Genomic DNA, 57,671 nt, shown 5'->3' with positions numbered 1-57,671 from the left:
CTCGAGCGCGCCGTTGGGGCACTGCTCCGCGCAGCGGCCGCAGGCGATGCACTTGGAGGACTTCCCGGTCTCGGTGTTCACCACGGGCATGTGCCAGGGGCAGGCGGCCACGCAGGTGCCGCAGCCCACGCACTTCTCGGGATCGACCGAGCGGACGCCGTTGTCGTCGGTCACGATGGCGCCGTGGGGGCACGAGGTCTGGCACAGGGCCGTGGTGCACATATGGCAGGTGCGGATGTTCCACTCCATGGAGTAGTAGATGCCGTCGCCGCTGCCCAGCTCCGAGCCGTAGTTGAACCCGTCGCTCACGTGGATGCGCGCGGCGGCGGGCTGGCTTCTGCCGTCGTTCAGCAGCGTGCAGCTCATCTCGCAGCGCTGGCATCCCGTGCACCGGGCGCGGTTGATCTTGAGCACGTGGGACGGGGTCGCGTAGTAGTCGACCTTGCCCTTCGAGCTCGTGGGGGCGGCGGCGGCCGCGTCCGGGAGCAGCCCCAGCGCCACCATGCTGGCCACGAACGCGCTCGAAACCTTCACGAACCCTCGACGGGTGAAGAAGGAGTCGAGACGGTCCGCGCCGGAGCCTACCTGCTCCAAAGCGGTGTTCTCTTTCATTGATCCTCCCCTACGGTTGCCGGGCGGGCGCCTCAGGCGCTCGGCGTCCGTCCGCCTATCACATGGCATGCGGACCATGCCTATGCTGTCGACGTTATTGTGCCGTCAAAGCCGTCCCGTCCCCTCACCTGCTTGCGGGTAATTTGAACACCCGCCCCCTCCTGCCGGCCTGCGGCCGCGCCATACGTCTGAACCGTGACTCGGTCTGACCGAACCGAACCGCACCACGGTGCGGATGAAGGGGGTTCGGAGGGGGCTCGGGGGCGGGGATCGCCTACTCGATCTCCCCGCAGGCGCGCATGTACGCGTCGACCCTCAGGTCGCGCAGGGAGCAGTTCTCGGTCATGAGGCAGTCGACCGACATCCCCGTGCATGCGAACAGCGCGTCGAGCTCATCGGGCGAGACCCCTTTGACGCGCAGCAGGTAGTCTCCGATCACGGCCTTGATCGCGCAGGTCGCCAGGATGAGGGTGTACATCTTCGCGCTCGGGACTCCCCCTAAGATCTCGTTGATCTCGTCCTTGGTGATGGCGAGCGCCTCCGCGAAGGTCCTGCCCGGCAGAAGGTCGGTGAGGACCGCCGCGCACCCGATGGCCGCCAGGCAGCCGTGGCTGCGGAAGCCCACGTCGCCGAAGGTCTCAGTCTCGGGATCGATCACCGCGAAGAGCTGCATCTGCACCGTCCCGCGCTTCTCCTTGCCCACGCTGCAGAACGCGTTCGCGCCATCGGGTATGCCGCCGTGGGCGGTGTCCGCGATGATGCCGAGGAGCTTGTCGGAGTACTCCGTGATCGGTGCGTCGTTCTCGATCTGGTACATGTCGGGTGTGCGCAGAAACGGCGTGTCCTCGGTGAGTTTCCGCTTCGCCATGGCTTCCTCTCCTTCAATCCTCCAGGTTGTCATATGCAGTCGGTCCGCTCGAGGCGGAGGCCGCGGGACCGCGGCTCACGAGCGCGACGGGTGCGGCGCCGGCCGGCGGACGGAGCGCGTCGCGATCCCGCCCGGACGCGGGGAGGGCGGGGACGACCGACCCTATGCCCCAGCCCGTCCTCCCCCACGGGCCCCGGGCCGATACGGGCTCAGGGGTTCATGGCCTTCTCCACCCCGTACCATTCGGCGAGGGCCCTGCCCTGCGCGGCGGAGAGGTACAGCGTGGAGTAGAAGTAGGGCGCTCCGAGGCTCGTCCTCGTCATCTCGATGTCCGGGAACGAACCGGACGACGCGACCTTGCGGTACACCTCGAGCGTCTTGGACGGGGCCCACAGATACGGCGGGTTGCCGAAGCTGTCGGCCGCGACCGGGCGCGGGTAGACCCGGGACTCCGAGCGCACCACGTCCACGAAGGTGGCGACCTCGTCGCTCTCCATCGTCTGGAACAGGGCGTGCGCGAAGCTGTGGGACATGAGCGCCTTGGAGTACAGGTAGATGGCCTTCTTCCCGTAGATGAGCGCGATGTCCTCGACCACGGGTTCGGGAAGGGGCTCATCGGGCGGGACCTCGGCTCCCCCGAGGCGGGCCTCGAGCGGCTCCGGCGCGGCTATCCTGCCGAGCGCCGGGGCGTCCTCCGCATGGTCGTGCTGCTCGATATAGAGCAGCAGGCGCTCCTCGAACGCCCGGGCATCCGTGCCCTCGGGCTGCATGGAGCGCTTCCGCCAGCGGCGGGATGTCGTGAGCTTGCCCTCGTAGGAACGCTGGCGGAGGTCCGTCAGCGCGCGGTCCGCGGCCCGGATGAACCCGTTGCGCTCGCGGATGCGCTCCAGCTCCTCCTCCGTGGGCGCGGCGCCCCCGTCAGGCCCCGCCTCCCGATCGCAGGTACCGCCGTCCTCGGAACAGCCCAGGGAAGCCGCCTCGCCCGCTCGGCGCGGCCGCTCCCCCGCCCCGCCCCCGATATCGGCACGGGCGGCATCATCGGCCCGCACCTCGGGCACGGACTCGGTGCAATCAGCCATACTCCCCCTCGGTTTTGCATCCCGCATCAGCATGCATCAGTGTAGTACAAGGTATACTCTTGTATCGTTTGAATTGGCGATACGGCAGGTGGCGGGGCATCTCAGCGCCCCGCTTCGTTGGGGGAGCAGCCGGTGCAGCAGAGCGACAGCGATCAGGGCATGCCGCCCGTGACCTTCGGCACCTATCGGGTGCTCATTCCCCCCGTCGCCGGCCTCGCGCTCTCCTCCGCCGTCGTGAACGTCGTGGTCCAGCAGGCGCACCGGACCACGGGGGTGTCGACGTTCAACGGGCTCGGGATGCTGCTCGCGGCCGTCGCCCTCGCGGCGCTCTACCTCTCCACGCTCTCGGTCGCGCGCTTCACCAAGCGCTTCGTCTCCCGCTTCCTCAACGCCTCGCTCCTGCTCGCGGGCGCGTGCTGCGCCGCGCTCGCCCTCGCCTCGGCGACGAGGTCCGGGCTCGCCCTCCCCGTGGCCGCCGGGCTGCAGGCGGGCGTGGCGGCGGGGAGCACCGCGGTGAAGTTCTACTGGCTCCGCAAGCTGCGCGGGACCTCCGCCCAGGCGGCGGTCATCGTCGTGTTCTGCGCGCTCGCCCTCTCGGAGTTCGCGACCTTCGTCCTCAGCTTCTCCCAGGAGCTCGTCTGGTACCTGGCCGGCATTCCGCTCACCGCGGCCCAGCTCGTCGCCGTGCGGGCGTCGCGCATCCTCGGCGCCGCCGGCGACCCCTTCCCCGCCGTCTCCGAATCCTATTTCGGCACCGACGAGGACCGGTTCTCGAACCGCAGCTTCCTCGCCGTCGCCATGCTCGGGATATGGTTCATCTCCATCCCCACCGGCATGGGGCTCGGCTTCTCCGACGGCGCGGCCATCTACATGAGCACGGTGCCGCGCTTCATGGTCCTCGTGTTCGTGGTGGGCGTCTCCCTGCAGTGGGTGCGCTTCGGTCTCGCCTCGCGCATGCGGGCCATCACCACGAGCATCTGGGTCGTCATGCAGGTCCTGCTCGCCCTCGGTGCGGTCTTCTTCTCCATCTGGCCCAAGACCATCTCGGTCGGCGCCGCCTTCGTCATGGGATCGTCCCTGGTGCTCCAGGCGTTCCTGTGGTATCTCACCATCGCCTTCATCAGCTTCGGCTGGCGCGACCCGTACTACTACTGCGGCGTCGGATGGATCACCATGACGCTGCTGCTCGTCTGCGGCATGCGCGCCGACAACCTGATCGGACGGGTGTTCCCCGAAAACACCCCGGTGCTCATCTCGATCATGAGCCTGTTCGTGCTCATCGCCGCGCAGGTGGTGTTCACCAAGCTACTCTCCTCGCCGAGCGAGCGCGTCGAGCGCCAGCAGGAGGCCGCGGGGCGCGGGAGCGCGCCCGTGACGGAGGACGACATCCGCCGGATCCCCCTGATGGGCGTGCTCGCCATCTCGCCGCACAACCCCCCGGCCATGGTCAACCGCACGCCCGACGTCCACACCGCCACGTCGGTCATCGAGATGGGCAGCAGGTTCGGGCTGACCGGCCGTGAGATCGAGGTCCTGACGCTCTACGCACTCGGCCACACCCAGGCGCGCGTGAGCGAGGAGCTCCACCTCTCCCCCAACACGGTCCATTCGCATATCAAGCGCATCTACGAGAAGACCGACCTGCATTCGCGGCAGGAGATCCTGGATTACATCGCCGAGTACGGCTCCCCGCGCGCGTAGCGGGTACCCCGGCGTGGTATCGGTCGGCGCCGCTTCGCGGATGCGGCTCCGCACGCGCAGCGGACGCGATGGAAAACGGGGGCACCCGGGTGAACCGGATGCCCCCGTCGGGAACGGATATGCCGCCGCGATCAGAACTCGAGCTGCTCCAGACGGTCGAACACCACGTCGACGCGGGTCAGGAACGCGCGGGGGTCGAAGATCTCGTCAAGCTGCTCGGCGGGGACGGTGCAGCGCGGATCGGCCTCGAGCTTCTCGCGGAAGGTGGTCCCGGCCTCGCACTGCTGGACCTCGCGCCACGTCGCCATGGCGTTCTCCTGAACGATGGCGTAGGCCTCCTCGCGGGTGATGCCGGTCTCCACGAGCGCGAGCAGCACCTTGGACGAGTAGATGAGGCCGCGCGTCTTGTTGAGGTTCGCCAGCATCTGGGCGGGGTAGAGAATGAGGCCGTCCACGATGCGGATCAGGCAGTGCAGCATGTGGTCCAACGCGATGAAGCTGTCGGCCTGCGCGACGCGCTCGGCGGAGCTGTGGGAGATGTCGCGCTCGTGCCACAGGGCGACGTTGTCGAACGCGACCTGCGCGTTGGCCTTCACGATGCGCGAGAGACCGCAGACCTTCTCGAGGGTGATGGGGTTGCGCTTGTGCGGCATGGCCGAGCTGCCCTTCTGCCCCTTGCGGAACGGCTCCTCGGCCTCGAGGGTGTCGGTCTTCTGGAGGTTGCGGATCTCGGTCGCGATGCGGTCGCAGGTCGCCGCCGTGGTGGCGAGCACACAGGCGAGGTAGGCGTGGTGGTCGCGGCTGATGACCTGCGTGGACAGCGGGTCGTGCACAAGACCCAGGTGCTCGCAGACGTACTCCTCGATGAACGGGTCGATGGACGAGTAGGTTCCCACCGCACCGGAGATCGCGCCGTAGGCGATGTTGGAACGGGCCTCCTTCAGGCGGTCGTAATCGCGCTTGAGCTCCCAGGCCCAGCTGCCGAACTTCATGCCGAAGGTCATCGGCTCGGCATGGATGCCGTGGGTGCGGCCGACGCAGAGGGTGTCGCGCTGCTCGAAGGCGCGGCGGAGGCAGATCTCGCCGAGCTTCTTCACGTCATCGAGGATGATGTCGGTCGCCTGGACGAGCTGGTAGCACAGAGCGGTGTCGCCGAGGTCGGAGCTGGTCATGCCGAAATGGACCCAGCGGCTCGGCTTGGGCTCCCCCTCGGGCACGTCGCGGTCGATGTACTCGCCCATGTTGGTGAGGAACGCGATGACATCGTGGTTGGTGACCGCCTCGATGGCGTCGACCTCCTCCTTGTTGAAGTCGGCGTGCTCGCGGATCCACGCCGCCTCCTCGCGGGTGATGCCGATCTTACCCATCTCGGCGTGCGCCTCGCAGGCGAGGACCTCGATCTCCTGCCAGATACGGTACTTGTTCTCGAGCGAGAAGATGTGGCCCATCTCGGGACGGGTGTAGCGGTCGATCATGAAAGCTCCTTTGATGACGCGGTGCGCTTGCCGGTACCGTTCGAGTATACGCTATCGGCACGGATGTGCAGGTACCCGCGTCAATCGCACATGCACGGGCATCTGCGGGGACATCGCCCTTCGCGGTGGGTTCACATTCGTTTTTCGGAACCTGGCACGGAATCGGTGTTTGGGGGAGGCCCGGCGCCGTCCGCCACCCGGAAGCCCGGCAGGCGGGCCACCATCTGCCGCCAAACCGTGCTCCCGGATCGTTTTCAGGTGCCGGGACGCCGCCGATGCATGCGGTCCAACCCCTTTTCGTTCGATTTGAAGCGGACCAAACGCTCATTCCGGACAAAGCGATATTTGTTCTTCGGACTGGGTTCGAGATGACCCTCCCCCAAACACCGATTCCGTGCCAGGTTCCGAAAAACGAACGGAATCGGCGCGAACATGGCGAGCGCCGGTGCCTTGAAGTTCCTGGAGCGGGCAACGGGACTCGCGCGCGCCTGCGGCGCCCGCATGCTCCGGGGGCCTGCGGCCCCCTCGCGCGCTCGCTGGGGAACTCTCGCGCTTTCCCGCAGCCTCGCGACCCCATCGGGTTCGAGTCCCCGAGATGGGCCCGGAAACGGGAAAGGCACCGTCGCCGGTGCCTTGAAGTTCCTGGAGCGGGCAACGGGACTCGAACCCGCGAGTGTCAGCTTGGGAAGCTGATGCCTTACCACTTGGCGATGCCCGCATATGTATGCTGAACGAATCAGCGTAGGGAGCAGTATAGCGCTCCGCGCCACCCCGAACAAGACGGCAGGGTGAATCGTCCTCGATTCGCACGAAACGACCCGAATAGATTCGCATGTCTCACCCGCGTCGGAATCACCAGCGCCGGACACCCCATCTGACACCGCCGTGCCCCTCGGCGCCGGACACCCCCTGACGCCGCCGGGATCCTTGGCGCCGGTATGGGAACTCGATGGATGTTCGGGGAACACAGGGTCCGAATGTCAGGCCGTTCGGAGTGACGTGAACGCTCTCTATCCACCTTGACCAGCGCGTTCGGATTCCGGGAAGACAGCATTCAGACGGTGTTCGGGGCACTGTCCGGACCATCGGGACCGGTCCCGGAGGCCCTGCCGTACTATCGGCTCTCCCACGACGAAGGAGGTCGGTCATGAAGCGTTGGCAGCATCGGGTCCGCATCGCGAAACCCCGGAAACGGAGAGGAGGGGAGGCAGGGCACGGGACGTCCACCGAACGACCCGTCCGGCGGCATTCCCGGTTGAGCATACGTCTCCTTTCCTGCGTCGTCGCTCTGGCGGTGCTCGCCATCAGCGCGGCCTGCATCGCCTGCGCCGTCACCGCGCGCGCCGCCGCTTCCACGATCACGGTAAGCGACCTGCCGAGCAATCCGAACTCATCAGGTGGCGAAGGGCGTTTCATCCGTGTGGACGGCCCGACCTCCTCCGTCGCCTATTGCGCCCAAGGCTGGCTCAAGACCCCGACCATCGGGCAGACGCTCGAGCGGTACGGATCGCTCGAGATCCCCGAGCTTGACTACGTGCTGTACCACGGATACGACGGAGCCGTCGTGACCTCCGTCTTCGGACTCGACGAGACGCGCTCGGAGTCCGCGACCGCAGCCGCCGTATGGCTCGCGATCGGCGAGCAGCGCGGGGATATCCTGAACTTCATCCCGAAATACGACGAGCCCTTCCATGGCAACAAGATGTATCTCGAGCGCTGGCAGGCGATCGAGGACCAGGGCATAAAGGACGCCGCCTGGCGACTCTACCAAGACGGCCTCGCATATAAAAACGGGGGTGCCGGAGGTGACGAGGCGGGATGCGCGACCCTCTGGCTCAACCGCACCCCGTACGGACCGAACGGGACCTTCGACTACCAATGCCTCGTGACCTCGGATAAGAAGGTCACGGCACGCTTCACGAAGGTCTCCGCCGATGCCAGCGTGACCGACGGCAACGGCACCTATTCGCTTGAGGGGGCTTCCTACGATATCTTCCGGGCATCGGACGACCGCAAGGTCGCGAGCGTGACCACCGGTCCGGACGGGCATGCATCCTGCCAGCTCCAGCCGAATACACGCTACTACGCGTTGGAGACCGAGCCTCCGGCGGGATTCAAGCCCAACGACAAGCGCATCGAGTTCACGACGGGCATGACCCCTTCGACCGTCGAGCTTCCCGACGAGCCGGCGACCTTCACGCTCGTCGTCGCGAAGCGGGACGCCGCGACGAACGGCATTGCCCAGCCGGGGGCGACGCTGGAAGGCGCTCGCTACAAGCTCGTATCCGTCTCGACCCCCGGGTTCGAAAGGACCGGGGAGACCGATGCCGACGGCCGAATCGAGTTCGGGGAGATCCCGCTCGGCACGATCCGCATCACCGAGACGAAGGCGCCGGAAGGCTATGTGCTCGACGAGACGGTCCATGAATACGCCGTCACGCCGGACGACCTGAACGGCGATGCCGAGCTCACGCTGATGCCGGAACATGACTTCGCTGAGAACCCGATCGCCTTCGATATCGAGATCGCCAAGTTCCTTGAGGACGGAAGCGCGGACGGCTCCGAGCTCAAGGACCCTGCCGCCGGCGTGTCCTTCGAGATCGTCTCGAACACCACCGACGACGTAGTGGGGACCATCACCACCGGGGACGACGGGTACGCCACCACCGAGGGCCTGTGGTTCGGTGAGGGAGACCGTACCGACGGCATAGCGGGCGCCCTGCCATACGACCGTGCGGGCTATACGGTCCGGGAGGTCCCGTCGACGGTTCCGGAGGGCTTCGAGCCCATCGGTGAATGGAAGATCGGCTCCGAGCAGCTCACGGATGGGGCCACGCTCCGCTACATCCTGGACAACCGCGTGGTGGCGACGCGGCTGCAGCTCGTCAAGATCGATGCCGCGACCGATGAGCGCATCCCGCTGGCCGGGTTCTCCTTCCAGATCCTCGATGAGAACGGAGACCCCCTCTCCCAGGATTGCTGGTACCCCAACCATGTGGAGACCGATGTCTTCACCACCGACGAGACGGGATCGGTCACGCTGCCTGAGCTGCTCAGGGCCGGTTCCTACCTCATCAGGGAGGTCGCGGCGCCCGAACCCTATATCGTGACGGATGAGGACATCCCCTTCGAGGTGAAGGCGGGGTCGACCGAACCCATCACCGTGATCTCCGTCGAGAACGAGGCTGCGAAGGGCAGGGCGACGATCGTCAAGACCTGCTCGGAGGACGGGAAGACCCTGAAAGGCGCGGAATACGACGTCGTGGCGCAGGAGGACATCTACTCCCCCACCGGTTCCCTCCAGGCGGGTTCCGGGGAGGTGCTCGACCATGTGACCACCGGCAAGGACGGCACCGCGACGACCTCCGAGCTTCCTTTGGGAGACGGGAGCGCGATATACGCCTTCGTGGAGACCGAACCGCCCGCCGGCCACATGCTCGATCCCACACCGAGGACGTTCACCCTTTCCTACGAGGACCGGCAGACGCCCGTGGTGGAGGCGCGTGTCGAGGCGAGCGACGAACCGACGCGGGTCGATATCGAGAAGACCAGGCTCGGGGCAGAGGGGGTCGCGGTTCCCGGCGCCGTCTTCGAGCTGGAGCGCGTGAAGGAGGACCCCGGTCCCCGTGAGAAGCGGCAAGACGGGGAAACGGAGCGCTACACGACCGACGATGAGGGGAGGATACGGTTCGGGCACCTGGAGGCGGGCACCTACCGCCTGCGCGAGGTCGAGGCCCCTGCGGGATATCTGGTGAACGACGCGGTCGTCGAGTTCCATGTCGCGGATGACGGCACGGTCGACGGAGCAGGGCACACCACGATCACCGTCGAGGACGACGTCACGAAGGTCGATATCTCGAAGCGCGACATCACTGACGAGGAGGAGCTTCCGGGAGCGCAGCTCGCCATCATCGACGAGCACGGCGACATGATCGAGTCGTGGACCTCGGGCAGCGAGCCCCATCGCATCGAGATGCTCGAACCGGGGACCTACACGCTCGTCGAGCTCATCACCCCGCGCACCTACGATCAGGCGACGGCAGTCGAGTTCACCGTCGAGGAGACCGGGGATGTGCAGACGGTCACCATGTACGACGAGCCCGTCGAGGTGTCGGGAGAGGTGGACAAGCGGCAGGAGATCGCCGACCCCGTCGCATCGGATACGAGCGAGAACGGCGACGGGCGGAACACCGCATCGGTGAGCGTCTCCGCGGAAGGGCGATACGATTACAGCATCGACCTGCGCAACACGAGCTCGACATGGGTCGACGAGTTCACCATGACCGATGAGATCGACGGAGCCGAACAGGGTTTTGCGGAGCCCGAGGGGATCACGACCCCGCGCGCACGCGGAGACTTCGACGGCAAGATGAACGTGTGGTACCGCACGAACCGGCAGGACGCCGACCCCGAGCAGTCCGACGCGAACGCGACGCTGGACGATGGCCATGAAAACCCCTGGCTTCGCAACCCGTCGGTCACCGATCAGATCGGTGGCGACGGGCGGGTCCTCGACTACACGGGATGGCGGCTGTGGAAGCGCGATGTCAGCACGACGGAGCCTCGGGACCTTGAGGTCGCGGACCTCGGACTGCTCGAAGATGAGCGCGTCGTGGCGGTGCGCTTCGAGTACGGAAGGGTCGAGGAGGGATTCACCACGCGCGAAGGGTCATGGGACCGTGAAAACCTGAAGGACCCGCATGACGACCTGGACGATATCCCCGGCGAACATGAGGGGGAACCCGTGGGCGATGACCCGCAGGCCGGAGAGCTCTCCCCCGCGGTCTTGCACCTGAGGGTCACCGGCTCTTATCGCGACGGCGTCGAGCTCGTCAACCGAGCCCGCCTCGACCTGTACCGCAACGGCGGCGGGGACCGCCTGGAAGACCATGACGAGGACGAGGTGGTCCAAGTCCCCCTGACGGTCGTCCCCCTGCTCGATCAGACGGGCGTCCTCCCGATCGCGCTGTTGCTCGCAGCGACCGCCGCCGGAGGCATAGCCGTTGCGGCGACCGCACACAGGCGCCCCGACCCGAGCTGATCGTGAGCACGAGGGCTCATCGACGTCTCCTCTCCCGAGCGGCCGAAGCCGTGTGCCTGCTCTGCATCATGGCTTCGGCCGCCTCGATCGCCCTCGATGACCTGCGGGCAGGTGGTTCCGTACAGCTGGAGAGACCCGGGGTGGACGGAGAGTCGAACGGGGGCGTCGGATGGGGGCGGCTCACGTCGTCGTACCCGGATATCGTCGCCTGGCTCGAAGTCGAAGGGACCCCGATCTCCCTGCCGGTTGTCCAACCGCCACCGGAGAAACCGCACGACTGGTACCTCAGCCATAACGCGGAGGGCGCCTGGGACGCGCTCGGCTGCCCGTACCTCGACACCCGGACCGACGTGCGCGGTCGCAACCTCCTCGTCTTCGCCCACCACCGCTTCGGGTCCGACCTCATGTTCAGTCCCTTGGTCGGCGCACAGCGGAAGGAGGTGTTCGACTCGCTCGGGTCCGCCCGCCTCTCGATGCCGGACGGGACGTCACGGGCCTTCAGGCCGCTGTGCGTCCTTGAGGTCGACGCGTCCTTTCAGGCGATACAGCGCTTCTCGTTCCCCGGGCGGTCGGAGTTCCGGAGCTGGCTGAGCGACCTGGCGAAGGAGGCATCGATAGCATCGGAGGAGGCGGATGTCCTGGTCGGGCGCGCCGAACGAGTTCTGACGCTCGTCACCTGCTCGAGCCCGATACCGGGTCAGCGATGGCGGACGATCGTCGTATTCGCGGCGATATGAGGGGCGGTTCCGTGCGGGCCTGGAAGCCCTGTCGCTGATCAGGAGGCAGATGAGGCGTCGGTCTCCGCGCTGGCATCCTCCGAGGCCTCCGCGTCCTCCTGCTCCGCTTCGGTCTGCTCGATCCGGGTCGCCTCGGGCGTCGACCCGATCACGCCGACGGCGTACGCGACACCGAACCCGAGAGCGAGGGCGATCAGCGCGCCGACAAGATAGGCCACCCAGTGGCGCTTGATAAACGTGAACACGCGACCTCCTCGATACGCTCAGCGGTCCCTCTATGCTATCAGGACACGGCCTTCTGATGGTATACCCCCGAAGACCCCGTCGGGTATCCGATTGCGCGCAATATCCAGACGCCGATGTATCTGGGTACAAGAGCCTATGGCCGTGTTCCCGAAACGAAAGGACACTCATGACCACCGAGAACTACGAGCTCTTCATCATGCCCGGTTGCCCGTTCTGCCACAGGGTGCTCGATTACATGGGAGAGCACGGTATCGAGCTTCCCCTCCGCGACATCACGCAAGATCGGGAGGCGGAGTCCCGCCTGATCGAGGTCGGTGGGAAACGACAGGTCCCCTGCCTGTTCATCGACGGCGATCCGTTGTACGAATCCTCCGATATCATCGACTATCTCGCCGAGCACCTCTCATAGGAAGGTTGAGGCTGCGCCTCGACGGCTTGGGAATTGGAGAGCTGAGGGATACGCCCCGGCACCCTGTGGAAGGAGCTGGCAGATGACGCCGGAATTCGCCTCTCAACCCAGCTGAACGGCTGAGACGCGCACCTGAACGCGCTGAAGACTTGAGGTCATGCCCCCGAGGTCGCAGAAAACCGAGGGAGCAGCCTTTGCGCCGCCGAACGGAACGGGGTCGCATCCGCTTGGGATGCGACCCCGTTCAACGCTTCGGTTCTCCTCGGGCGCGCGGCGACACCCGGCCGCTTGCCTTAGGAACGGCGGATGACCTCGGTCACCACGTCGGCCGCGAGTGCGATGTTGTCGACATCGACGCTCACCGGCAGGTCGCGCTCGCTGTGCGAGTATGCGAACCCGGACCCGTCGACGCCGCCGAGGGTCACAGAGCGCAGGCTCATCTCCATTGCGGCGTGCGCATCGGTGTCGAGATACGGCATCTCCACCGCACCGATCTCGTGGTGGAAGTCGGCGGAGACACGCGAGATGAGCCCCATGATGCGCTTGTCCCCCTTGAGGACGCGGCGCTCGCCCTCGCGGGCGACCATGGCGAGCCTGCCGGCGCCGACGCACTCGAGGTTGATGAGGAAGACGCCGCGCAGCTTATCGCGATGGGTCTCCAGGAACGTGCGGATACCGGCGTTGCCGTTCTCCGCCGAACCCGTGGCCACGAACCAGATGTCGTGACCGAGCAGCTCATCATCGCCGAGCGAGGCGATGGCGCCGCGCAGCTCGGCCTCGGTCAGGTCCCCGTCGCCGGTCGCGCCGCCCTTCCAGCCGTCATCGCCCTCGAAGTTGTCCCACGAGCCGATATCGCGCCCGGAGCGCTTGGCATCGAAGTCGTCGTCCACGCCGAGCCAGTCGCTCATGCTGGACTCCTCACGCTTCTTCTTGCGGCCGAACAGGCCGCCGCGGGAGCGCTTCTTCTTTTTCTCGACGGGTGCAGGAGCCGAGATGGTCTCGAAGGTGCCCTCGGGAGGGGTCGTCGGCATGGGGATGTCGGCGGTGTTGATGACCGTGAAGCGCGACGTCGAGGAGCTGCGGACCGACCCGGTGCCGCCTCCGACGTTCGCCAGCGGGTCGCCGGCGCTCGCCGAGGGGTCGGGCAGGTCGAACAGGGCCGAACGGTTCGCCGGAGCCGAAGCGGGCGACGGAACGTTGGGCATGGTCCGCTGCTGGGGCGCAGGGCTCGGGATGTTGGGCATGGTCCGCTGCTGCACGGAGGCGCTGGGGGCGCTCTGCGGTGCGGGGGCGGAGATGTCCGGAAGGTTGATGGACCGCTGCGGGCGCGCAGGAGGCTCGGCGGCGATCTGGGCCATGAGCGAGTCGACGGTCTCGACCGGCTGGGGCATCGTCGTGTCGACAGGGGCGACCGGGGGCGTGGCCTGCGTGCGGTCGACGGCGGCCGTCATATCGAACGCCTGCGTCCCGCCGCGCACGGGTTCCTCCTCCGACGCCGCGGCATCGGGGACATCCCCCGCGGCGACATCGACCTCGTCAGCGTCATCGGAAACCGATGCGTCGTCGCCGGCCTCCATATCCGCCTGCGGCTCATCCCCGTCCTCGGATGCGGACTCCGCATCCTCGTCCTCGGGAAGCTCGTCGGCGGAACCATCCTCGAGCCCGTCATCGTCTACGACCGCCTGCGCGACCGTCTCGTCCATGGGCTCGAACGTGGAGGTGGCATCGATGGGCTCGACGGGCTCGAGCTCGCTCACGAGCTCCTCGTCGTCCTCATCCGACCCGTCCTGGTCATCGAGGATCTCGTAGATCGCCTGCATGATCTCGACATCGTCGTCGTCATAGAGATCGAACGCATCGGCGGCGGGGGGATCGAGGTCGACGGGTTCGTCTCCCTCGAAAAGCTCCTCGTCATATGCGCCCGCCTCGTCTTCGGCGGCGGGGATGTCGAACAACGCGGTCTCCGCGGAGCCGTCGGTATCGTCGACGTCCCCCGCATCCACGGCCTGGAAAGCGTCCTCGTCATCGACGGGGAGCCCGTCCTCGGCGGCAGCGGCCGCCCCCTCGACATCGATGGACTCCGACGCCTCGAAGGCCTCCGCCTCGTCGAACACCGAGGCGTCCATGGTGACCGTCGCGTCGGCGGGCTGCGGCTCCTCCTCAGCCTCCTCCTGGAAGGCGAAGCCGTCGAGACCGTCCTCGATGTCCGCGGCGGACCCGTCATCGGATTCGTCGTCGGCGAGCGTGTACTCGGCGGGGATCGCGGATGCGATCTCCTCGTCGGTGATGTTCAGATCGTCCAGGTCGAGCTCGGGGAGGTCGTCCTCATCCTCGACGTCGAGGTCCTCGTCGTACGCCGGCTCGGCGATGTACTCGAACGGGTCGCGCACGGGGACGGGCTCGTCGTAGGCGTCCACGCCGGTCGCATCCTCCGTGGGCGCGCCCTCGAACTGCTCCGCATCGAACACGGCGGGAGCCTGCAGCTCCTCGACCGGGGCGTCGGCATACGCCGGCTCCGGGGCCGCGGGCTGCTCCTGGAGGGGCGCATACGCGGGCTGCTCGGAAACCTCGGGTGCGGGCTGAACGGGCGCGGGGGCGGGAACGCGCTCGGCGGCGGGGGCGCTGACCGGCGCGACGACCGGCTCCGCGACAGCACGGGGGGCCTCCGTCTGGACGGGACCCTGCGGGCGGGGCTCGGCGGGGCGCACCTCCCGGGCGGAAGCGGGACGCGGCGCGGGGGCGGGCAGCGCGTCGGGCTCGTACTCGATCGCGCAGCTGGCATCGACCATGCCGAGGGCTCGGATGATGTCGGTTCCGTAGCGCAGGCAGCCGGCGGCGTTCACGGGAAGCCGGTCGGCGGGCTCCTCCTCCGGCATCTCCTCGACGGACTCGCTGCCATCGGGGATGGAGACCACCTCGAAGGAGGCCGTCGCATCGGCTGCGGGGGCGCCGTCCACGTCGAGCGCGGGCATCTCGATGGTCGCACCCTCGAGCGGAACCTGATCGGCGGGCGCCTCGGATACGAACGGATCGGACGGGACGGCCCGCTCGAACGCCGCGTCCTGCGGCGCGGCGGGGGCCTGGGCGTCGGGGAGCTCGGCGACGAGGTCCTGCTGCTCCTCGCGCTCGGCGCGGGCGGAGACCTCGACCGGATGCGGCTCGGGGACCAGCTCGTCACCGTAGAGCTCGACCTGCTCGGCCATGAACTGCTCGAACGGGACGTCGTCGGGGAACTCCGAGGAGCCGCGGAACGGGGCGACCGAGTCCATCACGCCGAGCATCGCGGCGACCGAGGACTTGTTGCACACGGACCCCGAGGTGTAGGGCAGGGCGTAGCGGTTGAGGAAGGTCGCGACGGCGCTCGCCAGAGGAACGAGCGACACGAGGATGGCGAGCACCCACAGCACGATCTTGGCGGCATCGGGGACCGGGAAGACCCTCACGATCCCGATGGCGGCGGGGACCACCATGGCGAAGGGGAGCACCTTCACGAGGATGGGACGGTAGGTGGAGTACGGGTGCTCCGCCAGGATGTCCGCGCGCGGGGAGTCGTAATGGGCGACCACAACCACCGGGCGGTTGCGCGGAGAGGCGAGCGGCCCCTCGGCCTTGTGGTACGCGATGACGTTCTGGGACAGGCCGCCCGACCCGATCTGCGGATATGCGATGCGCCCCGTCCGCTCGAGCACGAACAGCGCCGCGCAGGCGATCACGAGGATGGTGCCGACGACACCCAGGGCGCCCCCGATGCCCATGAGCACCGTCGCCACGAACAGCACGGTGCACAGGATGGCGCGCACGAGCTTGGGAGACGAGGACGACGTGAACTCCTGTATCTCGGGCTCGAAGCCATGGCGGGAGAAGATGCGCGCGAGCTCGTCGGCGGCTGCGCGCTCCTCCTCGCTGCACGCTGGGGTTATACCGATGTTCTGAAGCAGGTGGTTCAGATATTTCTGGGTATTGGCCATAGGGGCTCCGCATCGTTTGTCCTGTTATGCGGACCTTTCGCGCAGGCGATGGGTCCGTATGTAGTCGAAAGTATACCCTGAACCCCATCCCGCCGCAGCGGTGCCCTCCTCTCACCGGCGTTTGCGGCCCGTTCATCCACCTATCTCCATATCGAAGCGCGGGGCCTCGGATTCGGTCGCATGCGGCCCTCTCACGGCGGCGGCGCGGACCGACCCCCGCTCGCGCGCGGCGGGCTCGCCCCCGTAGTTTCCTCGTGTCGTTCAGCGGACCCGCGGGGCACGAGCGGGCGCGGCTTTCCTAGAATGGGTTGCAGCCTTGGATTCCCCTCACGTCAGAAAGGGCCCCGCATGAGCGTGCGCAAGAGCTCCGAGGCAGACGGCGGGCGCGGCCGCAACGAGACCGCCCTGCGCGTTCTGAACCTCCTGTTCGTCCTCAACTCATCCTCCAACCCGCTCACCACCGAGCAGATCGTGAGCGACTCCGACCTGGGTTACGGCTCGGACAACCGGGCGTCCGACCTCAAGAAGTTCAAGCGCGACCGGGACCGGCTCGCCGAGCACGGCATCCATGTCGTGGAGGTGCGCGACGAGGGGGCGACGGCGACCGACGGGAGCCGCTGGACCATCGACCGCGCCTCCACCTACGCGCCCGCCGGCGTCATCTCCCGGGACGACGCCGACACGCTCCTGCGCGCCGTGGACGAGAGCCTGTCCCGGCAGGAGATCCCCTACCGCCAGGCGCTGCTCGGCATCCGCTCAAAGCTCGTCGCCCTGACGCAGGGACCCGGCAGCGGGGCGGATGCCGGGGAGACACGACGGGAGGACGGGACGGACCGGTGCGACGGGGACGACGGCGGAGCGGGGCGCTGTGCGGACGCCCTGTGGTCCGCCTTCGCCATGAAGCGCAGGATACGCTTCGCCTACCTGGACGCGCGGGGTGCGGAAAGCCAGCGCACCCTCGAGATCTGGGGCGTCTTCATGCAGGACGGGCACACCTATTACGTCGGTCTGGACGAGCAGTCGGGCGGGGTGCGCACCTTCCGCGCCGACCGCGTCACGCGCTGCTGGAGGCCCGCGGGATCGTATACCGTCCCGCCGTGGTTCGACGTGCGCGACTACCTGTTCCTGCCCTTCGATATCGCCGGGGGGCTGGCGAGCAAGGCCTGCTTCACCTTCGACGGCTCGATCGGGGAGGACGAGGTCGTCGCCATCACCCATGGGCGCGGCGAGCTCGAGCATCTGGTCGACGGGAGGCGCCTGTGGACGGTCAAGGTGCGCGACATGCGCGCCGCAGCCGCGTTCGCGCTCTCCCACGCCCAGGCGAGCATGAGGCCCTTCTCCCCGCAGAAGCTGGTCGATGAATGGAACTCCCTGATCGGAAAGGCGGTGGCGGCCCATGCCGAAGCCTGAGAACCTGACCGCCGAGCAGCTCGTGACGGCCGGGATCCGCCTGCTCGAGGCGCTCTCCGCGGCGCCCGGGCAGCGGATCGCCCGCGCGGAGGCGGCCCGGATGCTCGGGGTGCGTCCGGGCGATGTCGACGCCGTGGTGGAGACGGTCTCCGCCCTCTCCGACCGGACGAGCGGGGCGCGGGCGGCGATCTCGGTCGCGAACGGCGAGATCCGCCTGCAGGGCGAGGCCGCGCTGCTCTCGCCGCGGCGCTTCACCATGGAGGAGGCGCTGGTCATCGCCCACGTCCTCGATGCCCTAGACATCGACGCGGGGACGCGCGGGCGCATCCGAGACGCGGTCATGCCCTATATCGGCGAGGCGGACGCCCAGGGGACGCGCGTCGCCGAACCGGCGCGCTACGGGTCGTGGTTCACCGCGCTCGCGGAGGCGATCGAAGACGGCATACGATGCCGCATCTCCTACCGGGCGCTCGGCGAGGACTCGCCGAGCGGGCGCCTCGTGGACCCCATGCTGATCTCCGACGAGGACGGGGCCTCCTACCTTGTGGGCTGGGATGTCGAGAAGGACGCCGAGCGCCGGTACCGCCTCGACCGCATCGCGGGGGTGTCGTTCACCGACGATTCCGTCGACCGCCATCCGCAGGTCCATGCGGGCACGGCGGAAAGCCTGCGGGCGAGCGGGAGGGCCGCGCGCCTCGTCGCCGCCGACGCCGGCCTCGTCCAGCGCCTCGATTGGGCGGGGATCGGCGAGGTCGAGGTGCTCCCGGACGGCCGGTGCGCGTTCACGCTCTGGTACTCGTCGGACGCCTGGCTCTTCGACCAGGTCCTCTCCGCCGGCGGGGACCTGGTCATCGAGGGGCCGGGGGCGCTGAGGGAGGGCCTTGCCGCCTACGCGGACGGCCTGACGCGCTGAGGCGACGGGCCGGGCGCCCGTCGTCCCCGGCCCGCGCGCACCGCTCCGCTCCGACGCCTGCGGGGGATATCGTCAATGCGGGCCCCGCCATGCGGGATACAGGAGGAAGCGGTCTTGCGCCCGTCCCGTTCCGCCTCGCGGCGGAACGGACGCCCCGCGCCCCATGCCGGCTCCCTACCGCTCGTGGGCGCGGCGCCACAGCTCCAGGTAACGACCCACGCTCCCGCTCTCGATACGCTGATAGCCCGAGGTGGGCAGCGAGTTCAGGAACTTCTTCCCGTACCCCTTGGTCACCAGGCGCGAGTCGGCGAGGACCAGGACGCCCACATCGGATGACGAGCGGATCAGGCGGCCGGCGGCCTGCTTGACCTCCAGCACCGCCTCGGGAAGGGCGTACTGCGCCCAGGCGCGCTCCTCGCGGCGCCCGCGCTCGCAGGACAGCGGGTCCGTGGGGCTTGAGAACGGCAGCTTGGGGATCACCACGCACCGCAGGGTGTCACCCGATGCGTCGAACCCCTCCCAGAACGCCTTCAGGGCGAACAGCGAGGAGCTCTTCTCCGAGATGAACCGGTCGCGCAGCTGGCGCGCCGAGGCGTTGCGCTGCTGGCACGCGAGCTCGAGCCCGGCGGCGGAGAGGCGCGGCTCGACCCGGGCGTACAGCTCCTCCATGTCGCGCCTGTTGGTGAACAGGGTGAGCGACGAGCCGCCCATGGCAAGATGGACGTCCACGAGCAGCTGCTCCAGGGTGTCGAGGTACGCGTCGCGGCTGCGCGGGTCCGGAACGTCCCCGGCCACGACGACGGTCATGTTCTCGTCGAAGTCGTAGCTCGAATCGAGGTGGAGGGCCCGAGAGCTCCCCTTCGGCAGCCGGTTCAGGCCGACCGCGCGCTCGAAGTGGCTGAAGTTCCCCGCGATGGAGATGGTCGCGGAGGTGAAGATCGCGCTGTGGGCCTCGGGCAGCCAGCGCTCGGCGAGCATCTCGCCGATATCGAGAAGCTCGGCGGTCAGCGACTCGCCCCCGGCGCGCAGGCGCCTGTTCACCTGCAGGGAGTACACGTAGCGCTCGTCCTCGCCCACCATGATGAGAGCGAGGGCGTCGTGCATCTCCCCCACCCGGCGCGCGGCGTCCGCCACGTCTACCACGAACTCCGGCTTGTCCTGCGACACGGTCTCGACGAGCGAGGAGAGGTTGCGATGAGCCTCGTCGAGCGCGTCCACGGCGGTCAGCCCGCAGGGAAGGAAGGCCTGCCAGGGAGCGCCGGCGCGCATCTCGGGGCCGATCCAGATGTTCGCGTTGTCGTACCCGTCCGAGCGCCCGCGGCGCGCGAGGTCGCGCACCCCGTCGAAGAGGTCGGCCATGGCCAGCGAGGCGCGCTGGGCACTGGCGACCGCCTTGGCCGAAAGGCCCATGTAGAGCGTCGCCGCATCCGACCCCGCGAGGTTGCGGATCATCTGGCCGAGCGCCCCGGACCGCTCCCCGCCCAGCCGCTCGAACGCCGCCCGCGACTCCTCCGCGGACACCGACAGCGCCCATTGGCGACGCGCCTCGCGCTCGACCGAATGCGCCTCGTCGATCACCCAGTGGCGGATGGGGGGCAGGATCTTGCCCTCGGCTGCGACGTTGCGGAACAGCAGCGAGTGGTTGGTCACCACCACATCGACCCGCGCGGCGCGACGGCGGGCGCCGTGGACCAGGCACTTGTCCGGGAAGAAGGGGCACAGCCTGCGTGCGCACTCCCTCGAGGGGGTGGTGAGGTCGGCGCGGTTGACGCTGCGCCACCGGATCCCCAGCCCGTCGAGGTCCCCGGTGGGGGACTGGCAGACGTACGCGTAGATGACCGCCATGGCGGTCAGGGTGTCGGCGGGGTCCCGGTTGGTCTTGATCTCGGCCGTGGAGCGGGCGAGGCGCTCGAGCTTGCGCAGGCAGGGGTAGTGGTCGTACCCCTTGAGCGCGCAGAAGGTCAGCCCGCCCTCCATCTCGCGCGCCAGGCGCGGGAGCTCATGGTACATGAGCTGGTCGGCGAGGTTGTTGGACTTGGTCGCCACACCCACCGTGATGCGGTTGCGGCGGGCCGCTTCCGCGAGGGGGACCAGGTACGCCACGGACTTTCCGACGCCGGTACCCGCCTCGATGACCCGATGGGTCGACGTCGCGAGCGCGTCGCGCACCTCGCAGGCCATCTCGACCTGCTCGCTGCGCGGCTCGTACCCGGGGTACATGCGGCTGACCAGACCGCCCGGCGCGTACTGCGCCTGGAGTTCGTCGCCGCTCGGCATCGCCAGCCCCGGGAGCTCGTCGGCATCGACCCGCTCCAGCGGGGCGTCCGCGGACAGGACCTCGGCGCGCGCCGCGGCGAGGGAGAAGATGCCGTCGGGGTCCTCCCCTGCTAGGTAGGAGAAGATGGGACGGTAGCTCCAGGGGACATCGGGGTGCATGTCGGCCAGGCGCCGCATGAGGCCGCGCGGCAGGTCCGCAAGCGCCGTGAGGAGGATGCGCCAGACGCCGCACAGGGCGTCCACGTCATCGCTCGCGCGATGCGACACCGCGCTGCACCCGAACAGCTCGGCGAGGGCGGACAGCTTGTGGGAGGCCAGGCGCGGCAGCGCGATGCGCGACAGGGCGAGCGAGTCGATCCACACCTCGCTCACGCGCACGCCGCCCTTGACCGCCTCGATGAAGGACCGGTCGAACGCGGCGTTGTGGGCGATGACCGGGCATCCGCCCACGAACTCCTCGAGGGCCGCGACCGCCTCCTCCGGCGAGGGCGCGGCCGCCACGTCGGCGTCCGTGATGCCGGTCAGACGCACGATCTCGGGCGGGATGGGCCCTCCGGGATGCACGAAGGTGTCGAAACGGTCGACGACCTCGCGTCCCCGCAGGCGGGCCGCTGCGATCTCTATCAGCTTGTTGTCCTGCACGGACAGACCGGTCGTCTCCGTATCGAGGACGATCACGTCCTCCTCGATCAGGCCGAACGTGCGGGTACGGGCCCGGTCCACCAGGGTCTCGTAGTTCCTGACGACGAAGTCGGGCGTGCCCGCCATCACCGCCTCAGCTATGGTTGCCAATGGTTCTACCTCTCCGCCACGTCCGCAGCGCGGTCGAGGGCGATGTCGATGAGCTGGGCGCAGGCCTCGGAGAACGCGATCCCGGCGTGGCGCAGCTCATCCGGGAACAGCGAGGTCTCGGTCATCCCCGGGATCGTGTTCGTCTCCAAGATGACCGGCCCCTGATCCGTGACGATGAAATCGCTGCGCGAGAAGCCCGTGCAACCGAGCGCGCGGTGCGCCCGGCAGGCGAGCTCCTGGACCCGAGCGTAATCGTCGGCGGCGAGCTCCGCGGGGATCCTGTGGATATCCGTGGGGTCCACGTACTTCACGTCCAGGTCGTAGAACTCGGAGTCCGCGGGGCACCTGATCTCCACGACAGGCAGCGCCGTCAGGTCCTCTCCCCCGAGAACGCCCTCGCTGACCTCGACACCCACCAGGCGCTGCTCGATCAGCACCTTGTCGCTGAAATCAAACGCACGTTCGATTGCCGCGGGGAGCTGCGATGCGTCCTCGACCTTGCTTACGCCGTAGCTCGAGCCGTTGATCGCGGGCTTGACGAAGAGGTCCCGCCCCAGCTCCTCGATGATTGCGGGGACGTCGTAGCCCTGGCCGCGCTCCAGGGCGACCCCCTTCGCAACCGGTATGCCCGCGCGCTCATAGAGGAGCTTGGAGAGCTCCTTGTCGGCGCCGCACACGCTGGATGCAGCGTCCGATCCCGTATAGGGGACGCCCAGGTACTCGAGGACGTGCTGGATCATCCCGTCCTCACCGCCCGCGCCGTGCAGCGCGATGAAGGCGACGTCCCACGACCCGCCCTCCATGGCGGCGAGGAACCCGGGGGCAGACGGGTCGAGCAGCTCGACGGCCCCATACCCGGCCTCCCTGATGGCCTTCATGGCATGCTCGCCGGACGCGAGGGAGATCTCCCGTTCCGAGGAGAAGCCCCCTGCCAGCACCGCGACGCGAATCCCGTCCCTCGACCTGCCCTCCATGGCCGACCCCTCCCTGCAGCACCTCCGGTGCCCGATGATGTGTGTCCTATGCGCGGCGATACCGCATCGCCGCGCCGTGCTGTACCTTATTGTATAGATGCTTGTTTCGTTTACACCCCTGTGAAAGGTACGTTATGCAACGTTCAAATCGCCTGCGCGACATCCGCGCGCTCACCCATGACGACATCGTCGGCCTCGTCGCCGAACTCGGACAGCCCGCGTTCCGCGCGAAGCAGCTCGAGGAGTGGCTCTTCCAGAAGAACGCCTCCTCGTTCGACGAGATGACTAACCTGCCGAAGAAGTTCCGCGAGCAGCTCACCGAGCGCTTCGCCTTCACCACGCCCGTCGAGCTCGTCAAGCAGGTCTCCCATGACGGTTCCCGTAAGTACCTGCTCGAATACCCTGACGGCACCTCCGTCGAGACGGTCGGCATGCCCAGCCGGGGCAAGCTCTCCGTCTGCGTGTCCACGCAGGCCGGATGCGCCATGGGCTGCGCCTTCTGCGCGACCGGCTTCAACGGCCTTTCCCGCTCCCTCACCGCGCGCGAGATCGTCGACCAGGTCGCCCATGTCGCGCGCGACTTCGGCGAACGCGTGACGAGTGTCGTCTTCATGGGTCAGGGCGAGCCCTTCGCCAACTTCGATGAGACCGTCAAGGCCCTGCGCATCCTCAACGACCCTGACGGCTTTGCCATCGGCGCGCGGCACCTGACCGTCTCCACCTGCGGCGTCATCCCCGGCATCAAGCGCTTCGCCGAGCTCCCCGAGCAGTTCACCCTCGCGGTGTCCCTGCACTCCGCGGTCCAGAGCACGCGCAACCAGCTCATGCCCGGCGTGAAGAAGTACACGCTCCTCCGCCTCCACGAGGCGCTCCAGTCCTATGTCGAGAAGACCGGGCGTCGACCGAGCTATGAGTTCGCCATGATCGAGGGCGTCAACGACACCAACCCCGAGATGGAGGCTCTGATCGACTTCTGCCAGGGCACTCTATGCCATGTGAACCTCATCCCCCTCAACGACACGCCCGCAAGCCTCCTGAAGCCCTCTCCCATGCATAAGATCGAGGCTCTCCAGCGTCGTCTCACCATGCACGGTGTCGAGACCACCATCAGGAACTCCCGCGGTAACGATATCGACGCGGCGTGCGGACAGCTCAAGCAGAAGCAGGTTCACGTCCAGGGAGCTTAGTCCCGGCCGCCTCCTCTCCATCCTGTGCACCCCGATGCCGAAGCGCCCGGTTCCCTACGAGGAACCGGGCGCTTTCTACAATGAACCAAGGCTATGGTTTCATGTGAAACGGGTTTCGCCATACGATCGGCCGGTCTCAGGATGTGGGAGCGTATCGATGCCCCCACTCCGAGACTCGCTACTGAACGCAGAAATGATTAGGTACCTTAGTACCCGATGCTCTCCCACTGATTCGAAACCCATTCCTGGTTGATCTTAGGGTTCTTGGTCATCTTCGCGGTCCTGACGGCCACATCCTCCGTCATATCCCCGACGCGCTTCTTAGACGTTTGATAGACATCGCGTGCGCCCCGCGTCAGCCTGCCCCTGAGCTCTGCATCTGTTGCGAGCTTATATCCAACGAACGCACCGGCAACGATCGCCACCAACGAGATGGATGCCGCGATGATCTTATTCCTCATCCATACCACCGTCCTCTCGCTCGGTTTCCATCACCTGTTCGAGAATCCTAGCCAACTCATCCTCGTCTTTGAATTCGATCTCGATCTTGTTCTTACCGCGCGTGGACTTCACCCTGACATTCGTGTTGAAGACCTGACGGAGAACGCGTGCAGCCTTCTTATACGATTGCGGGGTAACCGGTCGGGGTGCTTTCGGCGTCTCCCCGACAGAAAACAACGGTGCAAGGTTCTCTGTCGCTCGCACCGACAAACCGTCAGCAACGACCTTCTCAGCAAGTTTGATGCGCTGTTCCTCGAACGGCACAGCCAGAATCGCGCGCGCATGCCCTGCAGTCAGCTTCCCTTCGAAGAGAAGCTCCTGGACCCTTTCCGGAAGATCAAGCAGTCTCAGAGAGTTCGTGATCGCCGAACGTGATTTTGAAACCGCCTTTGAGAGGGCCTCCTGCGTCATACCGCTCGCCTTGATGAGCTGGCGGTAACCCTTCGCCTCTTCGATGGGATTCAGGTCGGAACGCTGGAGGTTCTCAATCAACGCAAGCTCGAGCATCTTCTGGTCGTCAACATCCTTGATGATGACGGGCAACTCGGAGAGCCCGGCGATCTTCGATGCCTGGTACCTTCGCTCCCCCGCTATGATCTCGAACTCGTCACCTTTCTTCCTTACAAGCAACGGTTGAAGGACACCGTGCTCACGGATCGACTCGCTGAGCTCCTCGAGTTCCGTCTCATTGAAGTGTGTGCGCGGCTGCTTCGGATTAGGATGAATTTTCTCGATCGAGACCGTGCTGTCAGGCTGAGTACTTGCACTGCCTGTCTCCGTCTGGGCTTCCTGCATGAGAGCACCGAGCCCGCGACCAAGAGCCTTTTTCTTCGGGCTAGGCACGACGCACCACCTCTTTCGCAAGCTGCATATACGCCTGCGCTCCCTTGTTGTTCGGAGCGTAGGTGACAACCGGCATCCCGAAGGACGGAGCCTCAGAGACCTTCACAGAACGCGGAATACAGGTCTTGAACGCTTTCTCACCGAAGTAGTTCTGGACCTCTTCAACAACCTGATTCGAGAGCGAGGTACGGGAATCATACATCGTGAGCAGAACACCGAAGGTATCGAGCTCCCTGTTGATGCGGCCCTTGACCATACGCATCGATTCGAGAAGCTTCGTGACACCCTCCAGGGCGTAGTATTCGCACTGGATGGGGATCAGGACGCTATCTGCTGCAGTGAGAGCATTGATCGTGAGCAGGCCCAGACTCGGCGGGCAATCGATGAAGATGAAATCGAACTCATCGACAACGGGCTCAAGGAGATCCTTGAGCCTTGTTTCGCGCGCCATCGTTGACACGAGCTCGATCTCCGCTCCGGCAAGCTGGATTGTCGCGGGAACGACGAACACCTTGTTGCATTCCGTATCCTGGATAATCTGCTCTGCGGGCACGTCATGGAGCAAGGAATCGTAGACGCAATTCTCCAGCTGTTCTTTCTCGATGCCGAATCCGCTTGTCGTATTTCCCTGCGGGTCGAAATCTACGACCAGAACCTTGTATTTCAGCTCACCGAGCGCCGCTGCAAGATTTACGGCAGTTGTCGATTTGCCTACGCCGCCTTTTTGGTTGATTATCGCGATAATTCGGGTGTTGATACCCTTCTTCGAGCGTTTTACATCCCGAAATCCCACAACTCCTCCTTGGTTCAGTTGATGTAGACGTTTCCGGAGTGCTGGTAGATGTTTCACGTGAAACACTCTCTACCATGGTTTCACGTGAAACGCATGATGAAATCATTATGTTTCACGTGAAACAATCAGGCAAGCGGCTTTCTACGAGCGAGTCCGGTCGCTCGAGGAAGCTTCACCTTTGATGTACCGGCTTTCACAAAGGTGAGCATCTGGCGTGAGCCCAGGTTGCAAGGAAGTTCAAATTCCTTGAGGTCAGAGAGCACAAATCCGGTGATCTTCGCAGTTCGAAGTCCAGAAGAACGCTCCTCATCAGAAAGAGGGGCCTTAGAAACAACAAGCCTGCCATCTTTCTTCAGAAGAGGAGCCGCATACTCGAGAAGAACACTGAGGGGCGCAACAGCTCGAGCGACAACACAGTCGAAGGAAGAGGGGTTCTCGCGCGCGTAATCCTCGACACGAGTGTGTAGGGCATGGGCATTTTCCAAGCCAAGAGCATCAATGAACGCGGAGACAGCACGAATCTTCTTGCCAACTGAATCGAGTAAGACGATATCAGCGTTTGAGGTAGCCGCAAGAGGAAGACCGGGATACCCGGCACCGGTGCCCATATCCAGTACATGCTCGGAGGCATGAAGGTTGAGGGAAGGCAGGAACATAAGTGAATCGAGGATATGGAGGACGATTCCCTCATCGATATCGGTGATGCGGGTAAGGTTGATTACCTGATTTACCTGAATGACATAGAGGAAATGCTCGATGCAGCGACGAGCGGCCTCTATGGAGATGCTGATACCAAACGAATCGCAGTAATTTACGAGAGCCTTGGTCATGCCCTCGAGATCGACGTCAGAGGAAATCGGTTCAATGTTGATAGTGCGCTGTTCTTGTGACATTGCAGTGGTCCTCCCAGCTGAATTGACAGAAGAAGTGTACCAACAAGGAGGGAGGTACCTGTCAGTCAGGGGAGCTTAGCCATATACATCATATGTATATGCTCCAACTGCTGTTACTGGAAGGCGTTGTAGTGCAAAAGCAAAAGCTGCATACAGGGGAGAACTGAAGGGCAAGAAGGTACGGTTCACCCACAATCGGAACATGGCCGGTCACATGGCGGGATCAGTCACCCGCTATGAGAAGCAAAGAGCGAACTGGATGGATAAAAACGGTGAAGCTGAACTTTGACGTGGATTCATTCAACAGATTCAGCGCTTCTGACAACACAACGGTGATACGGCATGCATGCAACCAGTGGCACAACAAGCACACGGCACGACCGCCTTGCACTCTGAACGATCGCAGCGATTAACTGATACATATATGAGATATCAGCCTACATAGGAGAGCTGCGAAACAGAGAAGGCCAAGGGGCGTGGGTGGTGGAGACCTAGGGATCTGAGCACGGCGATGGGTGTGAAGGAAACAGGGCAACAGACGAACAGGTTCATGTGAAGCAAGGGATTCATCGGTGGGGTACGGATAACCGTCAACAGACCCAGGTTCAGTTCGCCAAGAACTTGGAGACCAAGACTATTTGAACGGAGAGGGGATTTAGGAGAGCGCAGGGACAGAAAGAGGTCGCAAGGGAAGTCGACCAGAACCTCGCAACGTGAATAGCTCAAAAAAGAGACTCGGCAATCTAAAAGCGCGACCACTCCCTCCCCTACTGCAGCCAGGACACCTTCATAGGGAGCTACACATTTCCTCAGCTGAAATATTGCTCAACGAACCACATGAAGAGAGGACGGGCAATTGGAAGCCGTACGGGTCAGTCCGCAGTCGCCACCAGAAGACGGGAGTTGAAAAAGGCAGATCGAACACTCTGAGGTCGCAGCATGCGAAAGCGAGGCGGTTGAGGACAGGCGAATCAGCCACTGACTGAAATCCACGATGCGTGGATTTCAGTCAGTTTGCAGGTAGAGACAGGTATGATTGCACCCATAAGTCGCAAACACAAAAGAAAAGGGCGCACCGTTCGGTACGCCCCAACAGAAGCAGGATGGAGGACAGGTCTACAGGACCGTGATGACAACCCGTCGTTCAGGATCGGAGCCCTCGGAATGGGTGTCGACCCGGTCGTCATCGCGCAGAGCGATATGAACGAGACGACGCTCATATGCGCTCATAGGAGGAAGATTGACCGTCGAGTGCTGACGCACGGCGCGCGCGGCTGCGGAGCGGGCCATGGAGATGACCTTGTCATGACGGCGGCTCTTGTAGCCCTCGACATCCACGGCCACGGGATAGCGGAAACCGAGGCGGCGGCTGACGAGCAGGGAGAAGAGGGACTGCAGCGACTCGAGGGTACGGCCGTGACGGCCGATGAGCACCGCGAGGTCGGGAGCGGTCACATCGAGGATAAGCTCCCCGTCATCACCCTCGTACTCGTCGATGGGGGAATCGGAGGCATCGAAGAACCCGAGCAGGTCGCGTAGGATGGAGACGGCGACGTCAGCTATGGTGTCGAGCTCCTCGTCCGTCAGCTCCTCACCCGCCTTATAGCGCTCCGCGATCTTGGGGTACTGACCGATGACCTCGACCGTTGCTTCCTGAAGTTCCTCAGACATGGCACACTCCAATAGTTAGGTACCTAATAAGTCAGTAGACCTTAGCGCTTCTTATGAGGGCGCTGCTTGCGCTCGCGGCGGACGACATCCACCTCGATGGGGGCGTTCGACATGCGCTCCTCCTCTTCCTTCTTCGCCTTGTCAATGACGCGCTGCGTGACGAAGAGCTGCTGAGCGACCTGCCAGGCGGAGGAGACGTCGTAGTACAGCAGGACGCCCGCGGGGAGGTTCCAGCCGATCCAGAGCATCATAACCGCCATGACGACCGCCATCATGCGCATGCTGGAGGCCTGCTGGCCGGTCTGGTTGCGCGCCATATACAGCTGCGGGATGAGGGTGAGCACGGCGAACAGGATAAGCGCGATAAGGTAGGGGGCGGCGACGTCCATCCCCTGGGAGAGCGTGCCGCTCGGGGTGGCCTGGAGGTCCGGGAGGATGCCGTAGAAGGAGAAGTTCTCGCCGGAGAAATACTGCGGGAGGTTGTTGAGCAGCGTGAACAGCGCGAACAGGATCGGCATCTGGATGAGGAGGGGCAGGCAGCTGCCGAAGGGGTTGAACTTGTTCTCGGCGTAGAACTTCTGCATCTCCTCGGCCTGGCGCTGCGGGTCGTCCGCATAGCGCTCCTGAAGCTCCATGAGTTTGGGCTGAAGCACCTGCATGCGCGCCGTAGAGCGCGAGGACTTGAGCATGAGGGGCGTCAGGATGAGTCGGATGATGACGACCAGGATGATGATGGACAGGCCCCAGTCAACCGCGAAGCCCTGGATGAGCTTCAGGATTTGGAAGAGGATGGTAACGATCCAGTCCCACATGTATGTAACCTCCGATGATTGCGACGCGCCTTACGGCACGGGGTCGTAGCCGCCGGCTCGCCAGGGGTTGCACCGCAGGATGCGGCGGAACCCCAGCCAGCAGCCCTTCAGGACGCCGTACTTCCCGATCGCCTCGACGGCGTACTGCGAACAGGTCGGCGTGTAGATGCACGAATCGGGCAGCAACGGGGAGATGACCGATTGATAAAAGCGCACCGCGGCGACGGCGATCCGCCGCGGCAGGTGCGCTTGAACTTCAGCCTTGTTATCCATCGATACCCGCCCGAGCGGACAGCGACCGGAGTGCGGCCTGCATCTCGCTCGGAGAGGACGTCCGGGTGCGCGGGGTCGCGAACAGGATCAGCTCGTATCCCGGTCGCGGGAGGCCGCAGGCGCGGGCCGCCTCGCGCAGGACGCGCTTCGAACGGTTGCGCACCACCGCGCAACCGAGGCGCTTCGCAGCAACGAAGGCGACCCGCCCAGGATCGCCTTCGTGTTCGACGCTGCAAACCGTCATGCGCATCAGAGGATGCCGATAGCTCCTCCCCTGATGGAAGACGCGCTCGAAGTCACGTCGAGATTTGATCGTCCTCATGCGAGACGCATGCTACTTATCGCTAACGGTCAGGCGCTTGCGGCCCTTGGCGCGACGACGGGCGAGGACGGCGCGGCCGCCCTTGGTGGCCATACGGGCGCGGAAGCCGTGGGTCTTGGCGCGCTTACGCTTGTTGGGCTGGTACGTACGCTTCATGGTTGGTTTCCTCCTGCTGCTGCATTTCGTGTGCGTACACGATATAGACACGTGAGCTTAGAGATTGTAGGAATATGCTGCGCAAATGTCAACGAAACGGCGGGCATATCAGCACAGGTCCTCCACGCGCGCCTCAGGTTTCGAAAGGTTTTGAACCGTTGTGCAAATCTTTCACGTTCTTTCAGGGAGTTTTCCACAGGTAGCGTTGAAACTGTCGATAACTTTTCATGTCCGTGCGAAAGTTTTCAACAGAATTGGAAAACTTGTTGAAAGGTGCGGAACGGCGAGCTGATATTCTGTAGAGGCTGCCCACATACATAGATTGCGAAGACCATGTCCGATGACTTCTACCCATTCGTCGACTCGGGTGACCCCGCGCCGGATAACGCCCACATCACCGGTGGGGGCGCTGACGAGCTGCGGGCGCAGGCTGTGGATATGAACGCCGCCGAGCAGGTGTCCTACGCCACCCGCATCGCCATCTACGACGACATGCTCTCCACCCCCCGGGTGATCGTCATCGCGCCCAAGGACGTGCGCACCTACCTCGAGGAGATTACGAACACCGTGTACCGCTGCATGAAGGAGCAGGGCGGCGGGATCTCGCTCATGGTCATCCGCGAGATCGTCGAGAACTTCATCCACGCGAACTTCGTCGAGCCCATCATCTCCATCCTCGATGACGGGAACACCATCCGCTTCGCGGACCAGGGGCCGGGCATCGACGACAAGGAGCGCGCGTTCGAATTCGGCGTGACGAGCGCCGACCGCAACCAGAAACGCTATATCAGGGGCACGGGGGCCGGGTTCCCCATGGTCCAGCAGTACCTGGAGAATGCCGGCGGGGCGGTGTCCATCGAGGACAACCTGCACCAGGGCACGGTCGTGACCGTATCCATAGCCCCCGCGCGGGCCGCCGAGATCGAGCGGGCGCACGGGCGGGGGGCCGCCGTGCGCGGCGCGGCGGAGATCGAGGGCGGAGCGGCGCTCGGCCCCGGAGCCCCGACGGGCGCGGGCGCGCAGGCAGCCCCCACGGCACCGGGGGCCCCGATGCCCGATGGCGCGGCGCCGACCGGGTTCGCGGCAGCCCAGGCACCCTACCCGGGGGCGCCGGCAGGAGGAGGAAACCCCTGGCAGGCCGCCGGATATCCCCCGCAGCCCTACAGCTACCATCAGGCCTATCCCGGCGCAGGGGCATTCGGCGCCGCGGGGATGCCGCAGGGCGCGGCGGCGGCCTACCCGCAGCCCTATGCCCAGCAACCGTACATGCAGCCCTATCCCCCGCAGCCGCCTGCCGGGCAGGGATACCCTGCTCAACCCTATGCCCCCTACCCCGCCTATCAGGGAGTTCCTCCCCAGGGGTACCCCCCGGCGGGCCCCGGGAGCCAAGTCGGCGCCGCCGGGCAGGCGGGAGGCGGGGCGCCGGCGGGCGCCGCGTTCGTGAGCGAGCGCGGCGAGGCGGCCCTTGCCTACCTGGCGGAGCACGGAAGCGGCGGGCCGACGGACCTCGCGCACGCCTACGGGTCCTCCGCCCCCACCTGGTCCCGCGAGCTCGAGACGCTCAGCAGCCAGGGACTGGTGGTCAAGCGAGGGCAGAAGCGCTTCCTGACCGACGCCGGGCGGGCGCACCTGGCATCCAAGACGGACCAGCAGTAATCGGGAACCGAGGTGAACGATGGATAACGAGGCACGGCTTCTGCTCGACGACGCGATCGCGTTCTGCCAGCGCGACGGTCTCGACACGCGGCTTATCAACATGCTCGCAAGCGCGCGGGCGACCAACCTCACCGAGGACGCCCTCACGATCGAGGCGCCGAGCAGGTTCGCCTACTCGTATCTGGTGAAGCAGCGCACGGTGATCGAGCGGTACCTGGAGGAGATCGCCTTCGCCCCGCTCGCCCTCAACATAACCGTCCCCCAGGTCGACGAGGGGACCCCGACCTCGCGCACCGAACCGGTTCAGCCGACCGCGCCCCAAGCGCGCTCCGAGGCGGGCAAGCCGATGACCGAGGAAGAGAGGCCGACTGCATCATACCAGGTAAGCGGTATGGGACCCGTCGTCGCACACGCGGCCTCCACCGCACCGCGGACCGAACCCGGAACCGCATCGCACCACAGCGGACCGGCGCTCGCCGTGCCCGCGGAGGGAGGGCCGCGGCGCGTGAGCGTGACCAACACCATGTCGCCCGACCAGTTCCGCCGCATGATGGCGGACATGAAGCGGGAGGACGGGGCCGCGCAGGCGCCGGCGCCCGCGGCGGGGCCCGCCCCGCAGCCTGCACCCGACGCGGCGGCCGCGGCCGATACGTCCGACGGATCGGACGGACCCTACCCCGCCGTGGGCATCAACGCCAAGTTCACGTTCGAAAACTTCGTCCTCGGCGACGAGAACCGCCACGCCTACCAGTCCGCCGCGCGGTTCGCGGCGTTCGCGGACGAGCCGGGGCAATGCACGAGCCTGTTCATATACGGCAACTCGGGGCTCGGGAAGACGCACCTGCTCTTCGCCATCAAGAACTACCTGGCGAGCGAGAAGCCCTACATCCGCGTCAAGTACGCGAACAGCCAGGCGTACCTCGACGACTACATGCGCGACCTCGGGTCGCAGCGCGGACCGGGCGAGCCGATCATGCGCGAGTACCGCAACGCGGACGTGCTGATCATCGACGACATCCAGAACATCATCGGGCGCCAGGCGTCCATCGAATTCTTCTTCCAGCTGGTAGACGAGTTCATCCGCGAGAACAAGAAGATCGTCATCGCCTCGGACCGCGCCCCCAAGAAGCTGGAGATGGACGAGCGCCTCACGAGCCGCTTCAACTCCGGCATGCTCTGCCTGGTCTCCGAGCCGAGCTTCGAGACCAAGTACCGCATCCTCAAGTACTACTACGAGAACACCATCTGCGCGAACGCGGCGGAGACCCCGCATGCCGACGGCATCTCGATCCTCGACGGGATCGCGCTCGAGGAGGGCCACCTCACGGACGACCACCTGCGCCATATGGCGGACATCTCGGGCAACAACATCCGCGAGCTCGAGAGCTTCTGCGAGCGCTGCGCGGGCCTCTCCTACGAGAAGGAGCAGGCAGGAGGCGAGCTCACGGCGACCGATATCGACGCGATCGCCGACGAGTACTTCGACACGGCGCGCAAGAAGGTCCGCATCGACACCGTGCAGGGCGTCGTGGAGGAGTTCTACCACGTGAGCCATGAGGACATGATCAGCCGCAAGCGCACCAAGAACATCGCCTTCCCGCGCCACGTCGCCATCTACCTCGCCAACAGCATGTGCGAGCTGTCCCTGGTGGCGGTGGGCGAGGCCTTCGGCCGCAACCACACCACGGCGATCCACAGCATCGAGGTGGTCGAGAAGAAGATGAAGGAGGACGCGCGGTTCGGAGAGGAGCTCCAGCAGCTCCGGAACGTCATCCTCATCAAGTCGTGACACCTGTTGAAAACCATTTGAAAGATTCGGCAGAACCTGTTGAAAACGAGAAGGAGGCGGTGCAAAGGATGGGTGTTCAAAACCGGCTGTCGAAAGCAGGGCCGGTTCTCGACATCCGCGAGACGATAAAAATATCGGACCCCATCTGGGGATATGTCGTTCTTCGACACCGTCGACAGGCTTATTACTATTGTTAGATGTAGATATATAGATAGATATATAAAAGAAGGGACCGGCCACATGAGATTCACCGTCAGCCAACCGGCGCTCTCCGAGGCGCTCTCGATCGTCATGAAGGGCGTCGCGGGGGCGAGCACGCTCCCCATCCTCTCCGGTGTGCTCATCCGCGCAACCGAGGGCGTCCTCGAGTTCCATACATCGAACTACACCATCTCGATCCGCCACCGCATCGCGGCGCGCGTCGAGGAGGAGGGCGAGACCGTCATCCCCTGCAAGATGCTGTCCAACATCACCAAGACCCTCCCCGACGCCCCCGTCTCCTTCGAGGTCGCGGACAGGCAGGTCTCCATCACCTGCGAGAAGAGCTCCTTCCGCCTGAACACCCTCGATCCGGCGGACTTCCCCGAGTTCCCCACCATCGCCCTCGAGCGCTCCGTGGAGCTGCCGTGCGACATCCTGTCCGAGATGGTCGGCCGCGTCTGGCGCGTCACCTCGACCGACAAGAACCGCCCGGTCCTGAACGGCGTCTACATGACGGTCGAGAACAACACGGTCCGCCTCGTCGCGACCGACTCCTACCGTCTCGCTGTGTGCGATACGCAGGTGGAGACCTCGTCCCTCGAGGGGAGCTTCGAGCTCAACGTGCCGGCGGAGGCGTTCAACGACGCGCTCAACATCATGGGCGGCCAGCCGACGATCATGATCGGCTCGACCGACACCCAGGTGGTCTTCGCCGCGGGCAACACCACCTACGTCTCGCGCCGCATCGAGGGCACCTACCCCAACTACAAGGCGCTGCTGCCCGCGACCTGCGCGACCACGGTGAAGATCGACGTCGAGTCGTTCTCCGCCGCGCTCAAGCGCGTCGCGGTCGTCGCGCAGGCGAATTCCGCCGTGAAGTTCGAGATCTCGGCCGAGACCGGCTCCATGGGGCTGTCCGCGATCTCGAACGACCAGGACCAGGCCGCCGAGACCATCGACGTCGAGGTCGAGGGCGCCTCGGGCGTCATCGCCTTCAACTACCACTACATCTTCGGGTGCCTGAACGTGCTGAACCGGGAGAAGGAGCTCACCTTGGAGCTGCAGAGCTACAGCCAGGCGGGCATCTTCAAGTCCTACGACAAGATCAACTACCTCTACCTGGTCATGCCCGTCCGCATCTAGTCGCGTTTCCGCGCCGCGCCGCCTCCGCCGCCTCGTGGGCCCCGCCGCCCCGGGCGGCCCTGCGGTGCGGGCTCGGCCGCCCCTGCGACGGCGGCCGGTGACGGTCCACGAAGGGAGGTGGGGTATCGTTGGGAATCTACGCGCGGGCCCTCAAGGTCCGTGACTTCCGCAGCTATGAGGCGTACGAGCTCGCCCTCTCCGAGGGCGTCACCGTGCTCGCGGGCCCCAACGCCGCGGGGAAGACCAATCTGGTCGAGGCCCTGCAGCTCCTGACCGCCGGCCAGTCGTTCCGGCGCCCCTCCCCCGCCGACCTCGTCCGGACGGGGGCGTCCCGTGCGGAGGCGGCGCTGCTGCTCGAGGGCGACGGCCGCCGCCTGGATATGGGGCTCGTCTCGGAGCGCGGCCGACGCTCGTTCAGCCGCAACGGGAAGCGCGTCACCGCCGCAGGCGTCCGCGGCGTGCTTCCGAGCGTCCTGTTCTGCCCCGACCACCTCGACATGATCAAGCGCTCGGCGAGCGTCCGCCGCGCCGCCCTCGATGACTTCGGGGTGCAGCTCAACGAGAGCTACGCGCAGCTCGTCTCGACCTACGAGCGGGCGCTCGAGCAGCGGAACAACCTGCTCAAGGACCGCTTCGTCCCCGCGGAGCTCCTCGCCGCCTGGGACGACGCGATCGTCTCGGCGGGCGCCTCGGTGCTCGTGCACCGCCTCGCACTCCTGGAGCGCGTCCGCACCCGCCTGGTCGAGGTGTACGGGGCCATCGCTCCACGTGAAACGGTCGACGTCCGCTACCGCGCCTCGGTCGGCGATATCCCGGCGGACGAGTCCCGCGACCGCGAGGCGGTCGCCTCCCATCTCTCCCGTGCGCTCGCGGAGACGCGCGAGGAGGAGCGCCGCCGCGGCCTCACGCTCGTCGGCCCGCACAGAGACGAGGTCGTCTTCATGATCGACGGCCGCGAGGCCCGGTCCTTCGCGAGCCAGGGGCAGCAGCGCAGCCTGGTGCTCGCATGGAAGATCGCGGAGGTCGAGGTGACCCGGGACATCCTGGGGCGCTACCCGATCCTGCTGCTCGACGACGTGATGAGCGAGCTGGACGCCGCGCGCCGCGAGTCGGTGGTGCGGTTCATCGCCGACGAGATCCAGACGGTCATCACCACCACCAACCTCGGGTACTTCACCGACGAGGTGCTCGACCGCGCCGCCGTGGTGCGGATCGGTTCGGACGAGAGGGACGTTCGATGAGCTCGCACGGGGGGACGGCGCGCCGCGACCGCGCCGGGGAGACGCACAGCCTGGCCGACTTCCTGCCCGCCGAGCGCCGCCGCATCATGGACGGGGCCTCGGAGACGCGGCGCGCCCAGATGCGCGCCGCCGAGGCCCGCGGCCGCGTCTTCCAGGCGTGGAACGACGTCTGCGCGGGGACCCGCGAGGGCGCCCACGTGACGGGCCTGCATTACGCGGCGGAAACCGACGAGCTCATCGTCTACGCCGACGGCGCGACCTGGGTGGCCGAGCTCACCATGATGCGCGAGATCATCCGGGCGCGCATGCACCTGCGCGGCGTGGACGTCTCCGACATCAAGGTCCTGCGGTCGCGCGAGGACTACATCCGCCGTCAGCCGTCCGCCTCCTCCGCCGCCACCGCTACCGCCGCGCATCCCGTCGGCCGCCCGCCCCGCAAGGAGGCCGCACCGCACCGCAGCCTCTCCGCCGCCGAGGAGCGCGCCCTGGACGACGAGGTCTCCGCCATCGGCGACACCCGGCTGCGCGACGCGCTGAAAAACGCCATGCGCGCGAGCCTCGAGTCCCGTACCGCCCCGGAGGGCTGAATGCGGCCTCATTCGGCGTCTGGTTGTCTTGTAGGGGTATTTCGACCATGTCGAGATACCCCTTTTTATCTACTAAACTATTGAAGGTTAGGCATTTCCAAAGGAAAAGGAGAAGTGCGTGGCGAAGAAGAACGAGTACGGCGGGAACGAGATCAAGATCCTCGAGGGTCTCGAAGCCGTCCGGAAGCGCCCCGGCATGTATATCGGCTCCACGAGCTCGAGCGGCCTTCACCACCTCGTGTGGGAGATCGTCGACAACTCCGTGGACGAGGCCATGGCCGGCTTCTGCACCAAGATCGAGGTCACGGTGCACCCCGACAACTCCATCACCGTCGTGGACAACGGCCGCGGCATTCCGGTGGACAAGCACCCCGTCAAGAAGATCCCGACCCTCGAGGTCGTCATGACGATCCTCCACGCGGGCGGCAAGTTCGACAACTCGGCGTACAAGGTGTCCGGCGGCCTCCACGGCGTCGGCGTCTCCGTCGTGAACGCCCTCTCCAAGAAGATGGTCGTGCAGGTCCGCCGCGACGGCAAGATCTACGAGATGCAGTTCTCCCGCGGCAAGACGACGCAGAAGATGGTCGAGGTCGGCACCTCCAAGACCACGGGCACCACGACCACCTTCTGGCCGGACGAGGAGATCTTCGAGACCACGGTCTACGACTACGACATCCTGCGCAACCGCCTTCAGGAGACCGCCTTCCTCAACAAGAACCTGAAGATCGTCCTGCGCGACGAGCGCGAGCTCGCCCCCCGCGTCGACGAGTTCTGCTATGCGGGCGGCATCATCGACTTCGTCAAGTTCCTGAACGAGGGCAAGGACATCCCCGACGGCCTGAAGAAGCCGATCTACCTGTCCGGCGCCTCCGAGCCCGGCGTCCCCGTCGACCGCACCGGCGAGGTCGAGATCGCGATGCAGTGGAACACCTCGTACTCCGAGACGGTTATGAGCTTCGCGAACGACATCCACACGCCCGAGGGCGGCATGCACCTCGAGGGCTTCCGCACCGCGCTCACGAGCGTCATCAACGATTACGCGCGCCGTCAGAACATCCTGAAGGAGAAGGACGGCAACCTCACCGGAGACGACGTGCGCGAGGGCCTGACCGCGGTCATCTCCGTCAAGCTCGCCGACCCGCAGTTCGAGGGCCAGACGAAGGCCAAGCTCGGCAGCTCCTTCATGCGCACCCTCGTGCGCAAGATCGTCTCCGAGGGCCTCACCGACTACCTCGAGGAGCACCCCAAGCAGGCGCGCGAGATCATCAAGAAGGCCCAGCAGGCCAGCCGCGCCCGCAACGCCGCCCGCAAGGCGCGCGAGGCGACGCGCCGCAAGAGCCTTCTCGAGACCGCCTCGCTTCCCGGCAAGCTCGCGGACTGCTCGGTGCGCGACGCCGAGATGACCGAGCTGTTCATCGTCGAGGGCGACTCGGCCGGCGGCTCGGCCAAGGACGGCCGTCGCCGCGACATCCAGGCCATCCTCCCGCTGCGCGGCAAGATCCTGAACGTCGAGCGCGTGGGCGACCACCGCGCGTTCTCCTCCGACACCATCCAGTCGCTCATCACGGCCATCGGCTGCGGTGTGACCACCGGCAACGGCGACGGCGGGGACTTCGACATCACCAAGGCGCGCTACCACAAGATCATCATCATGACCGACGCCGACGTCGACGGCGCTCACATCCGCATCCTGCTGCTCACGTTCTTCTACAAGTACATGCGGCCGCTCATCGATGCGGGCTACGTGTACGTGGCGTGCCCGCCCATCTTCGGCATCAAGGTGCGCAACAAGATCCACTACGTGTACCCCAACGGCCGCCAGCCGGAGGAGGAGATCCTGCGCGACACCATCAAGAGCCTGGGGCTCAACCCCGATGAGGGCGAGGACGACGCCGCCGCGGGCAAGGTCACCAAGAAGCGCCGCGGCTACACCGTCCAGCGCTACAAGGGCCTGGGTGAGATGGACCCCAAGCAGCTGGCTTCCACCACCATGGATCCCAAGACGCGCATCCTGCAGCGCGTGACCATCGAGGACGCCGCCGTCGCCGACCGCGCCGTCCGCGAGCTCATGGGCAACCAGGTCGAGTACCGCCGCGAGTACATCGAGAAGCACGCGCACGACGCGCGCTTCCTCGACGCCTAGCGCGCTGGGTTGGGGGGTTGGGTGGGGACGGGTTCGTTTCAACCCAACCCCCGGCCGACCGCGACTGAGTCTGACCGAACCAGACTGAACCGGACCACGACTGAACCAGGAGGTAGCACGTGGCAGAAGATATGAACAACGCGCCCGGGGAGGGCACACAGGGTTCCGAGGGGCTCCCCGAGGACCTCAAGCGCCTGCTCGCCCGCGCCGAGACGCAGAACGACGACGGCGAGACGGTCGGGTACGACCCCGACGCCGTCGACGACGAGGACGATGAGGACGACGGTGAGCTCGAGGAGAGCTTCGGCGCCGTGGACCGCGGCCAGGACGCCGGCGAGGACATCAACGGCGGCTCGCTCCAGATCTCGGAGTTCGGCCACGAGATGAAGCAGTCCTTCATCGAGTACTCGATGTCGGTCATCACCGCCCGCGCCCTGCCCGACGTCCGCGACGGCCTGAAGCCGGTGCACCGCCGCATCCTCTACGCCATGAACGAGTCGGGCATCTACCCCAACCGCCCGCACAAGAAGTCGGCGTGGACGGTCGGCGAGGTCATCGGCAAGTACCACCCCCATGGCGACGTCGCCGTGTACGACACGATGGTCCGCCTGGCCCAGTGGTTCTCCATGCGCACCCCGCTGATCGACGGCCACGGCAACTTCGGCAACATCGACGGCGACTCGGCCGCGGCCATGCGCTACACCGAGAGCCGTCTGGCGAAGCCCGCCATGGAGCTCCTGCGCGACCTGCAGAAGGACACGGTCGATTGGCAGCCCAACTACGACGAGTCGCTCGCCGAGCCGCAGGTCCTGCCCGCCCGCTTCCCCAACCTGCTGGTCAACGGCTCCTCGGGCATCGCCGTGGGCATGGCGACCAACATCCCGCCGCATAACCTCACGGAGGCCATCGAGGCCACCTGCATGCTCATCGACAACCCTGACGCCACGGTCGACGAGCTCATGACCGTGATGCCCGGCCCCGACTTCCCCACCGGCGCCCGCATCATGGGGTCCGACGGCATCCACCAGGCGTACGAGACCGGCCGCGGCTCGATCACCGTCCGCGCCAAGGCCCATGTCGAGTCCACCAAGACCGGCCGCAACCGCCTCGTCTTCACCGAGATCCCCTACCAGGTCAACAAGGGCACGCTGCAGGAGAAGATCGCCCAGCTCGTGAACGAGAAGCGCATCGAGGGCATCTCCGATATGCGCGACGAGTCGACCAGCAAGGGCATCCGCCTGGTCATCGAGCTCAAGAAGGGCGTCATCCCGCAGGTCGTCCTCAACAACCTGTACAAGTACACCTCGCTGCAGAACACCTTCGGCGTGAACAACCTCGCGCTCGTGAACGGCGTGCCCAAGTGCCTGTCGCTGCGTGAGATCCTGCGCTGCTACATCGACCACCAGGTCGACGTCGTGACCCGCCGCACGCGCTTCGACCTCAAGAAGGCCCAGGCGCGCGCCCACATCCTCGAGGGCTACCTCATGGCCCTCGACCACATCGACGAGGTCATCTCCATCATCCGCTCCTCGCGCACCGACGCCGAGGCGAGCGCCCGCCTGATCGAGCGTTTCGGCTTCACGCCGGAGCAGACCACGGCCATCCTCGAGATGAAGCTGCGCCGCCTGACGGGCCTCGAGCGCGACAAGATCCAGGAGGAGCTGGACGGCCTGCGCCGTGCCATCGCCTACTACGAGGACCTGCTGGCACACGAGGAGAAGATCCTGGGCGTCATCAAGGAGGAGATGCGCGAGATCTCCCGCAAGTTCGGGGACAAGCGCCGTACGGAGATCTGCGCCGCCGAGCGCGACCTGGACGTCGAGGACCTCATCGCCGACGAGGACATGGTCGTCACGATCACCCACACCGGCTACGTCAAGCGCATCCCGGTGGCCGCCTATCGCGCGCAGAAGCGCGGCGGCAAGGGCGTGACCGGCGCGAACCTCAAGGAAGACGATGTCATCGACGAGATGTTCATCGCGAGCACCCATGAGTACGTGCTCTTCTTCTCCAACCGCGGCAAGGTGTACCGCCTGAAGGTTCACGAGCTGCCGGTCGGCACGCGCCAGGCGCGCGGCACCGCCATCGTGAACCTGCTGCCCTTCGAGGACGGCGAGAAGATCGCGAGCGTCATCTCGTGCAGGGAGTTCCCCGACAACGAGTACCTCATGTTCGCCACCGCGAGCGGCATGGTCAAGAAGACCGTCATGAGCGCCTACGACCGCAGCCGCCGCGACGGCATCATCGCGATCAACCTCAAGTCCGGCGACCACCTGCTCGACGTCCGCCGCGTCCGCGAGGGCGACATGATCATCCTCGCCACGACCGCCGGCAAGGCGATCGTCTTCGCCGAGGACCAGGTCCGCGCCACCGGCCGCGACACCAGCGGCGTCCGCGGCATCACGATGAAGGGCGACACCCGCGTGCTGGGCATGGAGATCTCCAACGGCCGCGGCGACCTCTTCGTGATCACGGAGCGCGGATACGGCAAGCGCACCCCCGTCTCCGACTACCCGGTGCAGAACCGCGGCGGCCAGGGCGTCTACACCATCCAGATGACGGACAAGAAGGGTCAGCTCGCCGCCATGAAGACGGTCGGGCCCCAGCACGAGCTGTTCATCATCACGGAGATGGCGACGGTCATCCGCGTGAAGACCGACGAGATCTCCAAGACCGGCCGCGCCACCCAGGGCGTCAAGATGATGTCCGTCATCGACGGCGACCGGGTCTGCGCCGTGGCGCGTATGACGAGCGCGAAGAAGAAGGCCAAGGCCCCTGCGGTCGCCGAGGGCCAGGAGTCGCTCGACCTCGCGGCGGCCGGAGCGATGGAGGCCCCGCGCGATGAGGACCACGTCGATATCGGCAGCGGCGACGAGGCGCTCGAGGACCTGATGGACGAGTAGACCTCATCAGGGCGCGCTCCGATTCATAAGGGCTGTGAAAAAGGCCCCGTCCTGTATGGGACGGGGCCTTTCGCATGGCGGTGCTTTCGCATGGCAGCGCTTTCGCATTTGCGGCGCGCGCCTGAGATGAGGGGGCGGCTGCGCGACGCGCCGGAAGGTCGCTACGACCGATAAGGGCCTCAGGGCTTCCCGGGGCGCGGTAGACGGTGCGGTTCAGAGCGGTCTGGTGCGGTCCGGCGCGGTTCGTGTGAATCGGTCGGAATGACCGTCGTCTTACTCCCCCCCACTCAGCCTGTACGCAGGTTAGAAGTCATCCGGAGAGACCGAATGCGCGAACGCATCGAACTGCTCGAACTCCTTCTCCGCATCATCGTCGGTGCGGTACGAGATGTTCCCGACGCGGTTCATGACCTCGTCCTCGACGTAGATGGGGGCGTTCGACCGGACAGCGATGGCCAGTGCGTCACTCGGGCGGGCGTCGACGGTCACCTCGGTGCGGTCGCCCCCGGAAAGAACGAGGGTCGCGTAGAAGACCGGTGCCTCGACACGGTTGATCTCGACGCGCTCGACGTGCGCGCCGAGCTTGCGGATGGCATCGAGCATCAGATCGTGCGTGATGGGGCGGGTGCCTTCCGTCCCATCGATGCCGCGACTGATGGCGGCGGCCTCGTACGACCCCGTCTGGATGGAAAGCGCGCGCAGGGGCGCGTCCGTCGAAGAATCCGCCCCGCGCTCGCGCAGGACGATGAGTGAGGGCACGGGACCGGAGGCCATGATAATGGTCTCGATGTCAACGCGGATCATTACGGCACCTCCAAATCGTGGTAAGCGTTCTCGGAGCGTTCCTTGAAAGAACTGAATAGGTATAGTACCCAAAACCGCTGCCATATGCGGTTTCGAACCTTCTTTTCACGGCGCGAGATTTCTTTTAAAAAAGTTGTTGACTCCCGCGCGGCGTCTGGGCTATTATTTCCTAGCGCGATGGACCTGTAGCTCAGTTGGTTAGAGCGTCCGGCTGATAACCGGGAGGTCACAAGTTCGAATCTTGTCAGGTCCACCACTTCTTTCGCAATAAACACCCCAGCGAGAGCCGAGTCGCCGCTGGGGTGTTTATTACTACCTGGGGGTTTAGCTCAGCTGGGAGAGCGCGGGCTTTGCAAGCCTGAGGTCAGGGGTTCGATCCCCCTAACCTCCACCATATGGTTCGACGACCTCGCCGCGGCGGGGTCTTTTCATATCTGAGGGTCGTGCACGGGGTCGAACCCCGTTCGGGGCGCGGTCGCGTGGAAACGCGAGAGCGTTTCCCGGGACCGCGGGCAAGGCGCCGCAGGCGCCGCAGCCGGAGCGGCCGCCCGGTGGCCGCAGATCCCCTTCCTATAGAGGCAACAGCGGTGGCAGGTCGCAGTGTCGTTCGATACGGCGCCCGCGGATCCCCCTAACCTCCACCATATGGTTCGACGACCTCACCGCGGCGGGGTCTTTTCATTACCAGAAGCCGTCTCCATGCGAAGGGCCCCATATGGGGCCCTTCGGTTCGCGTCGCTATGGAGAAGCGGGCTTATTGACCGTCTACATCGCTCGCAGGGCCCAACAGGCCCTTGAAGCCCGTCAGACGCTCCCAGACGCCCGCACTCGCCATGAGGACGACGCGGTCGTGTGCGCGCCTCGTCTCGGTCTGCGCCTCCTTAGCCGCTCCCTGCGCGTTCTCCAAGGCGATGTTGAGCTCCTTGATCTGGGCGTCCTTCATGGAGAGCTGGTCGTTGAGGCTCTCGATCTGAGCCTTGAGGTCATCGATCCTCTCCCGGTAGACCGATACGATCGCCTCGATATCGATCTGGGGCTGGGAGGCGGTCTCCGTATCCGACTCCGGAGCGGTCTTCGACTCGGTTCCCTTGGTGAGGAAGTCAGCGAGCATCGAAGCGCCCTCCGCATCGATGATCAGGGCGCCGCGCGGTCCGTCCGGCTTCGCATGGCCGTTCTCACGGAGGCCGAGCTCGTTGACCGCGCGGGTGACCGTCGATTTTCCCCGTCCGGTAGCGTCTGCGATCTCCTTGATTGTCGGCATGCGATCACCTCGTCGTAATCTGGGTCGGTTGGGACTGCGTCATAGGTTCGGTCGTTCGGTCGATTATACCCCGCTCTCCCCCACCTTCGCATCATTTGGTGCAACCGGAGACGGCGGGGATTCGAATGGACCGAGTCCGGGGTTCGGTAGCCGTTTCGGAGGACGCATCGATGCGTCGATTCGTTCGTTGGGTCGCATCCCCTGCCATTGGTACGCTTCGATGGCTCTGTGTGGATCGCAGCGTGCGAGATTGCGGATCGGTTTGAGATGCGATGTGCGATTCGAAGCAGGATCGACCCAAAAAGAGTCGGACGGGGTTCGGCTGGGTGTGCAGGACGACTGCGTCCCTCGAGGTAGGAGATGGAAGAGTTCAGCTGCATTCGGTAGAGAACCGCCTGCGGAAGCCGCAATGGACCGGATGTGAGGGTCGATTGCGGCGAGCGCTCCGCACGGTGCTCCCATTGATGGTTCATTCGGGGTCGGCCCGTTGGTGAGACCTGACGCGAATGGATCGAGTCGGCCGTTATCGAGTCGTGGAGCCGTCTTGTCCGATGCGGCGAACGAGTCGATGAGTGCTCGCATGCGATGGCGAACGATTCAAGCGACGATGGGCTTCGATACGCGACCGATTCCGTCGGAACCGATTCAAGCCTACCGAACCAACCCCATCTGAGTACCGATTCATCCGTATCGGTCCGATCCTCTGTGTGCCGAGTCCGAATCTGTCGAGGACGTCTATGAACGTGGTTGCCTCGTCCTGAGGACGGCTATGGGGATGACTGCGAAGCGAGACAAAGGTGTGCATGCACACCTTTGTCTCGCTGAGAGCTGTACCCAGCGAGATTATCGCGTCCATGGACGCATTTGTTTCACTTCGTTTGCGGTGAAAAAGCCCGGGTGAAACATTGGCGTGCATGGACGCCATTGTTTTGCTGAGAGCTGGTTCCAGCGAGATATTCGCGTCCATTGACGTGATTGTTTCACTTGGTTCGCAGCGAGAGTGGCCGGGAGAGGGTTCACGAGATTTGAAGAGAAGAGGCTGGGCGAAACAAATGCGTTCGCGCACGCGTTTATCTCGCTTGGGGGTCGTCTCAGCGAAACCTTTGCGTCCATGGACGCCTTTGTTTCACCCAGCTTGCAGGGCGACGGGCTACCCGACCGCGCGCGGCAGGGCGTCTTCCCGGCGCGGGAGTCGTGTGGCAAGTGCACCCGCGTCCTCGACTGCATCAGACGTGAAATGGTGAATGGTGCAGTCGATGTGTTGGATGCTTCGTAACTCAATCGCGCTGACGTCGTCTCGACGCGAATTCAGAATCGGATGTGGAATCATTCAGGTGAAGCGAATCAACCGAACAGCCAGCGGAAACAAGATCAAGATATGAACCTCTACCCTCCCGTCATCGCGCGCGGATTCGGAGGGCGGATGCATTCCGGTTCATCGCCCACCGCGTCGTGAAATCGGCTCCCGATGCGAACCAGATTCGAATATCGCCCCTGAAAGATTCGGATGACGCCCTGATGATGGATTCGGAATCGGACGTCGCCGCACTCGATTTGGAAGGAGCCGCAGCCGCGCTCGATTCAGAAGCAGGCGTCGCCGTGCTGGATTCGAAAGGGACCGCTGCCCCGGTGGATTCGGAAGGAATCTTCGCCCCGCACGTGAGGCGGGTGGGTGCCCCAGAGGGGGTCGTCTCAGATCCGACCCCCTCCTGGCATCTACCGGACAAATCGTCCATCGGGCGGTGCGATGTGCCGGACTTTACCCAAATGACGTAAGATTCCAGTAGCTGCGCCTTATGCGCGCCGCCCGCGGGCATGCGGGTTCCGGAAGGTTCATACGGTAGAGGAAAGGTGCTACGTATGTCGGACGTACATGAGCTTCTTGACACTTGGATCGCAAACGCCACGGACGATGAGCTCCTAGCCGAGCTCAAGGCCATGAAGGAAGCCGGGGACGAGGATGCCATCACGGATGCCTTCTTCCAGGACCTCGCGTTCGGCACCGCCGGTCTGCGCGGGACCATCGGCGCCGGCACCAACCGCATGAACATCTACACCGTCGGTCGTGCGACCCAGGGCTTCGCCAACTATCTGAACGAGAACTTCGAGAACCCCACCGTCGCCATCGCGCGCGACAGCCGCAACAAGGGCGAGCTGTTCGTCAAGACGACCGCAGCCATCCTCGCCGCGAACGGCGTCACGGCCTACGTGTACCCCAAGATCTCCCCGGTGCCGACGCTGTCCTGGGCTACCCGCTACCTGCAGTGCTCCGGCGGCATCTGCATGACCGCGAGCCACAACCCCGCCCCGTACAACGGCTACAAGGCCTACGGTCCGGACGGCTGCCAGATCACCTCCGAGGCCGCCGACGCCATCTCCGCGGCCATGAACGCGACGGACCCCTTCGCCGACGTCAAGACGATGGACTTCGACGAGGCCGTGGAGCAGGGCAGGGTCAAGTGGATCGGCGACGAGGTGCTCGACGCGTACTACGACGCGGTCCTCAAGTGCTCGGTGTGCAACCTGACCGAGGAGCAGTCCGCCGCGGCCCCGCTCAAGCTCGTCTACACGCCGCTCAACGGCACGGGTCTCGTCCCGGTCACGACCGTCCTCAACCGCGCGGGCATCACGGACATCACCGTCGTCCCCGAGCAGAAGGACCCCGACGGCGACTTCCCCACCTGCCCGTATCCCAACCCGGAGATCCGCGAGGCCATGCAGAAGGGCATCGACCTGTGCGCCGAGGTCCAGCCCGACCTCCTGCTCGCCACGGATCCCGATGCCGACCGCGTCGGAGTCGCCTGCCAGGACGGTGACGACTACACGCTGCTCACCGGCAATGAGATGGGCGTGCTGCTGCTCGACTACATCTGCAAGATGCGCGCCGAGCGCGGCGAGGACCTGGCCGACAAGGTCGCCGTGACCACGATCGTCTCCTCCGCGATGGTCGACGCGCTCGCCCAGGAGTACGGCTTCGAGCTGCGCCGCTGCCTGACCGGCTTCAAGTACATCGGCGATATCATCACCGGCCTGTCCGACGCCGGCCAGGTCGACCGCTACATCTTCGGGTTCGAGGAGAGCTACGGCTACCTCTCCGGGGACCATGTGCGCGACAAGGACGCCGTCAACGCGAGCCTGCTCATCTGCCAGATGGCGCAGTACTACAAGCTGCAGGGCAAGAACCTCGTCCAGGCCATGCGCGAGCTGTATGAGAAGTACGGCTACTACCACAACCGCACCATCTCCCTGTCCTATCCTGGTGCAGACGGTGCCGCTAAAATGGCAGGTATCATGGCTGCTCTGCGCGAGACCGCACCGGAGGAGATCGCCGGTGCGAAGGTCGAGGCGGTCGTGGACTACGTGGACGGCGTGAACGGCCTCCCCAAGGCGAACGTCATCGAGTTCGATCTCGAGGGCGGCGACAAGGCCATCGTGCGCCCGTCCGGCACCGAGCCCAAGATCAAGCTGTACATCTTCGCCAAGGGCGCCGACGCGGCGTCCGCGGACACGCAGCTCGATGCGATCGAGGAGGCGGGCCGCAAGCTGCTGAGCTAACGGCCGGTCGAACGGGTGAGAGAGCCGGGGCGCCTTCCGGGGGACCCCGGCTTTTCCATGCCGCGGGGCAGGGGAGGGCGGCTATCGCGAGAAGCCCGAGAGCAGGCGCGCCCGCTCGATGCACCGGGGGACGCGCTCGCACAGGAGGTCGATATCGCGGTCCGTGACGTCGTCCGCAAGCGAAAGGCGCAGCGTGCCGCGGTTCCACGAAGGGTCGTCCCAGCCCATCGCGGTGATGACGTGCGACGGTTCGGTCGATCCCGTGGAGCACGCGGAACCCGTCGCCGCGGCGACCCCGGCCCGGTCGAGAAGCACCACGAGCAGCTCGCCGTCGACGTCATGGCATATGAAGGATGCGATCGAGGGGAGCCGCCGGTGCGGGTCGGGCTCGCCGGTGGGGCGTACGCCCGGGGTGCGTTCCAGCACCGTGGAGACGAGCCGGTCGCGGAGCGCCCCCACGCGCCGCGCGCGACCCTCGAGGTCCTCGCACGCCTCCTCGAGCGCCGCAGCCATGCCGACGGCGGAGGCCACGTCCTGCGTGCCCGAACGCAGCCCGCGCTCCTGCCCTCCGCCCTCGACCATGGGCGGTATGGAGAACCCGTCCCTCAGGTAGAGGGCCCCGGTCCCCCGCGGTCCATGGAACTTGTGCGCCGACAGCGAGAGCGCATCGACCCCGAGCTCATCGACATCGACGGGGATGTGCCCGACCGCCTGGACCGCATCGGTGTGGAAGGGGATGCCGCGCTCATGGGAGATCCCCGCGAGTACCGGGATGTCCTCGATGGTCCCCACCTCGTTGTTCGCGAGTATGATGGAGACGAGGGCGACATCGGCCCCCGCCCGCTCGGCATCGTCGAGCGCGTCGGAGAGGGAGGCGGGGTCGACCCGGCCGGAGCCGTCCACGGGGAGCATTGCCGCGTCCGCGCCCATCTCGCGCAGCATGCGGCATCCGTGGAGCACCGCATGGTGCTCCACGGCGCTCGTGATCACGCGGACCGGCCGGCTCGTCCCGTTCAGGTCGCGATGCCTGCGCACCGCCCCCTGGAGAATCCAGTTGTCGGACTCCGTGCCGCCGCTGGTGAGGTAGAGCTCGTGCGCGTGCGCCCCCAGCAGTTCCGCCGTGCGGGCGCGGGCGCCTTCAAGGGCGCATGCGGCGTCGCGCGCGATGCGGTGGATGCCCCCGGGGTTCCCGAACGACTCGGTGAGATAGGGGGTCATGGTCTCGAGGGCGCGAGGGGACAGCGGCGTCGTGGCCGCGTTGTCGGCGTAGATATACGGATCCTGCGAGCTTGCGTCGCTCATATGCCGTCCTTTCCGCATGAGGTTGCCCCGGCAGCCGGTTGGCAGCCTCAGGTTAGCCGAGGACGAGGAACCAGACCAGCAGGACGATGGCGACGATCAGGACCGCCAGCAGGACGAGGGCGCGCGTTCTTTTGCGCTGAGCCTGCTCGCGGCGGGTGAAGATGGATTTTCCCGGCTTGGGGCGCTCGAGGTAGCGATCGTAATGAAGGCTTCGGCGCTCGCCCGGCTCGGGGACGGGGTGTGCGGGGCCGCGCCTGACCCCCTCGCCGCTCAGGGGCGTGTCCGGGAGATATGTGGGGTCGTTGGTGGCGACGCCCATATGCCGGCGCGTCGGTCTCGACGGTCCGGTCGCCCTTGCAGGTCGAGGATATCCGTGCGACGCATACTCCGCTCCGGGGTCCGTGATCGGCTCTTGGGGGATATGGCGGCTCTCGCGCCGGTATCCTGCCGTGCGGGCACGCTCATCCATCGCGTCCCCGCGCTGCATGCGATCGCTGTTCAGGGGTCCCGTCGACCCGATGCGCTCGTCCATAACCGCCCTTAATCCGGTGCCGCACCTGCAGTCATTGTACGGGCAAGACCGAGAGTGAAATGGCTTTTTAAGAAAAACGTCCGTGCCGTCGCCCGCCGCTACAGACGCTCCATATCCATCGACTCGATAAACTTAAGTGAGAGTCACTTAGATTTGATGACAATGTGACGCTTAAAAAATATGAATCGCCGTGAATAGGGGAGTGCGGATGCGGGCATAACCATGAACGACCAAGGAAGTCCCCGCGCCCCGGAGGGAGCAGGGCGTATCACAAAGGAGTGATAAGTATGGCAAGCATGGTTCCGTATCGTTCGGTGTTCGGTCTCCGTCCGGCGACGTCCCTGTTCGATGCCTTCGATGACATGATGGATCTCGCCTCCGCGCCGATGTCGACCAAGGCGTTCCCGATGGACGTCGAGGACAAGGGCGATTCGTACGAGGTCAAGGCCTACCTCACCGGCGTCAGCAAGGACGATATCGACGTCGAGCTCAACGAGGGGCGCCTGTCCATCGCGGTGAAGGTCGAGGAGAAGGAGGAGGACAAGGGCAAGAACTACCTGCAGAAGGAGTTCACCTCCTACAGCGCGACCCGCGGTGTGTACCTGAAGGACGCCGCCTGCGAGGGCCTGTCCGCGCGCTACGCGGACGGCGTGCTGACCGTGAGCGTGCCCAAGATCGTCGAGAAGAAGAACGTCACCAAGATCTCCATCGACTAGCGCGCCATCCAAAGCGGGGTGCGACTCGCCGCGAACGGGTCCGGGGCTGCGGCTCCGGACCCGTTTTTTTTCATGACGCGGCGGACTGGCATGATGCGGGGTCAACGTGACACGGGGCCGTCATGGTACGGGGGTTGCCCCGCCTCCCGTCATGAAGGATGGGGCATCTCCGTGTCACAGCGGCGTACGCGCGGAAGACTTCCCTGTCAGTCCACCGTGATGGGGCGGTTCTGGCCGGCGGCGCGGATGCGCAGGGACGGCCCGTCGCCCCGCTCGAGGGTGGCTGTGGAGCCGAGCTCGTCGTCGAGCGAGGCCCCGAGCGATTCCGCGAAGGAGCGGACGGCGAGGCTCGGCCGGTTGTTCTCCTGGGAGATGTGCATGGCGACGAGCTGCTCGGTGCGTTCGGACACGAGGCGCGGCGCCGCCTCGGCCGCCTGCTCGTTGGAGAGGTGCCCGCTGTCCGATAGGATGCGGTCCTGCAGGTAGCGCGGGTAGGAGCCGCACCGGAGCATCGGGACGTCGTGGTTGCTCTCGAGCGCGAGGATGCGCGCGCCGGCGAGCGCATCGAGCGCGTCGTCGGTCAGGTAGCCGGTGTCGGTCGCGTAGCCGATCGAGTCGCCCGCGCAGTCGAACCGGAAGCCGACCGGGTTCACCACGTCGTGCGAGGTGGGGAAGGTTCGGACCGAGATGCCCGCGACCTCGAAGGATACGCCGGGGACGAACTGGCAGAAGGGGAGCTCGTCCAAGTACCTGCGCGTGCCCGGCGTGCCGATGCTCGCATACAGCTCGACCGGGAAGGCGCGGTGCCACACGGTGATGCCGCTCACGTGGTCGGTGTGCTCGTGGGTGAGCAGCAGGGCGCGCACGCCGTGCTCGTCGAGGGCGAGCGCGTGCATGCGTGCGAGCACCTCGCGGCGGGAGAAGCCGTCGTCGACCATGATGAGGCCCTGCGGGCCCTCGACCAGCGCGCAGTTTCCCTTCGACCCGCTTCCCAGGATGTGCAGCCTCAAGGTCCGGTTCCCGTGTCCCTCATCCGTCATATGGTGAAACCCTCGCTTCCATCGGTCGTGGCGGGTGACGGCGGATACGGTGGCGGACGGGCGGCCCTGCGCCATGAACGGCCCCGCCGCCGCGCATGGCATGGGGGCGTCCTCCCGCCGCGCATGACACGCGGGCTGTTCCGCCCCGTCATCATGACGGCGGGGACGGCCCCTCCTTCACGTTATCCGCCGCCGAGCCCGCGGGCAGGCGACTTGGAGCGCGGTCCAACGGATACAATGGTGCGGTACCAAGGAGGTCACATGCCCACAGTTTCCCAGCATTTCGCCCGCTTGCACCCGATGCCCGCTCGCGCGGAGCACCCGGCGCGCACGCAGGCGCCGGCTCCCGTGGTGCTCATGGTATCAGGCGGCGCGGACTCCACGGCGCTCCTCGTGATGGCATGCACATCCAAGCTCGACCTTCGGGACGGCCGCGGGCCCTCCCGCATCGCCCGCGAGCGCCTTCATGTGCTCCACGTCAACCACCATCTGCGCGGGGAGGCATCCGACGGCGACGAGCGCTTCGTGCGCGAGCTGTGCGCCCGCTACGGGCTGCCGCTGTGCGTCGAGCACGCGTCGTTCACCGATCTGTCCGGGAAGAACCTGGAGGCGGCCGCCCGCGAGGTGCGCTACGCCGCCGCCCGCCGCTATGTGCGCGAGCTGTGCGAGCAGACCGGCGCCCCGCGCTCCGCGGCGCGGATCCTGACGGCCCATACGGCGAGCGACCGGGTGGAGACCTTCTTCATGAACGCCATCAAGGGCTCCGGCCCCGCGGGGCTCTCGAGCATCCCGCGCCGCCGCAACATCATCGTCCGCCCCCTCATCGACATGAGCCATGCGGAGCTCTGCCGCTTCCTGGAGGTGGCGGGGATCGGATGGCGTGAGGACGAGTCCAACGAGGACGTATCCTACCTGCGCAACTTCATCCGCCACCGCGTGGTCCCGGTGGCGACGGAGCGCAACGGCAACCTCGAGCGCGCCATCGGCGCCACCTGCGACATCCTGGGCGAGGAGGACGCCTTCATGTCGCAGCTCGCCGCCCGCTCGCTGCGCGCCTGCGTGAGGCGCGAGCAGGAGGGCCTGATCGTGTTGGACGCCGCCCGCCTCGCCTCGGCCGAAGTCGCCATCGCCCGGCGCATGGTCCGTCTCGCATACCGCGGCCTCGTACCCGAGGAGCGGCTGGAGATGCGCCATGTCGAGGCCGCGCTCGCATGCGTGGCGGCGGGGGAGGGCTCGGTGACCCTTCCCGGGGGCGTCGACGCGCGCATGGAGTTCGGCACGTTCACGATGCGCACCGCGGCCGCCCGGGAGCGCCTCGCGGCGGGGTGGCTGCCGGTGCCGGGGCGCATGCCGCTCGCCAACCACACGGTGATCGAATCGGGCATCGTGCGTGTCCCGCACGGCGAGGATCCGATCGCCTTCGCGCGCTCCTGCGCCGATGGGAAAATAGGGACAGGCACTTTTTTCCCAGGCGCCGACGGGAGCGGGAAAAAAGTGCCTGTCCCTATTTTCCCACCCCCGGAGGCCGACCTGCTCACGGCGTGTATCGATGCGGCCGCCTTGGGATATGCGGAGCGCGACCTGGAGCGTCTGGCGGAATCGTCGCCCGCCGGCGCCATCCCCGCGGAGGCCCTCACCGCGCGCCTCTGGGTGGACGCCCCGGCGCCGGGCGATGTGATGTGCCCGCTCGGCATGCACGGGCGCAGCAAGAAGCTATCGGACATCCTGGGTGCCGCGCGCGTTCCGGTGGCCGAGCGCGAGAGCGTGCCGGTGGTCCGCACCGCCCCGGGCGGCGCCGTTGTGTGGGTTGGCGGAATTCGCCTCGACGACCGGTTCAAGTGCACGGCCGCCACCAGGCTGTTGATAATATTGAAAATCAAACCCGTTACCGCGTCGGACGGGCGCGTCGACGGGTAGTATCAAGCGGATACGCGCTACGCAGAAAGGGCCATCATGGAAGCCTTGCATCCAGACGTCGACCACATGCTGTTCGACAAAGAGGAGATCGCCGCCGTCGTGCGCCGCATGGGCGCCGACATCACCCGTGATTATCAGGGAAAGGACCTGGTGCTCATCGCGGTCCTGCGCGGCGCCGTGGTCTTCATGGGGGACCTCATGCGGGCCATCGAGTGCCCGCTCGCCATCGACTTCATGGCGGTGTCGAGCTACGGCGAGGGTGCGAAGTCCTCGGGCATCGTCCGTATCGTCAAGGACCTCGATATGGACATCAAGGGGCGCGACGTGCTGATCGTAGAGGACATCCTCGATTCGGGCCTCACGCTGCGCTACCTCATGAAGAACCTGTCAAGCCGCCACCCCGCCTCGCTGGAGGTCGCGACCTTCCTGTGGAAGGACGTCGCCGGCAAGCAGGCCGCCATCAACCCGAAGTACGTGGGCATGCACTGCCCGGACGATTTCGTGGTCGGCTACGGCCTGGATTACGCCGAGCGCTACCGCAACCTCCCCTACATCGGGGTGCTCAAACCGGAGGTTTACTCGTAGATGACCTATAGGAACGATACGATCGACCGCGCCGGCGCGCGCCTCCTCGCCTCCCAGGGCGAGGAGCCGGACGGGCGCGACCGCAAGGATGACGACGGCCTGTTCGGCAAGCTCGACGACCGCTTCGGCGGCCGCGGCTCGGGAGGGCCCGGAGGCTACCATCGCCCGCCCTCGCGCATGGGATGGCTGTACTTCCTGCTCATCTGCGTGCTGCTGTGCTACATGTTCATGAACATGGGCGGCTTCTTCACCAGCACCCCCTCGGCGACCGAGCTCTCGACGAGCGAGTTCGTGGAGGCCGTATCCGACAACCGGGTGGACACCGCGACCTACCGCGTCGCCGACGGGACCGTCTCGGGCGGGTACTGGACCAGCGCCGACGATATCGGCAAGCAGGCCGCCCTGCACAGCTACACCACCACCTACGTGGGGTCCGATACGCTGAACGACCTCATGGCGGCGCATCCCGACACCACCTACGTGGTTGACACCTCCGACCCGAACTTCCTCACCAACCTGCTGGTCGGCGTGCTGCCCACCGTGGCGCTCATCGCGCTGATGGTGTACTTCATGCGCCAGATGGGCGGTGCCAACAACAAGGCCATGCAGTTCGGCAAGACGAACGCCAAGACCAACGAGGCCACGCGCCCCAAGGTCAAGTTCGCCGACGTCGCCGGCATCGACGAGGCCGTCGAGGAGCTCAAGGAGGTCCGCGACTTCCTGTCCGAGCCGGACCGCTTCCGCAAGCTGGGCGCCAAGATCCCCCGCGGCGTGCTGCTCGTGGGCCCTCCGGGCACCGGCAAGACGCTGCTCGCCAAGGCCGTCGCCGGCGAGGCGGGCGTGCCGTTCTTCTCCATCTCCGGCTCCGACTTCGTGGAGATGTTCGTGGGCGTCGGCGCGAGCCGCGTGCGCGACCTGTTCTCCAAGGCCAAGGAGCAGTCCCCGTCCATCATCTTCATCGATGAGATCGACGCGGTCGGCCGCCAGCGCGGCGCGGGTCTGGGCGGCGGTCACGACGAGCGCGAGCAGACGCTCAACCAGCTGCTCGTCGAGATGGACGGCTTCGAGGAGAACGAGAGCGTGATCCTCATCGCGGCGACCAACCGCCCGGACATCCTCGACCCGGCGCTGCTGCGCCCGGGCCGCTTCGACCGTCAGATCACGGTGGACCGCCCCGACGTGCGCGGCCGCGAGCAGATCCTGCGCGTGCACGCCGCCAACAAGCCGCTTGCCGACGACGTGCGCTTCGACAAGCTGGCGCAGCTCACCGTCGGGTTCACCGGCGCCGACCTCGCCAACCTCCTGAACGAGTCGGCCCTGCTGGCGGCCCGCCGCCAGCGCGCGACCATCTCCATGTCCGAGGTCGAGGAATCCATGGAGCGCGTGATCGCCGGCCCCGAGCGCAAGGCGCGCGTCATGACCGAGACCGAGCGCCGCACCATCGCCTTCCACGAGAGCGGTCACGCGCTGGTGGGGCACGTGCTCGAGCACTCCGACCCGGTTCACAAGATCACGATCATCCCGCGCGGGCAGGCGCTGGGCTATACCATGCAGCTGCCCACCGAGGACCACTTCCTCAAGACCAAGAACGAGATGCTCGACGAGCTCGCCGTGTTCCTGGGCGGCCGCGTGGCCGAGGAGCTCATGTGCGACGACATCACCTCTGGGGCCTCGAACGACCTCGAGCGCGCGACCAAGATGGCGCGCGAGATGGTCACGCGCCTGGGCATGAGCGAGGCGCTGGGGACGCAGGTGTTCGGCGAGGCCCAGCACCAGGTGTTCCTGGGGCGCGATTACGCCGACCACCAGGACTACTCCGAGGAGACGGCGCGCCGTATCGACACCGAGGTGCAGCGCATCATGCGCGAGGCGCACGAGCGGGCGGAGAAGATCCTGTCCGAGCGCCGCGAGCAGCTGGTCCTGATGAAGGACGTCCTGCTGGAGCGCGAGACCGTCGAGGGCGACGCGGTGACGGCGCTGCTCGACGGCACCTGGGACGAGTACCTGGCCGGCCAGCAGGGGAACGCATCCGACGGCGGGGACGCCGGGTCGGACGGCGCGTCCGATGCGCCGGCGCCCGAGGCCCCTCGGAAGCCCCGGCAGTCGGACGAGGAGATAGCCGCGGAGGCGGCGGCCTACGCCCAGGAGGCGCTCAGGTCCGAAGAGCAATAGGAGCGATGGCCCCGCTGACACGGCGGGGCCGTTTTTGTGCCGCGATGCGCGTACAATGGCACACAACGAAACGACGACGGTTCTCCAAGGGAAGCGAGTGGCCCCATGATCAACGAGACGATGTACGCACGCGGCGCCGAGAGCTCGATCATCCGCGAGATCTTCTCCTACGGCCTCGAGCGCAAGGCGCAGATCGGCGCCGACAAGGTCTTCGACTACTCCCTCGGCAACCCGAGCGTCCCCGCGCCCGCGGCGGTGCGGGCCTCCATCGAGCGCTCCCTCGCGCTGCCGAGCGACGAGCTGCACGGGTACACCCCGGCCCCCGGCCTCCCCGAGGCGCGCCGCGCCGTCGCCGAATCGCTCAACCGCAGGTTCGGGACGTCCTACGGGATGGGCGACGTGTTCATGACCGTGGGCGCCGCCGCCTCGGTCTCGATGTGCGTCCACGCGCTCGCCAACCCGGGCGAGGAGGTCATCGTCATCGCCCCGTACTTCCCCGAGTACGCGGTGTGGATCGAGAAGGCGGGCGCCGCCTGCGTGGAGGTCCTCGCCGACCAGACGACCTTCCAGATCGATCCCGCGGCGGTCGCGGCCGCCATCACCCCGCGCACCGCGGCGGTCATCATCGACTCGCCCAACAACCCCACGGGCGCCGTCTACACGCGCGAGACGCTCGAATCCCTCGCGGCGGTCCTCGAGGAGGCGAACGCCGGTCGTGAGCAGCCCATCTTCCTGATCTCCGACGAGCCGTACCGCGAGATCGTCTACGGCGCGGAGGTGCCGTGGGTCCCCTCCATCTACGAGGACACCGTGGTGTGCTACTCCTATTCCAAGTCGCTGTCGCTGCCGGGCGAGCGCGTCGGCTGGGTGCTCGTGCCGAACACCTGCCCGCTGGCCGCCCGCGTGATGCCGGCGGTGGCGGGCGCGGCGCGCACGCTGGGCTTCGTCTGCGCGCCGTCCCTGTTTCAGCGTGTCGTCGCCGACTGCGTGGACGAGCCGTCGGATGTCGAGGCGTATGCGCGCAACCGCGAGCTGCTGACGTCGGCGCTGTCCGAATACGGGTACACCTATGTCAAGCCCGACGGCGCGTTCTACCTGTGGGTGAAGGCGCTCGAACCCGATGCCGGGGCGTTCTGCGAGCGGGCGCGCGCCCACGAGCTGCTCGCGGTGCCGTCCGACAGCTTCGGGGTGCCCGGCTGGTTCCGCCTCGGGTACTGCATCGACCGCGAGGTGATCGAGCGCTCGCTGCCCGCTTGGAAGCTGCTCGCCGAGGAGTACCGGGCGTAGCGGGACCGGGGATCGAGGATTCGGAGGAGGACCGCCATGAGCTACCGCATAGCCTGCGACGTCCACACCCATACGGTGTTCACGAGGCACGCGTACTCGACCGTGGGGGAGAACATCGCCGCGTGCCGAGCGCTCGACATGGAGCTGCTCGGTTCCGCGGACCACTTCAGCAGCATGCTGTTCCCCGACCAGCATCTGCGCAACTTCCAGTATTTCCTCAACCAGTCGTGCTGGCCGCGGGTCTGGGACGGCGTCGTGCTGCTGCGCGGTGCCGAAACCGACATCGTGACGCTCGACGGCGGGCTGTTCGGCCAGGATATCGACTGCCCCGAGACCATCGTGGGGCGCGCGTACTCCTCGGACGGCAGCCTGTTCGACCGCGTGACGGACGGGCTCGACTACGTGATCGCGAGCGTGCACAACGGCGACTTCACCAAAGGGGCGCCCATCGCGCGGACGACCAACATGTACGTGCAGGCGCTCGAGAACCCCAAGGTGTTCATCCTGGGCCATACGGGCCGCTCGGGCGTTCCGTTCGATATCGACGAGGTCCTGACCGTCGCCAAGGAGAAGGGCAAGCTCATCGAGATCAACGAGCACAGCCTGGAGATCGACACTCGCGGCTGGTTCCACAGCGTGTGCTCGCGCATCGCACAGCGCTGCGCGGAGATGGGCGTGGGGATCGTCGTGTCGAGCGATGCGCACATCGCGCCGTCCGTCGGCAGGTTCCCCCATGCCCAGAGCATGCTCGAGGGTATCGGGTTCCCCGAGGAGCTCATCATGAACCGCGACCGCCGCTCCCTGCTCGAGGCGCTGGATGCCGCGGGGATCTGCGATCTGACCGACCTGGCGGACCTGGCCGAGTACGAGGCCTGACGCGGCGC

At 66.0% G+C, this 57,671-nt stretch carries 43 protein-coding genes and 3 tRNA genes (1 of these 46 only partly in view); 23 read left to right on the top strand and 23 right to left on the bottom strand.

Annotated elements, in window-relative coordinates:
* The 3 genes from PHA29_RS00410 to PHA29_RS00400 all read right to left on the bottom strand — a co-directional run.
* On the bottom strand, positions 1–612 hold the 5' portion of the coding sequence (locus PHA29_RS00410) for a 4Fe-4S binding protein (protein WP_270573500.1). 111 nt of this gene lie to the left of the window's left edge; the window shows 612 of its 723 coding nt (coding positions 1–612); it begins with the start codon at positions 610–612; its stop codon lies off the left edge, out of view.
* Between the two features lie 274 nt (positions 613–886).
* A complete protein-coding gene (locus tag PHA29_RS00405; RefSeq protein WP_270847421.1) occupies positions 887–1,480 on the bottom strand; it encodes an iron-sulfur cluster assembly scaffold protein in 594 nt (197 codons plus the stop codon).
* A gap of 209 nt (positions 1,481–1,689) precedes the next feature.
* Complete coding sequence (locus tag PHA29_RS00400; RefSeq protein WP_270847420.1) at positions 1,690–2,559, bottom strand: hypothetical protein; 870 nt, start codon at positions 2,557–2,559, stop codon at positions 1,690–1,692.
* Positions 2,560–2,691: 132 nt separating this feature from the next.
* On the opposite strand from PHA29_RS00400, the gene PHA29_RS00395 reads away from it, so the two are divergent.
* Positions 2,692–4,260 (top strand): helix-turn-helix transcriptional regulator, encoded by a 1,569-nt coding sequence (locus PHA29_RS00395; RefSeq protein WP_270847419.1) that lies wholly within the window; start codon positions 2,692–2,694, stop codon positions 4,258–4,260.
* A 131-nt stretch (positions 4,261–4,391) separates the two neighbouring features.
* Here the strand turns inward: PHA29_RS00395 and purB are convergent, their stop codons facing one another.
* Both purB and PHA29_RS00385 read right to left on the bottom strand, forming a co-directional pair.
* A complete protein-coding gene (gene purB, locus PHA29_RS00390; RefSeq protein ID WP_270403040.1) occupies positions 4,392–5,735 on the bottom strand; it encodes an adenylosuccinate lyase in 1,344 nt (447 codons plus the stop codon).
* A gap of 643 nt (positions 5,736–6,378) precedes the next feature.
* A tRNA-Gly gene (locus PHA29_RS00385) sits at positions 6,379–6,453 on the bottom strand.
* Positions 6,454–6,990: 537 nt separating this feature from the next.
* Here PHA29_RS00385 and PHA29_RS00380 point away from each other — a divergent pair.
* Positions 6,991–10,776 (top strand): SpaA isopeptide-forming pilin-related protein, encoded by a 3,786-nt coding sequence (locus tag PHA29_RS00380; RefSeq protein ID WP_270847416.1) that lies wholly within the window; start codon positions 6,991–6,993, stop codon positions 10,774–10,776.
* Between the two features lie 140 nt (positions 10,777–10,916).
* The gene (locus PHA29_RS00375; protein WP_270403036.1) at positions 10,917–11,513 is read left to right on the top strand and encodes a class B sortase; all 597 of its coding nucleotides are present in this window, start codon (positions 10,917–10,919) and stop codon (positions 11,511–11,513) included.
* 38 nt (positions 11,514–11,551) lie between these two features.
* On the opposite strand, the gene PHA29_RS00370 is transcribed toward PHA29_RS00375, so the two are convergent.
* A complete protein-coding gene (locus PHA29_RS00370) occupies positions 11,552–11,758 on the bottom strand; it encodes a hypothetical protein (protein ID WP_270403035.1) in 207 nt (68 codons plus the stop codon).
* Between the two features lie 167 nt (positions 11,759–11,925).
* On the opposite strand from PHA29_RS00370, the gene PHA29_RS00365 reads away from it, so the two are divergent.
* Positions 11,926–12,168, top strand: a complete 243-nt coding sequence (locus PHA29_RS00365; RefSeq protein ID WP_270403033.1) for a glutaredoxin family protein — start codon at positions 11,926–11,928, stop codon at positions 12,166–12,168.
* Positions 12,169–12,461: 293 nt separating this feature from the next.
* On the opposite strand, the gene PHA29_RS00360 is transcribed toward PHA29_RS00365, so the two are convergent.
* Positions 12,462–16,136 carry a hypothetical protein gene (locus tag PHA29_RS00360; RefSeq protein WP_270847414.1) on the bottom strand — a complete coding sequence of 1,225 codons (3,675 nt, stop codon included), beginning with the start codon at positions 16,134–16,136 and terminating at the stop codon, positions 12,462–12,464.
* A 348-nt stretch (positions 16,137–16,484) separates the two neighbouring features.
* Between PHA29_RS00360 and PHA29_RS00355 the strand changes: the two genes are divergently transcribed.
* Positions 16,485–17,546 carry a helix-turn-helix transcriptional regulator gene (locus PHA29_RS00355; RefSeq protein WP_270403030.1) on the top strand — a complete coding sequence of 354 codons (1,062 nt, stop codon included), beginning with the start codon at positions 16,485–16,487 and terminating at the stop codon, positions 17,544–17,546.
* Positions 17,533–18,459, top strand: a complete 927-nt coding sequence (locus PHA29_RS00350; RefSeq protein ID WP_270847412.1) for a WYL domain-containing protein — start codon at positions 17,533–17,535, stop codon at positions 18,457–18,459. Before PHA29_RS00355 ends, PHA29_RS00350 begins: the two co-directional genes overlap by 14 nt.
* A gap of 174 nt (positions 18,460–18,633) precedes the next feature.
* On the opposite strand, the gene PHA29_RS00345 is transcribed toward PHA29_RS00350, so the two are convergent.
* Together PHA29_RS00345 and PHA29_RS00340 are read right to left on the bottom strand one after the other, a co-directional pair.
* Positions 18,634–21,504, bottom strand: coding sequence for a helicase C-terminal domain-containing protein (locus tag PHA29_RS00345; RefSeq protein ID WP_270847456.1), 2,871 nt, complete (start codon positions 21,502–21,504; stop codon positions 18,634–18,636).
* A gap of 29 nt (positions 21,505–21,533) precedes the next feature.
* Positions 21,534–22,502 carry a D-alanine--D-alanine ligase family protein gene (locus PHA29_RS00340; protein WP_270847410.1) on the bottom strand — a complete coding sequence of 323 codons (969 nt, stop codon included), beginning with the start codon at positions 22,500–22,502 and terminating at the stop codon, positions 21,534–21,536.
* A gap of 134 nt (positions 22,503–22,636) precedes the next feature.
* Here PHA29_RS00340 and rlmN point away from each other — a divergent pair, with 134 nt between their 5' ends.
* The gene (rlmN, locus tag PHA29_RS00335) at positions 22,637–23,689 is read left to right on the top strand and encodes a 23S rRNA (adenine(2503)-C(2))-methyltransferase RlmN (protein ID WP_270847409.1); all 1,053 of its coding nucleotides are present in this window, start codon (positions 22,637–22,639) and stop codon (positions 23,687–23,689) included.
* A 206-nt stretch (positions 23,690–23,895) separates the two neighbouring features.
* On the opposite strand, the gene PHA29_RS00330 is transcribed toward rlmN, so the two are convergent.
* The 9 genes from PHA29_RS00330 to rpmH form a co-directional block, all read right to left on the bottom strand.
* A complete protein-coding gene (locus tag PHA29_RS00330; protein ID WP_270847407.1) occupies positions 23,896–24,150 on the bottom strand; it encodes a hypothetical protein in 255 nt (84 codons plus the stop codon).
* Positions 24,140–24,985: a ParB/RepB/Spo0J family partition protein gene (locus PHA29_RS00325; protein ID WP_270847454.1), complete on the bottom strand. Its 846-nt coding sequence runs from the start codon at positions 24,983–24,985 to the stop codon at positions 24,140–24,142. The genes PHA29_RS00330 and PHA29_RS00325 overlap by 11 nt, the downstream gene beginning before the upstream one ends.
* Positions 24,986–25,025: 40 nt before the next feature.
* Positions 25,026–25,826, bottom strand: coding sequence for a ParA family protein (locus tag PHA29_RS00320; RefSeq protein ID WP_270573518.1), 801 nt, complete (start codon positions 25,824–25,826; stop codon positions 25,026–25,028).
* Between the two features lie 125 nt (positions 25,827–25,951).
* Positions 25,952–26,719 carry a 16S rRNA (guanine(527)-N(7))-methyltransferase RsmG gene (gene rsmG, locus PHA29_RS00315; RefSeq protein WP_270847406.1) on the bottom strand — a complete coding sequence of 256 codons (768 nt, stop codon included), beginning with the start codon at positions 26,717–26,719 and terminating at the stop codon, positions 25,952–25,954.
* Between the two features lie 1,116 nt (positions 26,720–27,835).
* Positions 27,836–28,390 (bottom strand): Jag family protein, encoded by a 555-nt coding sequence (locus PHA29_RS00310; protein ID WP_270403018.1) that lies wholly within the window; start codon positions 28,388–28,390, stop codon positions 27,836–27,838.
* Positions 28,391–28,431: 41 nt separating this feature from the next.
* The gene (locus PHA29_RS00305; protein WP_270403017.1) at positions 28,432–29,202 is read right to left on the bottom strand and encodes a YidC/Oxa1 family membrane protein insertase; all 771 of its coding nucleotides are present in this window, start codon (positions 29,200–29,202) and stop codon (positions 28,432–28,434) included.
* A 30-nt stretch (positions 29,203–29,232) separates the two neighbouring features.
* A complete protein-coding gene (gene yidD, locus PHA29_RS00300) occupies positions 29,233–29,475 on the bottom strand; it encodes a membrane protein insertion efficiency factor YidD (RefSeq protein WP_270403015.1) in 243 nt (80 codons plus the stop codon).
* Positions 29,468–29,797 (bottom strand): ribonuclease P protein component, encoded by a 330-nt coding sequence (rnpA, locus tag PHA29_RS00295; RefSeq protein WP_270403013.1) that lies wholly within the window; start codon positions 29,795–29,797, stop codon positions 29,468–29,470. The genes yidD and rnpA overlap by 8 nt, the downstream gene beginning before the upstream one ends.
* 12 nt (positions 29,798–29,809) lie before the next feature.
* Positions 29,810–29,953, bottom strand: a complete 144-nt coding sequence (gene rpmH / locus PHA29_RS00290) for a 50S ribosomal protein L34 (protein ID WP_022387171.1) — start codon at positions 29,951–29,953, stop codon at positions 29,810–29,812.
* 333 nt (positions 29,954–30,286) lie between these two features.
* Here rpmH and PHA29_RS00285 point away from each other — a divergent pair, with 333 nt between their 5' ends.
* The 7 genes from PHA29_RS00285 to gyrA all read left to right on the top strand — a co-directional run bounded on the left by PHA29_RS00285 (position 30,287) and on the right by gyrA (position 41,616).
* Entirely contained in the window at positions 30,287–31,609 is a 1,323-nt protein-coding gene (locus PHA29_RS00285; RefSeq protein WP_270847404.1) for an ATP-binding protein, read from the top strand.
* A gap of 19 nt (positions 31,610–31,628) precedes the next feature.
* Positions 31,629–33,398, top strand: a complete 1,770-nt coding sequence (locus PHA29_RS00280; protein ID WP_270403010.1) for a DnaA ATPase domain-containing protein — start codon at positions 31,629–31,631, stop codon at positions 33,396–33,398.
* A 240-nt stretch (positions 33,399–33,638) separates the two neighbouring features.
* Positions 33,639–34,742, top strand: a complete 1,104-nt coding sequence (gene dnaN / locus PHA29_RS00275) for a DNA polymerase III subunit beta (protein WP_270403009.1) — start codon at positions 33,639–33,641, stop codon at positions 34,740–34,742.
* Positions 34,743–34,870: 128 nt separating this feature from the next.
* Positions 34,871–35,983, top strand: a complete 1,113-nt coding sequence (recF, locus tag PHA29_RS00270; RefSeq protein ID WP_270847403.1) for a DNA replication/repair protein RecF — start codon at positions 34,871–34,873, stop codon at positions 35,981–35,983.
* On the top strand, positions 35,980–36,570 hold the full coding sequence (locus PHA29_RS00265; protein WP_270847401.1) for a DciA family protein: 591 nt from the start codon (positions 35,980–35,982) through the stop codon (positions 36,568–36,570). Before recF ends, PHA29_RS00265 begins: the two co-directional genes overlap by 4 nt.
* 118 nt (positions 36,571–36,688) lie before the next feature.
* Entirely contained in the window at positions 36,689–38,713 is a 2,025-nt protein-coding gene (gyrB, locus tag PHA29_RS00260) for a DNA topoisomerase (ATP-hydrolyzing) subunit B (RefSeq protein WP_270403003.1), read from the top strand.
* Positions 38,714–38,844: 131 nt separating this feature from the next.
* Entirely contained in the window at positions 38,845–41,616 is a 2,772-nt protein-coding gene (gene gyrA, locus PHA29_RS00255; protein WP_270847453.1) for a DNA gyrase subunit A, read from the top strand.
* A 303-nt stretch (positions 41,617–41,919) separates the two neighbouring features.
* Here gyrA and PHA29_RS00250 read toward each other — a convergent pair whose 3' ends face one another.
* Positions 41,920–42,420 (bottom strand): bifunctional nuclease family protein, encoded by a 501-nt coding sequence (locus PHA29_RS00250; protein WP_270403001.1) that lies wholly within the window; start codon positions 42,418–42,420, stop codon positions 41,920–41,922.
* Positions 42,421–42,599: 179 nt separating this feature from the next.
* Here PHA29_RS00250 and PHA29_RS00245 point away from each other — a divergent pair.
* Positions 42,600–42,676 (top strand) — tRNA-Ile (locus tag PHA29_RS00245).
* Between the two features lie 62 nt (positions 42,677–42,738).
* Positions 42,739–42,814: transfer RNA gene (locus PHA29_RS00240), tRNA-Ala, on the top strand.
* A 360-nt stretch (positions 42,815–43,174) separates the two neighbouring features.
* Here the strand turns inward: PHA29_RS00240 and PHA29_RS00235 are convergent.
* Positions 43,175–43,681 carry a nucleotide exchange factor GrpE gene (locus PHA29_RS00235; RefSeq protein WP_270403000.1) on the bottom strand — a complete coding sequence of 169 codons (507 nt, stop codon included), beginning with the start codon at positions 43,679–43,681 and terminating at the stop codon, positions 43,175–43,177.
* A 1,860-nt stretch (positions 43,682–45,541) separates the two neighbouring features.
* Between PHA29_RS00235 and PHA29_RS00230 the strand changes: the two genes are divergently transcribed.
* Positions 45,542–47,236 carry a phospho-sugar mutase gene (locus PHA29_RS00230; protein ID WP_270847400.1) on the top strand — a complete coding sequence of 565 codons (1,695 nt, stop codon included), beginning with the start codon at positions 45,542–45,544 and terminating at the stop codon, positions 47,234–47,236.
* Positions 47,237–47,317: 81 nt separating this feature from the next.
* Here PHA29_RS00230 and PHA29_RS00225 read toward each other — a convergent pair whose 3' ends face one another.
* Positions 47,318–48,538 (bottom strand): cysteine desulfurase family protein, encoded by a 1,221-nt coding sequence (locus tag PHA29_RS00225; protein ID WP_270847399.1) that lies wholly within the window; start codon positions 48,536–48,538, stop codon positions 47,318–47,320.
* Positions 48,539–48,590: 52 nt separating this feature from the next.
* Positions 48,591–48,857, bottom strand: a complete 267-nt coding sequence (locus tag PHA29_RS00220; protein WP_270402996.1) for a hypothetical protein — start codon at positions 48,855–48,857, stop codon at positions 48,591–48,593.
* A gap of 500 nt (positions 48,858–49,357) precedes the next feature.
* On the opposite strand from PHA29_RS00220, the gene PHA29_RS00215 reads away from it, so the two are divergent.
* Positions 49,358–49,786: an Hsp20/alpha crystallin family protein gene (locus tag PHA29_RS00215; RefSeq protein ID WP_270402994.1), complete on the top strand. Its 429-nt coding sequence runs from the start codon at positions 49,358–49,360 to the stop codon at positions 49,784–49,786.
* A 206-nt stretch (positions 49,787–49,992) separates the two neighbouring features.
* Here the strand turns inward: PHA29_RS00215 and PHA29_RS00210 are convergent, their stop codons facing one another.
* Positions 49,993–50,826 (bottom strand): MBL fold metallo-hydrolase, encoded by an 834-nt coding sequence (locus PHA29_RS00210; protein ID WP_270847396.1) that lies wholly within the window; start codon positions 50,824–50,826, stop codon positions 49,993–49,995.
* A 261-nt stretch (positions 50,827–51,087) separates the two neighbouring features.
* On the opposite strand from PHA29_RS00210, the gene tilS reads away from it, so the two are divergent.
* From tilS to PHA29_RS00185, 5 genes are all read left to right on the top strand, one after another.
* A complete protein-coding gene (gene tilS, locus PHA29_RS00205; protein WP_270847395.1) occupies positions 51,088–52,743 on the top strand; it encodes a tRNA lysidine(34) synthetase TilS in 1,656 nt (551 codons plus the stop codon).
* Positions 52,744–52,779: 36 nt separating this feature from the next.
* A complete protein-coding gene (gene hpt, locus PHA29_RS00200) occupies positions 52,780–53,328 on the top strand; it encodes a hypoxanthine phosphoribosyltransferase (protein ID WP_270402988.1) in 549 nt (182 codons plus the stop codon).
* The gene (gene ftsH / locus PHA29_RS00195; protein ID WP_270847393.1) at positions 53,329–55,500 is read left to right on the top strand and encodes an ATP-dependent zinc metalloprotease FtsH; all 2,172 of its coding nucleotides are present in this window, start codon (positions 53,329–53,331) and stop codon (positions 55,498–55,500) included.
* Between the two features lie 105 nt (positions 55,501–55,605).
* Positions 55,606–56,787, top strand: a complete 1,182-nt coding sequence (locus tag PHA29_RS00190) for a pyridoxal phosphate-dependent aminotransferase (protein WP_270402986.1) — start codon at positions 55,606–55,608, stop codon at positions 56,785–56,787.
* A 36-nt stretch (positions 56,788–56,823) separates the two neighbouring features.
* Complete coding sequence (locus PHA29_RS00185; RefSeq protein ID WP_270402984.1) at positions 56,824–57,663, top strand: phosphatase; 840 nt, start codon at positions 56,824–56,826, stop codon at positions 57,661–57,663.
* The last annotated feature ends 8 nt before the right edge of the window (positions 57,664–57,671 follow it).

The sequence above is a fragment of the Candidatus Collinsella stercoripullorum genome, from assembly GCF_027669965.1.
Lineage (GTDB): Bacteria > Actinomycetota > Coriobacteriia > Coriobacteriales > Coriobacteriaceae > Collinsella > Collinsella stercoripullorum.
The sequence above is the reverse complement of the archived record's forward strand: the minus strand, read 5'-3'. Positions and strand labels throughout refer to the sequence as shown.

What these genes read in the sequence shown, in the direction of transcription:
- PHA29_RS00400 (WP_270847420.1), bottom strand. Translation starts at nt 2,559, where the DNA reads ATGGCTGATTGCACCGAGTCCGTGCCCGAGGTGCGGGCCGATGATGCC.
- PHA29_RS00310 (WP_270403018.1), bottom strand. Translation starts at nt 28,390, where the DNA reads ATGTCTGAGGAACTTCAGGAAGCAACGGTCGAGGTCATCGGTCAGTAC.
- PHA29_RS00265 (WP_270847401.1), top strand. Translation starts at nt 35,980, where the DNA reads ATGAGCTCGCACGGGGGGACGGCGCGCCGCGACCGCGCCGGGGAGACG.
- PHA29_RS00360 (WP_270847414.1), bottom strand. Translation starts at nt 16,136, where the DNA reads ATGGCCAATACCCAGAAATATCTGAACCACCTGCTTCAGAACATCGGT.
- PHA29_RS00350 (WP_270847412.1), top strand. Translation starts at nt 17,533, where the DNA reads ATGCCGAAGCCTGAGAACCTGACCGCCGAGCAGCTCGTGACGGCCGGG.
- PHA29_RS00250 (WP_270403001.1), bottom strand. Translation starts at nt 42,420, where the DNA reads ATGATCCGCGTTGACATCGAGACCATTATCATGGCCTCCGGTCCCGTG.
- PHA29_RS00330 (WP_270847407.1), bottom strand. Translation starts at nt 24,150, where the DNA reads ATGAGGAATAAGATCATCGCGGCATCCATCTCGTTGGTGGCGATCGTT.
- PHA29_RS00235 (WP_270403000.1), bottom strand. Translation starts at nt 43,681, where the DNA reads ATGCCGACAATCAAGGAGATCGCAGACGCTACCGGACGGGGAAAATCG.
- rsmG (WP_270847406.1), bottom strand. Translation starts at nt 26,719, where the DNA reads ATGTCACAAGAACAGCGCACTATCAACATTGAACCGATTTCCTCTGAC.
- PHA29_RS00345 (WP_270847456.1), bottom strand. Translation starts at nt 21,504, where the DNA reads ATGGCGGGCACGCCCGACTTCGTCGTCAGGAACTACGAGACCCTGGTG.
- PHA29_RS00215 (WP_270402994.1), top strand. Translation starts at nt 49,358, where the DNA reads ATGGCAAGCATGGTTCCGTATCGTTCGGTGTTCGGTCTCCGTCCGGCG.
- PHA29_RS00285 (WP_270847404.1), top strand. Translation starts at nt 30,287, where the DNA reads ATGTCCGATGACTTCTACCCATTCGTCGACTCGGGTGACCCCGCGCCG.
- ftsH (WP_270847393.1), top strand. Translation starts at nt 53,329, where the DNA reads ATGACCTATAGGAACGATACGATCGACCGCGCCGGCGCGCGCCTCCTC.
- gyrA (WP_270847453.1), top strand. Translation starts at nt 38,845, where the DNA reads ATGAACAACGCGCCCGGGGAGGGCACACAGGGTTCCGAGGGGCTCCCC.
- PHA29_RS00340 (WP_270847410.1), bottom strand. Translation starts at nt 22,502, where the DNA reads ATGGAGGGCAGGTCGAGGGACGGGATTCGCGTCGCGGTGCTGGCAGGG.
- PHA29_RS00280 (WP_270403010.1), top strand. Translation starts at nt 31,629, where the DNA reads ATGGATAACGAGGCACGGCTTCTGCTCGACGACGCGATCGCGTTCTGC.
- dnaN (WP_270403009.1), top strand. Translation starts at nt 33,639, where the DNA reads ATGAGATTCACCGTCAGCCAACCGGCGCTCTCCGAGGCGCTCTCGATC.
- PHA29_RS00365 (WP_270403033.1), top strand. Translation starts at nt 11,926, where the DNA reads ATGACCACCGAGAACTACGAGCTCTTCATCATGCCCGGTTGCCCGTTC.
- purB (WP_270403040.1), bottom strand. Translation starts at nt 5,735, where the DNA reads ATGATCGACCGCTACACCCGTCCCGAGATGGGCCACATCTTCTCGCTC.
- PHA29_RS00405 (WP_270847421.1), bottom strand. Translation starts at nt 1,480, where the DNA reads ATGGCGAAGCGGAAACTCACCGAGGACACGCCGTTTCTGCGCACACCC.
- rnpA (WP_270403013.1), bottom strand. Translation starts at nt 29,797, where the DNA reads ATGAGGACGATCAAATCTCGACGTGACTTCGAGCGCGTCTTCCATCAG.
- hpt (WP_270402988.1), top strand. Translation starts at nt 52,780, where the DNA reads ATGGAAGCCTTGCATCCAGACGTCGACCACATGCTGTTCGACAAAGAG.
- PHA29_RS00305 (WP_270403017.1), bottom strand. Translation starts at nt 29,202, where the DNA reads ATGTGGGACTGGATCGTTACCATCCTCTTCCAAATCCTGAAGCTCATC.
- PHA29_RS00190 (WP_270402986.1), top strand. Translation starts at nt 55,606, where the DNA reads ATGATCAACGAGACGATGTACGCACGCGGCGCCGAGAGCTCGATCATC.
- PHA29_RS00225 (WP_270847399.1), bottom strand. Translation starts at nt 48,538, where the DNA reads ATGAGCGACGCAAGCTCGCAGGATCCGTATATCTACGCCGACAACGCG.
- rpmH (WP_022387171.1), bottom strand. Translation starts at nt 29,953, where the DNA reads ATGAAGCGTACGTACCAGCCCAACAAGCGTAAGCGCGCCAAGACCCAC.
- yidD (WP_270403015.1), bottom strand. Translation starts at nt 29,475, where the DNA reads ATGGATAACAAGGCTGAAGTTCAAGCGCACCTGCCGCGGCGGATCGCC.
- PHA29_RS00355 (WP_270403030.1), top strand. Translation starts at nt 16,485, where the DNA reads ATGAGCGTGCGCAAGAGCTCCGAGGCAGACGGCGGGCGCGGCCGCAAC.
- tilS (WP_270847395.1), top strand. Translation starts at nt 51,088, where the DNA reads ATGCCCACAGTTTCCCAGCATTTCGCCCGCTTGCACCCGATGCCCGCT.
- PHA29_RS00210 (WP_270847396.1), bottom strand. Translation starts at nt 50,826, where the DNA reads ATGACGGATGAGGGACACGGGAACCGGACCTTGAGGCTGCACATCCTG.
- PHA29_RS00220 (WP_270402996.1), bottom strand. Translation starts at nt 48,857, where the DNA reads ATGGGCGTCGCCACCAACGACCCCACATATCTCCCGGACACGCCCCTG.
- PHA29_RS00325 (WP_270847454.1), bottom strand. Translation starts at nt 24,985, where the DNA reads ATGCAGGAAGCCCAGACGGAGACAGGCAGTGCAAGTACTCAGCCTGAC.
- PHA29_RS00230 (WP_270847400.1), top strand. Translation starts at nt 45,542, where the DNA reads ATGTCGGACGTACATGAGCTTCTTGACACTTGGATCGCAAACGCCACG.
- PHA29_RS00185 (WP_270402984.1), top strand. Translation starts at nt 56,824, where the DNA reads ATGAGCTACCGCATAGCCTGCGACGTCCACACCCATACGGTGTTCACG.
- rlmN (WP_270847409.1), top strand. Translation starts at nt 22,637, where the DNA reads ATGCAACGTTCAAATCGCCTGCGCGACATCCGCGCGCTCACCCATGAC.